This window comes from Blastococcus sp. TF02A-30 (assembly GCF_003319185.1).
GTDB lineage: Bacteria > Actinomycetota > Actinomycetes > Mycobacteriales > Geodermatophilaceae > Blastococcus.
This window is the reverse complement of the sequence record NZ_QOHJ01000001.1, coordinates 396,644-452,677: the sequence shown is the minus strand read 5'-3', so window position 1 is coordinate 452,677 and position 56,034 is coordinate 396,644. Positions and strand designations below refer to the sequence as shown.

Annotated in this window: 56 protein-coding genes, 1 pseudogene and 1 riboswitch (2 of these 58 only partly in view); of the genes and pseudogenes, 30 read left to right on the top strand and 27 right to left on the bottom strand. The window is 74.3% G+C overall.

Annotated elements, in window-relative coordinates; genetic code table 11:
- From DQ241_RS02125 to DQ241_RS02110, 5 genes are all read left to right on the top strand, one after another.
- Positions 1-1,005 carry the 3' portion of an acyl-CoA dehydrogenase gene (locus tag DQ241_RS02125; protein ID WP_113828489.1) on the top strand. 840 nt of this gene lie to the left of the window's left edge, so 1,005 of the gene's 1,845 nt are visible here — the last part of the coding sequence; the start codon falls outside the window, past its left edge; its stop codon occupies positions 1,003-1,005.
- A gap of 125 nt (positions 1,006-1,130) precedes the next feature.
- The gene (locus tag DQ241_RS02120) at positions 1,131-1,382 is read left to right on the top strand and encodes a hypothetical protein (RefSeq protein WP_113828488.1); all 252 of its coding nucleotides are present in this window, start codon (positions 1,131-1,133) and stop codon (positions 1,380-1,382) included.
- Positions 1,379-1,540, top strand: coding sequence for a hypothetical protein (locus DQ241_RS20775; RefSeq protein ID WP_199583981.1), 162 nt, complete (start codon positions 1,379-1,381; stop codon positions 1,538-1,540). The genes DQ241_RS02120 and DQ241_RS20775 overlap by 4 nt, the downstream gene beginning before the upstream one ends.
- Positions 1,541-1,562: 22 nt before the next feature.
- The gene (locus DQ241_RS02115; RefSeq protein WP_113828487.1) at positions 1,563-2,450 is read left to right on the top strand and encodes a 3-methyladenine DNA glycosylase; all 888 of its coding nucleotides are present in this window, start codon (positions 1,563-1,565) and stop codon (positions 2,448-2,450) included.
- Between the two features lie 34 nt (positions 2,451-2,484).
- Positions 2,485-3,318, top strand: coding sequence for a tyrosine-protein phosphatase (locus DQ241_RS02110; protein WP_113828486.1), 834 nt, complete (start codon positions 2,485-2,487; stop codon positions 3,316-3,318).
- 3 nt (positions 3,319-3,321) lie between these two features.
- Here the strand turns inward: DQ241_RS02110 and DQ241_RS02105 are convergent, their stop codons facing one another.
- The 3 genes from DQ241_RS02105 to DQ241_RS02100 all read right to left on the bottom strand — a co-directional run bounded on the left by DQ241_RS02105 (position 3,322) and on the right by DQ241_RS02100 (position 7,482).
- The gene (locus DQ241_RS02105; RefSeq protein WP_233492160.1) at positions 3,322-5,361 is read right to left on the bottom strand and encodes a diguanylate cyclase domain-containing protein; all 2,040 of its coding nucleotides are present in this window, start codon (positions 5,359-5,361) and stop codon (positions 3,322-3,324) included.
- Between the two features lie 151 nt (positions 5,362-5,512).
- The gene (locus DQ241_RS20770; RefSeq protein ID WP_199583980.1) at positions 5,513-5,662 is read right to left on the bottom strand and encodes a hypothetical protein; all 150 of its coding nucleotides are present in this window, start codon (positions 5,660-5,662) and stop codon (positions 5,513-5,515) included.
- A 110-nt stretch (positions 5,663-5,772) separates the two neighbouring features.
- A complete protein-coding gene (locus DQ241_RS02100) occupies positions 5,773-7,482 on the bottom strand; it encodes a putative PEP-binding protein (protein ID WP_113828485.1) in 1,710 nt (569 codons plus the stop codon).
- Between the two features lie 102 nt (positions 7,483-7,584).
- Between DQ241_RS02100 and DQ241_RS02095 the strand changes: the two genes are divergently transcribed.
- Entirely contained in the window at positions 7,585-7,845 is a 261-nt protein-coding gene (locus DQ241_RS02095) for an HPr family phosphocarrier protein (RefSeq protein ID WP_113828484.1), read from the top strand.
- 94 nt (positions 7,846-7,939) lie between these two features.
- Here the strand turns inward: DQ241_RS02095 and DQ241_RS02090 are convergent, their stop codons facing one another.
- The 6 genes from DQ241_RS02090 to pdhA form a co-directional block, all read right to left on the bottom strand.
- Positions 7,940-8,392 carry an SRPBCC family protein gene (locus tag DQ241_RS02090; protein WP_233492159.1) on the bottom strand — a complete coding sequence of 151 codons (453 nt, stop codon included), beginning with the start codon at positions 8,390-8,392 and terminating at the stop codon, positions 7,940-7,942.
- Between the two features lie 90 nt (positions 8,393-8,482).
- On the bottom strand, positions 8,483-9,649 hold the full coding sequence (locus DQ241_RS02085; RefSeq protein ID WP_199583979.1) for an AGE family epimerase/isomerase: 1,167 nt from the start codon (positions 9,647-9,649) through the stop codon (positions 8,483-8,485).
- A gap of 9 nt (positions 9,650-9,658) precedes the next feature.
- A complete protein-coding gene (locus DQ241_RS20765) occupies positions 9,659-10,036 on the bottom strand; it encodes a hypothetical protein (RefSeq protein ID WP_199583978.1) in 378 nt (125 codons plus the stop codon).
- Positions 10,037-10,063: 27 nt separating this feature from the next.
- Positions 10,064-11,554, bottom strand: a complete 1,491-nt coding sequence (locus DQ241_RS02080; RefSeq protein WP_113828482.1) for a dihydrolipoamide acetyltransferase family protein — start codon at positions 11,552-11,554, stop codon at positions 10,064-10,066.
- 1 nt (position 11,555) lies between these two features.
- Positions 11,556-12,560 carry an alpha-ketoacid dehydrogenase subunit beta gene (locus DQ241_RS02075; RefSeq protein WP_233492158.1) on the bottom strand — a complete coding sequence of 335 codons (1,005 nt, stop codon included), beginning with the start codon at positions 12,558-12,560 and terminating at the stop codon, positions 11,556-11,558.
- Entirely contained in the window at positions 12,560-13,723 is a 1,164-nt protein-coding gene (gene pdhA, locus DQ241_RS02070) for a pyruvate dehydrogenase (acetyl-transferring) E1 component subunit alpha (protein ID WP_233492157.1), read from the bottom strand. Before pdhA ends, DQ241_RS02075 begins: the two co-directional genes overlap by 1 nt.
- 218 nt (positions 13,724-13,941) lie before the next feature.
- Here pdhA and DQ241_RS02065 point away from each other — a divergent pair, with 218 nt between their 5' ends.
- Positions 13,942-14,427: an Lrp/AsnC family transcriptional regulator gene (locus DQ241_RS02065; protein WP_113828481.1), complete on the top strand. Its 486-nt coding sequence runs from the start codon at positions 13,942-13,944 to the stop codon at positions 14,425-14,427.
- Between the two features lie 44 nt (positions 14,428-14,471).
- Here DQ241_RS02065 and DQ241_RS02060 read toward each other — a convergent pair whose 3' ends face one another.
- A complete protein-coding gene (locus DQ241_RS02060; RefSeq protein ID WP_113828480.1) occupies positions 14,472-14,747 on the bottom strand; it encodes a DUF3253 domain-containing protein in 276 nt (91 codons plus the stop codon).
- Positions 14,748-14,828: 81 nt separating this feature from the next.
- On the opposite strand from DQ241_RS02060, the gene DQ241_RS02055 reads away from it, so the two are divergent.
- The 4 genes from DQ241_RS02055 to DQ241_RS02040 are packed head-to-tail and all read left to right on the top strand — an operon-like array spanning position 14,829 to position 17,139.
- Positions 14,829-15,452, top strand: a complete 624-nt coding sequence (locus tag DQ241_RS02055) for a hypothetical protein (protein WP_113828479.1) — start codon at positions 14,829-14,831, stop codon at positions 15,450-15,452.
- Positions 15,449-15,967 (top strand): hypothetical protein, encoded by a 519-nt coding sequence (locus DQ241_RS02050; RefSeq protein ID WP_147252311.1) that lies wholly within the window; start codon positions 15,449-15,451, stop codon positions 15,965-15,967. Before DQ241_RS02055 ends, DQ241_RS02050 begins: the two co-directional genes overlap by 4 nt.
- A 19-nt stretch (positions 15,968-15,986) precedes the next feature.
- Positions 15,987-16,505 (top strand): hypothetical protein, encoded by a 519-nt coding sequence (locus DQ241_RS02045; RefSeq protein WP_199583977.1) that lies wholly within the window; start codon positions 15,987-15,989, stop codon positions 16,503-16,505.
- A gap of 13 nt (positions 16,506-16,518) precedes the next feature.
- The gene (locus DQ241_RS02040) at positions 16,519-17,139 is read left to right on the top strand and encodes a pyridoxamine 5'-phosphate oxidase family protein (protein WP_113828477.1); all 621 of its coding nucleotides are present in this window, start codon (positions 16,519-16,521) and stop codon (positions 17,137-17,139) included.
- Here DQ241_RS02040 and DQ241_RS02035 read toward each other — a convergent pair.
- Entirely contained in the window at positions 17,136-18,458 is a 1,323-nt protein-coding gene (locus tag DQ241_RS02035; RefSeq protein ID WP_113828476.1) for a serine hydrolase, read from the bottom strand. The genes DQ241_RS02040 and DQ241_RS02035 overlap by 4 nt on opposite strands.
- A gap of 22 nt (positions 18,459-18,480) precedes the next feature.
- Positions 18,481-18,807 carry a DUF3817 domain-containing protein gene (locus DQ241_RS02030; protein ID WP_113828475.1) on the bottom strand — a complete coding sequence of 109 codons (327 nt, stop codon included), beginning with the start codon at positions 18,805-18,807 and terminating at the stop codon, positions 18,481-18,483.
- Between the two features lie 151 nt (positions 18,808-18,958).
- On the opposite strand from DQ241_RS02030, the gene DQ241_RS02025 reads away from it, so the two are divergent.
- Positions 18,959-19,483, top strand: a complete 525-nt coding sequence (locus DQ241_RS02025) for a hypothetical protein (RefSeq protein ID WP_199583976.1) — start codon at positions 18,959-18,961, stop codon at positions 19,481-19,483.
- Here DQ241_RS02025 and DQ241_RS02020 read toward each other — a convergent pair.
- Positions 19,453-20,484, bottom strand: a complete 1,032-nt coding sequence (locus DQ241_RS02020) for an NlpC/P60 family protein (RefSeq protein WP_113828474.1) — start codon at positions 20,482-20,484, stop codon at positions 19,453-19,455. The two genes, DQ241_RS02025 and DQ241_RS02020, sit on opposite strands and share 31 nt — an antisense overlap.
- Positions 20,485-20,503: 19 nt before the next feature.
- A riboswitch (cyclic di-AMP (ydaO/yuaA leader) is annotated at positions 20,504-20,661 on the bottom strand.
- A 204-nt stretch (positions 20,662-20,865) separates the two neighbouring features.
- Here DQ241_RS02020 and DQ241_RS20760 point away from each other — a divergent pair.
- Together DQ241_RS20760 and DQ241_RS21005 are read left to right on the top strand one after the other, a co-directional pair.
- Positions 20,866-21,039, top strand: coding sequence for a hypothetical protein (locus DQ241_RS20760; RefSeq protein ID WP_199583975.1), 174 nt, complete (start codon positions 20,866-20,868; stop codon positions 21,037-21,039).
- 31 nt (positions 21,040-21,070) lie between these two features.
- Positions 21,071-21,889, top strand: a pseudogene (locus tag DQ241_RS21005) (YhjD/YihY/BrkB family envelope integrity protein); the annotation flags it as partial.
- Positions 21,890-21,927: 38 nt separating this feature from the next.
- Here the strand turns inward: DQ241_RS21005 and DQ241_RS02010 are convergent.
- Together DQ241_RS02010 and DQ241_RS02005 are read right to left on the bottom strand one after the other, a co-directional pair.
- Entirely contained in the window at positions 21,928-24,300 is a 2,373-nt protein-coding gene (locus DQ241_RS02010) for a transglycosylase domain-containing protein (RefSeq protein WP_113828909.1), read from the bottom strand.
- A 116-nt stretch (positions 24,301-24,416) separates the two neighbouring features.
- On the bottom strand, positions 24,417-26,474 hold the full coding sequence (locus tag DQ241_RS02005) for an AAA family ATPase (protein ID WP_233492156.1): 2,058 nt from the start codon (positions 26,472-26,474) through the stop codon (positions 24,417-24,419).
- Between the two features lie 147 nt (positions 26,475-26,621).
- On the opposite strand from DQ241_RS02005, the gene DQ241_RS02000 reads away from it, so the two are divergent.
- Positions 26,622-27,644, top strand: a complete 1,023-nt coding sequence (locus DQ241_RS02000) for a zinc-binding dehydrogenase (protein ID WP_199583973.1) — start codon at positions 26,622-26,624, stop codon at positions 27,642-27,644.
- 58 nt (positions 27,645-27,702) lie between these two features.
- Here the strand turns inward: DQ241_RS02000 and DQ241_RS01995 are convergent, their stop codons facing one another.
- The 4 genes from DQ241_RS01995 to DQ241_RS01980 form a co-directional block, all read right to left on the bottom strand.
- Complete coding sequence (locus DQ241_RS01995) at positions 27,703-28,368, bottom strand: acVLRF1 family peptidyl-tRNA hydrolase (protein ID WP_113828473.1); 666 nt, start codon at positions 28,366-28,368, stop codon at positions 27,703-27,705.
- Positions 28,365-29,615 (bottom strand): alpha/beta fold hydrolase, encoded by a 1,251-nt coding sequence (locus tag DQ241_RS01990; RefSeq protein ID WP_113828472.1) that lies wholly within the window; start codon positions 29,613-29,615, stop codon positions 28,365-28,367. The genes DQ241_RS01995 and DQ241_RS01990 overlap by 4 nt, the downstream gene beginning before the upstream one ends.
- A 1-nt stretch (position 29,616) precedes the next feature.
- Positions 29,617-30,831, bottom strand: a complete 1,215-nt coding sequence (locus tag DQ241_RS01985; protein ID WP_113828471.1) for an MFS transporter — start codon at positions 30,829-30,831, stop codon at positions 29,617-29,619.
- 174 nt (positions 30,832-31,005) lie between these two features.
- Positions 31,006-32,823 carry a phosphoenolpyruvate carboxykinase (GTP) gene (locus DQ241_RS01980; protein WP_113828470.1) on the bottom strand — a complete coding sequence of 606 codons (1,818 nt, stop codon included), beginning with the start codon at positions 32,821-32,823 and terminating at the stop codon, positions 31,006-31,008.
- 256 nt (positions 32,824-33,079) lie between these two features.
- On the opposite strand from DQ241_RS01980, the gene DQ241_RS01975 reads away from it, so the two are divergent.
- Positions 33,080-33,508, top strand: coding sequence for a hypothetical protein (locus DQ241_RS01975; RefSeq protein ID WP_113828469.1), 429 nt, complete (start codon positions 33,080-33,082; stop codon positions 33,506-33,508).
- Here DQ241_RS01975 and DQ241_RS01970 read toward each other — a convergent pair.
- Positions 33,484-34,008 carry an SRPBCC family protein gene (locus tag DQ241_RS01970; RefSeq protein ID WP_113828468.1) on the bottom strand — a complete coding sequence of 175 codons (525 nt, stop codon included), beginning with the start codon at positions 34,006-34,008 and terminating at the stop codon, positions 33,484-33,486. The genes DQ241_RS01975 and DQ241_RS01970 overlap by 25 nt on opposite strands.
- A complete protein-coding gene (locus DQ241_RS01965; protein WP_233492155.1) occupies positions 34,005-34,352 on the bottom strand; it encodes a helix-turn-helix transcriptional regulator in 348 nt (115 codons plus the stop codon). Before DQ241_RS01965 ends, DQ241_RS01970 begins: the two co-directional genes overlap by 4 nt.
- 55 nt (positions 34,353-34,407) lie before the next feature.
- Here DQ241_RS01965 and DQ241_RS01960 point away from each other — a divergent pair, with 55 nt between their 5' ends.
- The 3 genes from DQ241_RS01960 (at position 34,408) to DQ241_RS01950 (ending at position 35,918) form a co-directional block, all read left to right on the top strand.
- Complete coding sequence (locus DQ241_RS01960) at positions 34,408-34,626, top strand: hypothetical protein (RefSeq protein ID WP_113828466.1); 219 nt, start codon at positions 34,408-34,410, stop codon at positions 34,624-34,626.
- 70 nt (positions 34,627-34,696) lie between these two features.
- Positions 34,697-34,939 (top strand): acyl carrier protein, encoded by a 243-nt coding sequence (locus tag DQ241_RS01955; RefSeq protein ID WP_113828465.1) that lies wholly within the window; start codon positions 34,697-34,699, stop codon positions 34,937-34,939.
- Between the two features lie 16 nt (positions 34,940-34,955).
- On the top strand, positions 34,956-35,918 hold the full coding sequence (locus DQ241_RS01950; RefSeq protein ID WP_113828464.1) for a nitronate monooxygenase family protein: 963 nt from the start codon (positions 34,956-34,958) through the stop codon (positions 35,916-35,918).
- Here DQ241_RS01950 and DQ241_RS01945 read toward each other — a convergent pair.
- Genes DQ241_RS01945 through DQ241_RS01930 form a run of 4 tightly spaced genes read right to left on the bottom strand, consistent with a single transcriptional unit; the run spans position 35,915 to position 39,329 of the window.
- Entirely contained in the window at positions 35,915-36,607 is a 693-nt protein-coding gene (locus tag DQ241_RS01945) for a DsbA family oxidoreductase (RefSeq protein ID WP_113828463.1), read from the bottom strand. The two genes, DQ241_RS01950 and DQ241_RS01945, sit on opposite strands and share 4 nt — an antisense overlap.
- 24 nt (positions 36,608-36,631) lie before the next feature.
- The gene (locus DQ241_RS01940; protein ID WP_113828462.1) at positions 36,632-37,648 is read right to left on the bottom strand and encodes a cation diffusion facilitator family transporter; all 1,017 of its coding nucleotides are present in this window, start codon (positions 37,646-37,648) and stop codon (positions 36,632-36,634) included.
- A gap of 41 nt (positions 37,649-37,689) precedes the next feature.
- Positions 37,690-38,067, bottom strand: a complete 378-nt coding sequence (locus DQ241_RS01935; protein ID WP_113828461.1) for an FKBP-type peptidyl-prolyl cis-trans isomerase — start codon at positions 38,065-38,067, stop codon at positions 37,690-37,692.
- On the bottom strand, positions 38,055-39,329 hold the full coding sequence (locus DQ241_RS01930) for an MFS transporter (RefSeq protein WP_233492154.1): 1,275 nt from the start codon (positions 39,327-39,329) through the stop codon (positions 38,055-38,057). Before DQ241_RS01930 ends, DQ241_RS01935 begins: the two co-directional genes overlap by 13 nt.
- A gap of 220 nt (positions 39,330-39,549) precedes the next feature.
- On the opposite strand from DQ241_RS01930, the gene DQ241_RS01925 reads away from it, so the two are divergent.
- The 4 genes from DQ241_RS01925 (at position 39,550) to DQ241_RS01910 (ending at position 45,178) form a co-directional block, all read left to right on the top strand.
- Positions 39,550-39,936 carry a VOC family protein gene (locus DQ241_RS01925; protein WP_113828460.1) on the top strand — a complete coding sequence of 129 codons (387 nt, stop codon included), beginning with the start codon at positions 39,550-39,552 and terminating at the stop codon, positions 39,934-39,936.
- A gap of 17 nt (positions 39,937-39,953) precedes the next feature.
- Entirely contained in the window at positions 39,954-41,675 is a 1,722-nt protein-coding gene (locus DQ241_RS01920) for an alpha-glucosidase (RefSeq protein ID WP_113828459.1), read from the top strand.
- 71 nt (positions 41,676-41,746) lie between these two features.
- Entirely contained in the window at positions 41,747-44,116 is a 2,370-nt protein-coding gene (locus DQ241_RS01915; RefSeq protein ID WP_113828458.1) for a cation-translocating P-type ATPase, read from the top strand.
- 57 nt (positions 44,117-44,173) lie between these two features.
- The gene (locus DQ241_RS01910; protein WP_199583971.1) at positions 44,174-45,178 is read left to right on the top strand and encodes a MerR family transcriptional regulator; all 1,005 of its coding nucleotides are present in this window, start codon (positions 44,174-44,176) and stop codon (positions 45,176-45,178) included.
- A gap of 11 nt (positions 45,179-45,189) precedes the next feature.
- On the opposite strand, the gene DQ241_RS01905 is transcribed toward DQ241_RS01910, so the two are convergent.
- Positions 45,190-46,446 (bottom strand): acyl-CoA dehydrogenase family protein, encoded by a 1,257-nt coding sequence (locus tag DQ241_RS01905; protein ID WP_113828456.1) that lies wholly within the window; start codon positions 46,444-46,446, stop codon positions 45,190-45,192.
- A 93-nt stretch (positions 46,447-46,539) separates the two neighbouring features.
- The gene (locus tag DQ241_RS01900; protein ID WP_113828455.1) at positions 46,540-48,498 is read right to left on the bottom strand and encodes an acetoacetate--CoA ligase; all 1,959 of its coding nucleotides are present in this window, start codon (positions 48,496-48,498) and stop codon (positions 46,540-46,542) included.
- A gap of 60 nt (positions 48,499-48,558) precedes the next feature.
- On the opposite strand from DQ241_RS01900, the gene DQ241_RS01895 reads away from it, so the two are divergent.
- The 7 genes from DQ241_RS01895 to DQ241_RS01860 all read left to right on the top strand — a co-directional run.
- Positions 48,559-48,960 (top strand): DUF2237 family protein, encoded by a 402-nt coding sequence (locus tag DQ241_RS01895; RefSeq protein WP_113828454.1) that lies wholly within the window; start codon positions 48,559-48,561, stop codon positions 48,958-48,960.
- A 13-nt stretch (positions 48,961-48,973) separates the two neighbouring features.
- Positions 48,974-49,477, top strand: coding sequence for a glutathione peroxidase (locus DQ241_RS01890; RefSeq protein ID WP_113828453.1), 504 nt, complete (start codon positions 48,974-48,976; stop codon positions 49,475-49,477).
- Between the two features lie 202 nt (positions 49,478-49,679).
- A complete protein-coding gene (locus tag DQ241_RS01885; protein WP_158545853.1) occupies positions 49,680-51,398 on the top strand; it encodes an ATP-binding protein in 1,719 nt (572 codons plus the stop codon).
- Positions 51,399-51,907: 509 nt separating this feature from the next.
- A complete protein-coding gene (locus DQ241_RS01875) occupies positions 51,908-52,978 on the top strand; it encodes an iron ABC transporter permease (RefSeq protein WP_113828451.1) in 1,071 nt (356 codons plus the stop codon).
- Positions 52,975-54,090 (top strand): iron chelate uptake ABC transporter family permease subunit, encoded by a 1,116-nt coding sequence (locus DQ241_RS01870; RefSeq protein ID WP_233492153.1) that lies wholly within the window; start codon positions 52,975-52,977, stop codon positions 54,088-54,090. The genes DQ241_RS01875 and DQ241_RS01870 overlap by 4 nt, the downstream gene beginning before the upstream one ends.
- Positions 54,091-54,103: 13 nt before the next feature.
- Complete coding sequence (locus DQ241_RS01865) at positions 54,104-54,940, top strand: ABC transporter ATP-binding protein (protein WP_113828450.1); 837 nt, start codon at positions 54,104-54,106, stop codon at positions 54,938-54,940.
- Positions 54,941-55,040: 100 nt separating this feature from the next.
- On the top strand, positions 55,041-56,034 hold the 5' portion of the coding sequence (locus tag DQ241_RS01860) for an ABC transporter substrate-binding protein (RefSeq protein WP_113828449.1). Its footprint extends 14 nt past the window's final position; the window shows 994 of its 1,008 coding nt (coding positions 1-994); the start codon lies at positions 55,041-55,043; its stop codon lies beyond the right edge, outside the window.

Genomic DNA, 56,034 nt, shown 5'->3' with positions numbered 1-56,034 from the left:
CTCGTCGGCGAGGTGCACGACGGCATCGCGCAGATGTTCAAGATCATCGAGTACGCCCGGATGTTCGTCGGCACCAAAGCGATCGCCACGCTGTCGGCCGGCTACCAGGTCGCGCTGGACTACGCGAAGAACCGCGTCCAGGGCGCGGACCTCACCGCCACCAGCAAGGACGCCCCGCGGGTGACGATCACCCACCACCCCGACGTCCGCCGCTCGCTGATGCTGCAGAAGTCCTACGCCGAGGGCATGCGCGCGCTGTACCTGTACGCCGCCAGCTTCCGCGACCAGGTCCTCGAGGCCGAGGTCGCCGGCACGGCGGACAGCGAGGACGCGAAGCTCGCCGCCCGCGTCAACGACCTGCTGCTGCCGATCGTCAAGGGTTTCGGCTCGGAGATGGCCACCGAGCTGCTCACCCAGGAGTCGCTGCAGACCCTGGGCGGCTCGGGCTTCCTGCAGGACTACCCGATCGAGCAGTACATCCGCGACTCCAAGATCGACACCCTGTACGAGGGCACGACGGCGATCCAGGGCCAGGACTTCTTCTTCCGGAAGATCGTCAAGGACGGCGGCGTCGCGCTGACCTGGCTGGCCGGCCAGGTCCAGGCCACCGTCGAGGGCGAGGCCGGCAACGGCCGGCTCAAGGAGGAGCGGGCCGCGCTGGGCGCCGCGCTGCAGGACGTGCAGGGCATGCTCACCGCGATGTTCGGCCACCTCACGGCCGCGCAGGAGGACATGACCAACCTGTACAAGGTCGGCCAGAACACCTCCCGCTTCCTGCTGGCCGTCGGCGACCTGCTCACCGCCTGGCTGCTGATCCGCCAGTCGGAGGTCGCCCTGGCCGCGCTGTCCGGCGAGGTCGCCGCGAAGGACCGCGACTTCTACGAGGGCAAGCTCGCCGCCACCCGGTTCTTCACCACCCAGGTGCTGCCCCGGCTGGCCGCCGACCGCGTGATCGTCGAGAACACCGACAACGCGCTGATGGAGATCCCCGAGTCGGTGTTCTGAGCCGCAGGCCCCCGGGGCACGACGACGGCCGCCACTCCTCCCGGGGAGTGGCGGCCGTCGCCGTTTCAGCGCCGGGGCGCCGGGCATGGGGCGGGGGACGACGTCGTCGAGCGAAGGAGCCCGTCGTGAGCGATCCGCAGGGCAGCGACCGCATCCAGCAGGGTGTCCCCACCGCCTCGGGCACCGGCGACAACAGCGACAGCGGCTCCGGGTTCGACGACGTCCCCCTGACCCGGGACGAGGCCCTCGAGCGGGACGCCGCCTCCGGCGACGACCTGCCCGCCCGCGCCGACTCCGACGTCGCCCGGGCGCGCACCGACGGCCCGTCCGGCGAGGTGCCCGGCCCCACCCCCCGATCCGGAGGACCCACCACGTGAGCGAGAACGACCCCACCGGCTACCACGAGTCCCCGGACACCGTCGACGGCACCGCCCCGGCGCCCGACGACGCCCCGCAGGGCTCGGCCACCCTCACCACCGACGAGGAAGCCCAGAAGGACGACGGCGTCGCCCGCCCGGGCAACGAGGCCGACTAGCAGCCGGAACTACCCTGGCGGGGTGCGCCCCGCCCCTGCCCCGACACTGCTGGACGCGGCCGGGTGGCAGGACCGGGCCGAGGCGCACGCGGCGCGGGTGGACCGTTGGGTGGCCCCCCACCTGGAGCGCCGCCGTCGCGGCGAGAAGCACCCGGTCCTGGACTTCCTCTTCACCTACTACTCGGAGACGCCCGGCCGGCTGCGCCGCTGGCACCCCGGCGTCGGCGTCGCGCTCGCCCCGGGCGCCGACGGCCCGGCGCCGCACGCCGCCTGGCGCTTCTACGCGACCGGGGACGACGGCGTCGTGATCCTCGACCGGTCGGCCTACCTCGCCGAGCGCGCGAGCACCGTCGGGTTCGTGCGTGGCCTCCTCGACGCCACCGCCGCACGGCCGGCGTTCACCGGCTGCTTCGGGCTGCACGAGTGGGCGATGGTGTACCGCGCCGACGAGCGCCGGCACCCGCTGCCGCTGCGGCTGGGCCGGGCCGGCACCGACGCCGTCGTCGAGGCGCACCCGGTGCGCTGCAGCCACTACGACGCGTTCCGCTTCTTCACGCCCGAGGCCGTCGGCCGCAACCGCCTGCAGCCGACCCGCGAGACCCAGGTGCAGCTCGAGCAGCCGGGGTGCCTGCACGCCACCATGGACCTCTACAAGTGGGCCTACAAGCTCGGGCCCGCCGTCCCGGGCGAGCTGCTCGCCGACTGCCTCGACCTGGCGGCCGACGTCCGGGAGCTGGACATGCGGGCCTCCCCCTACGACCTGCGCGACCGGGGCTACGAGCCGGTCGCCATCGAGACGCCCGAGGGCAAGGCCGCCTACGTCGCCGCCCAGCGCGGCTTCACCGAGCGCGGCGCGGCGCTGAGGAGCCGGCTGGTCGCCGTGTGCGACCAGCTGTTCGCGCCTGCGTGAGGTCCCGTCCACCGACGCGCCGTACCGTCGAGGGGTGACCTCCCTGCGCACCGACCGCTGGATCCGGCTGGACGGCACCACGAACACCCGCGACCTGGGCGGCCTGCCCACGACCGACGGCGGGCGCACTCTGCCGGGGCGGATCCTGCGCAGCGACAACCTCCAGACGCTCAGCGACGCCGACGTCCACCGCCTCGTCCACGAGCTCGGCCTGCGCGAGGTCGTCGACCTGCGCACCACCGCGGAGATCCTGCTCGAGGGACGCGGGCCGCTGCGGTCGCTGCCGGGCGTCACGCACCGGCACTTCACGCTGCTGCCGGAGCGGGGGCACCACACCGACGTCTTCGCCGTGGAGGACGACGAGGCCGTCGAGATCCCCGGCGAGGGCTGGATGGAGTCGCTGCTCCCCCGCCAGGTCGCCGCGCACGACGAGGCCGAGCACCCCGCCGTCCGGTCGTACCTGGGCTACCTGGGGCAGCGGGGGGACAACGTGGTCGCCGCGCTGCGGGCGCTGGCGGCCCCCGTCGAGGGCGCCTCGGTGGTGCACTGCGCGGCCGGCAAGGACCGCACCGGCGTCGTGGTGGCGTTCGCGCTGGCGGTGGCCGGCGTGCCCTCCGAGGAGATCGTCGCCGACTACGCGATGACCGCCGACGTCATCGACGCGCTGGTCGCCAAGCTCGCGGCCTCCCCCACCTACGCCGAGGACATGGCCCGCCGCGACGCCGCGACCCACACCCCGCACGCCGACACGATGACCCGCGTGCTGGCCCTGCTGGACGAGCGGCACGGCGGTCCGGCGGGCTGGCTGACCGCCCACGGCTTCGGCGCCGACGAGCAGGCCGCCCTGCGGGCCCGGCTGCGCGGATAGGGGTCAGCCGGCGCGGCCGGACTCCTTGTGGCGGTACATCGCCGCGTCGGCCGCGCGGAGCAGCTGCTCCGCGTCGCCGGCCTCGTGGATGGCGACGCCGACGCTCGTCCCCACCGCCACGTCGCGGCCCTCGAGCCGGAAGGGCTCGGCGAAGCAGTCGCCGACCCGCTGGGCCAGGCTCTGCGCGTCCGCCGGGTCGGTCAGACCGGGCAGGATGATCGCGAACTCGTCGCCGCTGAGCCGCCCCACGGTGTCACCGGGGCGGACCGCGGCCCGCAGCCGCGCGGCCACCTGGCGCAGCAGCTCGTCGCCGGCCGCGTGGCCCAGGGTGTCGTTGACCTGCTTGAACCGGTCGAGGTCGCAGAACAGCACCGACAGGTGCGCGCCGGTGCCCGCAGCCGGCAGCAGCTCCTCGAGCCGGTCGAGGAACAGCACCCGGTTCGGCAGCCCGGTGAGCGCGTCGTGGGTGGCCTGGTGGCGCACCGTCTCCAGCAGCCGCGCCTTCTGCAGCGCGGAGGTCGCCTGGTCGCCGACGCCGCGCAGCCGGGCGACGACGTCGCCGTCCAGCTCGGGCACGGACTCGCCGTCGTGCCAGCCGGCGGTGGCCACGCCGAGGAAGGCGCCGTCGGCCAGCAGCGGAACGGCGACGACGTCGGAGGTGCCCACGCCCTCCAGCAGCTCGCGCAGCGCGGGGCTGCTCGAGGCGCTGCGGATGATCCGCGGCTCCCGGTCGGTCAGCATGCCCACCAGCTCGGGCACGTCCTCCACCTGGAGGACCGTGCCGGTCAGCACCTCGTAGCCCTCGTCGGTGAGGCCGACGGAGGCGTGCGAGCGCAGCGCTCCCGCCGACGGGTCCCAGAGCAGGATGCCGGCCGTCGAGCAGCCGACGATGCCCGGCAGGGCGTCGCTGACCACCTCGGTGACGGCGGCGGCGTCGGTGGCGGCCGCGAGCTCGTGGGCCAGCGCGAGCAGCGCACCGGCCCGGTCGGCCTCCTGGCGGGCGTCCTCCAGGGCGATGATCAGATCCAGCGCGGCCGCGGCGTGCCCGGCGTAGGCGGCGAGCATGGTGGACTCGTCGCCCATCGGCTCGTCGCCGGGGCGGTAGAGGGCGGCCAGCCGGCCGTGGGTGCGCCGGGACGAGGCGATGTCGACGACGACGGCCGCGCTGCCGAAGCTCTCACCGGCCAGCAGCCGTTGGGCCATGGCCGGGACCATCGCCGCGGACATGCCCGCGCTGTGCACCAGCGGAGCGCCACCCCCGGGGCGCTCCACCGCCAGGAGGTACGCGGGGGCCAGGACGGCCTGGGCGGCCCGGTCGACGATGCGGCGCAGGACGGTCTCGACGTCGTCGCTGGCCACCAGGTCGGTGGCCGCGGACTGCAGGATCTGGAGCTGGCCGCGCAGGGCGTGCAGCTCGGGGTCGACGCTCGCGCTCCCGCGGCGGCGCCACGGCAGGCGGGACCGCGGCGACCACTCCAGGTGGTAGACGCACGCCTCGTGCCCGTCGGACTGGCACTCGTCGTGGACGATGCGGGCCGCGGGGAGGGAGAAGATCTGCGGCACCGTGGTGAGCAGTCCGCGCGTGTAGAGGCAGTCCAGCCGGGAGTGCGGGTAGCCGTCGTGCAGGCGGTAGCGGATCGTCGCCGTCGTGTGGCCGGCCTCGAGGATCTCCATCGTGGACGTGGTGCTGAACTTCTGCACCGCCCGCGGCAGCTGCCGGAAGACCTGACGCGGGGAACCCATGGCGCGCAGCAGGATGACCAGCGAGTGGGCCAGACCGGTGCGGAGCACGTTGGCGCCCACGCCGAACATCGTGGCGGGGTCGTCCAGGACGTCGGTGGCGGCCTCGAACAGCCGGATGCGGGTCGCGTAGCTCCACCAGCGGGACTGGTCCTCGAGCTCGGCGGCGGTCGCGGAGGTCCCGGCGCGCCGCAGCAGCTCGGGAACGGCGTCCTCGCCGCCGACGTGGCGCACGTAGCGCAGCAACCCACCGGTGGTCGCACCGGAGGTCTCGCGGGCTTCGTCCCGCACGCTCGTGTCCACGTGCTCCTGATCGGCACGCAACGCCCGTTGCCGTAGCGCGGATGCCCCCTTCGGGGGAGGCGACCGACCGGGCCCGGACGCGGAACGACCCCGGCCTCCACGAGGAGACCGGGGTCGGCGGGAGCGCCGCCGGATCGGCGGCGCGGCCGGCTCAGCGGAGGTTGAACGGACCGCTGTTGGCCAGCACCAGGAGCTCGTCGCGCATCGCCGGGCTGCTGGTCCGGGCGAGGGCCTTGTCGATCGCCCGCCGGGTACGCGCCGCCTGGCGACGCTCGCGCCAGCTGGACGTCACGCTGCTCATCTGTGGTGCCTCTTTCGTCGGTGGTGTGGGCCTGCACCCGTAGTAATGCAGGCGTACGCCATCCTATTCCGACGGATCGCAGGTGAAACTGAAGCGGGGCCGATGTTCTCTCACTCTTCGGGGTGAGTCTGCTCACCCGTTCCGTCCAGGACGGCAGCCGCGGCCGCCCGCGCCCCGTCCGGGTCGTCCGCGGCGAGGGCGCCCTGCGCCGCCCGCCGGCAGTCGGCCAGGTCGGTCCGCCCCAGCCGGGCGCCCACCGCAGCGACCGCTGACGGCGCGCAGGACAGCGACGTGACGCCCAGACCGACGAGGACGCAGGCCAGCAACGGATCGGCCGCCGCCTCGCCGCACACGCCCACCGGCTTGCCCACCCGCGCTCCGGCGGCCGCGGTCAGGGCGACCAGCTCCAGCAGCGCCGGCTGCCACGGATCGGTGAGGTCGGCGAGGTCGGCGGAGAGCCGGTCGGCGGCCAGGGCGTACTGGGCCAGGTCGTTCGTGCCCACCGAGAGGAAGTCCACGTGCGCGAGCAGCCGCTCCGCGTGCAGCGCGGCCGAGGGCACCTCCACCATCGCGCCGGGCACCAGACCCCGGTCGCGGGCGGCCGTCGCGAAGGCGGCGGCCTCCGGCACGGTGGCCACCATCGGCGCCATCACCCAGGGCGTCGCCCCCGTGCGCCGGCCGGCGGCCGCGATCGCGTCGAGCTGCCGCTCCAGGACGCCGGCGTCGCGGCGGGCGGCGCGCAGGCCCCGGACGCCCAGCGCCGGGTTCGCCTCCTCGCGCAGGTCGGAGAAGCGCAACGGCTTGTCCGCGCCGGCGTCCAGGGTGCGGAGCACGACGGTGCGCCCGGCCATCACCTCGAGCACCTCGGCGTAGGCGGCCGCCTGCTCCTCGACCGACGGCTCCTCCCCGCGCCCAAGGAAGGCGAGCTCGGTGCGGTAGAGCCCGACCCCCTCGGCGTGGGCCGCGACGGCGGCCCGCGCGCCGGCGGCGTCCTGGACGTTGGCCAGGAGCGGGACGGTGCGGCCGTCCCGCGTCCGGCCGGGTCCGGCCCACCCACCGCCGGCTCCGGGGCGTGCGGCCGACACCCGGGCGTGCGCGTCGTCGACGTCCGGGTCGACGGTGACCGTGCCCTGCCCGCCGTCGACGAGCACCGTGCTCCCGGTGGGGACGGCGTCCAGCTCGCCCACACCCAGGCCCACCACGCAGGGGAGCCCGAGCTCCCGGGCGATCAGGGCAGTGTGACCGGTCGGCGTGCCGCCGGCGAGGGCGAGGGCCAGCACGCGGGCCGGGTCGAGCAGGACCGCCTCGGACGGCGCCAGGTCGTCGGCCAGCAGCACCGAGGGGTGGTCCGGCTGCACCGGGCCGTCGTCCCGCCGCCCGGCCAGGCCGGCCAGGATCCGGTCGCGGACGTCCAGCAGCTCGGCCACCCGCTCGGCCGCGGGCCCGCCGGCGGCGGCGAACCGCTCGACCAGCTCCTGCACGGCGGACCTCGTGGCCGCCGGGGCGGGCTCCCCCGCCCCGATCCGCGCGGCGACGGCGTCGTGCAGGGCGGGGTCCACGGCGAGCGCCGCCGTCGCCCGCAGCAGCGGTCCGGCCTCGCCGGGGGCCTGTGCCGCCCGTGCCGACAGCAGCCGCGCGGCCTCGGCGGCCGCCGCACCGAACCGCAGCACCTCGGTCGCCGCGTCCGCCGCCGGTGCGCCGGCTCCGGCGGGGCCGCCGTCCCGGGCAGCGGGCAGCCGCACGGCCGGCCCCACCGCGGCACCCGGCGCCGCCGCTCGACCGGTCAGGACCAGGGGTCGGCCGGGCGCTGTGCTGGGCATGGGATCTCCTCGTCGGGGTGACCGGACCGCTCCGGGCGGCACGGGCCCGGGATCGTGAGGAATGATGACCCCTCACGCCCGTCTCAGCGTCGAGGAGGACGAATGCCCAGCCGGACCGTCGTGGTCGGGTCCCGGATCGGGCTGCACGTCCGACCGGCGGCGCTGATCGCCGAGGCCGTGGGGAAGGCCGGCGTCCCGGTCTCCCTGGCCACCCCGGGTGGCACGCCCGTCGACGCCCGGTCCCCGCTGATGATCATGACCCTGGGTGCCAAGCAGGGCACCGAGGTCGTCGTGACCAGCGACGACGAGGACGTGCTCGAGCACATCGCCGGCATGGTCGCCAGCGACCTCGACGGCGGCTGACAGGAGGACCCCGTCCCCCTCGCCCCTCGCAGGCTCGGGTCGAGCCTCCGGACGGGGCCGAGGGGAACGGGGTCCGCTCAGCTGCGGTCGCGCATCAGCTGGGGCGCTGAACGTCCCCGCGCCAGGCACCGGTCTCGGTGCCGCGGCTCTCGATGAACTCCTTGAACTTCTTCGCGTCCGCCTTCACCTGGCGGTCGTCGAAGCCGAGCGCGGCGCCGGCCTTCTCGACGATGCCCTCGGGCTCCCAGTCGATCTGGATCATCACCCGGGTCTTGGCGTCGTCGAGGCGGTGGAAGGTCACCACACCGGCGTGCTTGGCCTCGCCGCTGGTGCTGGTCCAGGCGACCCGCTCCTCGGGGTGCTGCTCGGTGATCTCGGCGTCGAACTCGCGCTTGACGCCGTCGATGCTGGTCACCCAGTGGGTGTGGGTGTCGTCGATCTGCGTGATGCTCTCGACCCCGCCCATGAACTGGGGGAAGGACTCGAACTGGGTCCACTGGTCGTAGGCGACGCGGATCGGGACGTCGACGTCGACGGACTCCTGCACGCTGGCCACTGTCTCAGCTCCTCGTGATCGCTTGATCGGTCGTGTGCGACCTACCCCGGCGATCCGGCTCCGACACCTCGAAGCGGCAGGTCAGCGCAGCGCGGCCGCCAGGCTGCCCCGGACCGGGTGGTCGCCGAGCAGCAGCATCTGGGCGAGGTGGTAGGCATCGGGCTGCCCCTCCCAGGTGCCGGTGGCCGGCTGCCCGGTGGGCGTCAGCTCGTGGTGCCAGTTCCCGGTCGACGGGTCGGCGAAGAACGCCTCCCCGTGCTCCCGCCACCGGCGGGCGAGGGCGAGCGGCTCCTCCTCACCGGTGACCCGGCCCAGCACCGCGGCGGCGGCGACGGCCTCGCAGAGCACCCAGTGCAGGCGGGCGGTCACCCCGGGGGCGTCGTCCCAGTCGAGCGTGTACGGGAAGCCGTCGTGCCCGTCGGCCGCCCAGCCCCGGCCGGCCGCGGCGGCGAACAGGTCCCGGGCGTCGGTCAGCAGCCAGCCCGGCGCGTCGTCGCCCAGGGCGGCGCGCAGGTGCAGGCACAGCCGGGCCCACTCGAACTGGTGCCCGATCGTCACGCCGTACGGGCGGAACGGGTGCGCGGGCTGGTCGCGGTGGAAGTCGGGCAGCGGGACCCACCCGTCGGTGAAGTGCTCGGGCAGCCGCCAGCCGCGCTCCCGTGCGAAGCCGTGCACGATCCGCTCGGCGCTGCGCAGCGCCTGGCCGCGCAGCCGCCGCGCCGTCCCGGGGTCGTCGACGGCGTCCGCAGCGGCCAGGGTGGCCTCCACGCCGTGCATGTTGGCGTTGGCGCCGCGGTAACCGTCCAGCCGCGTCCAGCCGGCGTCCCACTCCTCCACGGCCAGGCCGGCGTCGTCGTCCCAGAAGCGGTCCTGCCAGACGCCCAGCGCCTCGTCGAGCAGCTCCCGACCGCCGTCGACGCCGGCGGCGGCCGCGGTCGAGCCGGCGAGCAGCACGAAGGCGTGCACGTAGGCGCCCTTGGTGCCGTCCTCGGTGCCGGCCCGCCACCCGCCGTGCCGGGCGTCGCGCAGCGGGCCCTCGGTGAGCGCGACCACCCCGTGCCGGGCGAGGTCGGCGGCCCCGGGGCGCCCGAGCAGGTGTGCCAGGCCGAAGACGTGGGTCATCCGCGCGACGATCCAGGTCTCCTGCGGCCCGGGCAGCACCCGTCCGTCGGTGCCGAGGGCGCCGAAGCCGCCGTCGGGCACGCGGGAACGTTCGGCGAAGTCGAACAGCCGGTCGAGGTCGGTCACGCCGTCAGGCTAGGGGCGGGGCCGCCGGGCCGCGCCGACGGCGGTGGCCAGCCGGGCGGCGACGATGGCCAGCACGCCGAGCAGCACCACCCGGAGCAGCCCACCGCCGATGTTCCCGCCCTCCTGGCCGGCCGTCAGCGCGTCGAGCAGCACCAGCGCGACCGTCGCCCCCACCACCACGAACCCCGGCGTCCGGGTGCCCGGATCCGCGGGCGGGGCCAGCAGCAGGACCCCGGCGGCGAGGGCGCACAGGTAGGCCAGCACCTGCGCGATCCACCCGGCGAGGCTCTCCTCGCTCGCCGGCAGCCGCCCGTCCAGGACGATCGCGGCGAGCGTGAGCCCCACGAAGGCCATCAGCGCGGCGAGGGCGGGCAGGCGTCGGTCCACGGGCCGCATCCTGCCGCGCCCCGCAGCTCAGAAGGCCAGCGCCGCGCCGGGGTCGGCCAGCAGCGCGCCGACGTCGGCCAGGAACCGCGACCCGAGCTCGCCGTCGATGATCCGGTGGTCGAAGGAGAGCGCCAGCTGGGTGACCTGCCGCGGCTTGACCTTGCCCTTGTGCACCCACGGCATCTCCCGGATGGCGCCGAAGGCGAGGATCGCCGACTCCCCCGGGTTGAGGATCGGCGTCCCGGTGTCGACGCCGAACACGCCCACGTTGGTGATCGTGATCGTGCCCCCGGTCATGTCCGCCGGCGCCGTCCGGCCCGCGCGCGCGGTCTCGGTCAGCTCGGCCAGCGCGCCGGCCAGCTCGGCCAGCGAGAGCCGGCCGGCGTCCTTGATGTTGGGGACGACGAGCCCGCGCGGGGTGGCCGCGGCGATGCCGAGGTTCACCTGACCGTGGACGACGATCTCCTGGGACCCCTCGTCCCACGAGCTGTTCACCATCGGGTGCCGGGCGGCGGCGAGCAGCAGCGCCTTGGCCACGAACAGCAGCGGGCTGACCTTCACCCCGGCCAGCTCCGGTCGTTCGGCCAGCCGGCGGCGCAGCTTCATCATCCGCGTGACGTCGACGGTGAGGAACTCGGTGACGTGCGGGGCGGTGAAGGCACTGGCCACCATCGCGGCCGCGGTGTGCTTGCGCACCCCCTTGATCGGGATCCGCTGCTCGCCCTGGCCGGCCGGCACGACCGCGAGGGCGGGAGCCGGAGCGGCGGCCGCGGTGCGGAAGGCGTCGACGTCGGCGCGGGTGATGGTGCCGTTCGGTCCGGTGCCGGCGACCTGGGTCAGGTCGACGCCGCAGTCCTTGGCGTACTTGCGCACCGGCGGCTTGGCCAGCGGCCGGGGACCGCGCCGGCCGGGGGTCACCGCCGCCGCGGGCGCGGCGTCGTCCCGCACGGCGTGCGCCTCGGCCTGCCGGCCCACCTCGAGCCCGCCGTGCCGCACCGGCTTGGTGCGGGCGTCGGGGGCCGTGGTGAGCAGCGGCGGGCGGTCGGTCCCGGAGCCGTAGTCGGCCTCCGGGAGGACGGGCTGCGGGCTGGTCGCGCGGGCGGCGACGGCGTCGCCCGTCCGCCGGGGACGCCGTCGGGCCTCGGTGTTGCGCGGGCCGTAGCCGACGAGCACCGCCGTCCGGCCGTTGGCGTTGGTCTCGCCGATCAGCCCCGTGCCGCCCGGCTCGGGCGCGGGATCGCCGCCGGGTGCCTCCGAGCCCTCACCGGTGTCGATGGTGATGATCGGCGTCCCGACGTCGACCATCGTCCCGGCGTCGAACAGCAGCTCGACGACCCGGCCGGCGTAGGGCGAGGGCAGCTCGACGGCGGCCTTCGCCGTCTCCACCTCGCAGAGCGGCTGGTTGACCGCGACGGTGTCCCCCACCGCGACCAGCCACTGCAGGATCTCGCCCTCGGTGAGGCCCTCACCGACGTCGGGCAGTTTGAACTGGCGCAGCGCGCCGGTGGCCTGCGTCATCTCAGAACCCCATCGCGCGGTCGACGGCGTCCAGCACCCGGTCGAGGTCGGGGAGGTACTCCTCCTCGAGCTTCGACGGCGGGTAGGGGACGTCGTAGCCGCCGACCCGCAGCACCGGGGCCTCCAGGGAGTGGAAGCAGGTCTCGGTGACCCGGGCGGCGATCTCCGCTCCCAGGCCGAGGGTCACCGGCGCCTCGTGCACGACCACGCACCGGCCGGTACGGCGTACGGAGTCGTACACCGGCTCCAGGTCCAGCGGCGAGACCGTGCGCAGGTCGACCACCTCCAGCGAGCGGCCCTCGCCGGCCGCCGCCTCCGCCGCCTGCAGCGCCGTCTTCACCATCGGGCCGTAGGCCAGCACCGTGACGTCGTCGCCGGCGCGGACCACCCGGGAACCGAACAGCGGCTCCGGGGTGGCGGAGGTGTCGACCTCGGCCTTCTCCCAGTACCGGCGCTTGGGCTCCAGGAAGACGATCGGGTCGGGCGAGGCGATCGCCTGCTGGATGCCCCAGTAGGCGTCGACCGGGTTGCTCACCGCGACGACCTTGAGGCCGGGGGTGTGCGCGAAGTACGCCTCGGGGCTCTCGCTGTGGTGCTCGACCGCGCCGATTCCGCCGCCGAACGGGATGCGGATGACGATCGGCATCGGCAGCGCCCCCCGGGAGCGGCCGTGGATCTTGGCCACCTGGGTGACGATTTGGTTGTAGGCGGGGAAGACGAAGCCGTCGAACTGGATCTCGCAGACCGGCCGGTAGCCGCGCATGGCCAGGCCCACGGCGGTGCCGAGGATGCCGGCCTCGGCCAGCGGGGTGTCCACGACGCGGTCCTCGCCGAAGTCCTTCTGCAGGCCGTCGGTGATGCGGAAGACGCCGCCGAGCTTGCCGATGTCCTCACCCATGAGCACGACCTTGGGGTCGTCCTCCATCGCGCGGCGCAGCCCCAGGTTGAGGGCCTTGCCGATGGTCAGCGTCTGGGTCGCCGGTGCGTCCAGCATCTCGGCGGCCATCAGTGCTCGCCTCCCTCGAAGGACGCCTGGTAGGCCTCGAACGCGGCGCGCTGGGCGGCCAGGTGCGGGGTCTGCTCGGCGTAGACCGCGTCGAACATGTCGGTGGGCCGGGGATCGGGCATGTCCACCGTCCCGCTGCGGATCCGCGCCGCCAGCTGGTCGGCCTCGGCCTCCACGCCGTCGAAGAAGGCGGCGTCGGCCAGCCCGCTGCGGGACAGGTAGGCCTTGAGCCGGGCGATCGGGTCGCGCAGCTTCCACTGCTCGACCTCGTCGGCCAGCCGGTAGCGGGTCGGGTCGTCGGAGGTGGTGTGCGCGCCCATCCGGTAGGTGAACGCCTCGATGAAGGTCGGGCCCTGGCCCTCGCGGGCGGCCCGCAGCGCGTTCCGGGTCACCGCCAGGACGGCGAGGACGTCGTTGCCGTCGACCCGGACGCCGGGGAAGCCGAAGCCCGCGGCGCGCTGGTAGAGCGGCACCTTGGACTGGCGCTCCAGCGGCACGCTGATCGCGTACTGGTTGTTCTGGCAGAAGAAGACCACCGGTGCCGAGAAGCTCGCGGCGAAGATCATCGCCTCGTTGACCTCGCCCTGGCTGGTCGCGCCGTCGCCGAGGAAGGCGAGGACGGCGTTCTCGGCGCCGTCGCGCTGGACGCCCATCGCGTAGCCGGTGGCGTGCAGGCACTGGGCGCCGATGACGATCGTGTACAGGTTGAACCCGCGCTCGACCGGGTTCCAGCCGCCGTTGTCGACGCCGCGGAACAGGCTCATCACGTGCAGCGGGTCGACGCCCCGGGCCCAGGCGACGCCGTGCTCGCGGTAGGTCGGGAAGGCCATGTCGCCGTCCTGCAGCGCCCGGCCGGCGCCGACCTGGGCGGCCTCCTGGCCCAGCAGCGAGGCCCAGATGCCCAGCTCGCCCTGCCGCTGCAGCGCGGTGGCCTCGACGTCCCAGCGGCGGACCAGCGCGAGGTCGCGGTAGAGCCCGCGCAGCTCGTCGTCGGAGATGTCCAGCGGGTACTCGGGGTGCTCCACCCGCTCGCCCTCGGGCGTCAGCAGCTGGACCAGGTCCGGCTGCTGGGGCAGGTGGGGCGCACCGGCCCCGGGCACGGGGTCGACGACCTCGGTGGCGTCGCCGATGTCGGCGTCGGTCTCGTGGCGCAACGCGGTCACAGCTCGCTCCTCGCCGTCTGCCGCGGGCCGCCGGGGTCACCGGCCTCCGCGGAGGGTGGACGTCTCGTGGCGCCGGGGTGTGGCGTCACTCACACATCCTGACACGACTCCCCCGCAGGTGGACAAGACCACCCCGGTGTCGATCTGCGCAAGATCTCGGGCAGCCATTGCGCAGAAAGGACGTTGCTAGGACGTCCACGCATGTCAGACTGCCCAGCGTGCCCCCGAGCCCCGACCGTCTGGACGCCACGGACGCCCGGCTGCTCCTCGCCCTGCGGGAGGACCCGCGCGCCAGCGTGATGGCGCTGTCCCAGCAGCTGGGGCTGGCGCGGAACACGGTGCAGGCCCGGCTGGCCCGTCTGGAGAGCTCCGCGGCGCTCGCCCCGCTGGACCGGCGGGTGCGCGCCGAGGCGCTGGGCTACCGGCTGGCCGCCTACGCGACGGTGCAGGTCGTCCAGCGCAGCCTGGCCGAGGTCAGCGACGCGCTGGCCGAGATCCCCGAGGTGCTCGAGGTGACCGGGCTGTCGGGGGCGGCCGACCTGCTGGTGCACGTGGTCGCGCAGGACGCCGACGACCTGTGGCGCCTCACCGAGCAGGTGCTGGCCATCCCGGGCGTGCAGCGGGTCGACACCGCGCTCGCGCTGCGCCGGTTCGTGGAGCACCGCACCGCCCCGTTGCTGGACCGGGCGGCGCAGGACGGCTGAGCTCGGCCCTCGAGTGCGACGGACTCGTGGCCATCAGCCGCTGATCACCCCGAGTTCGTCGCACTCGACGAGGGATCGCGCCGGCGGATCCGGACCGGGCCGCGCGCGGTGGCCACGTCGACCACCTCGCCACCCTGCGTGACCTCCACGGTCCCGGCGGACGCCAGCCGCCCGGCCGCGGCCCGTGCCGCCGGCATCAGCGCGCGCCAGCCCTCGGGGTCCACGGCGCGCGCCGCCTCCGACGGGCAGATCGTGCCGCCCGGGCGGCGGGAGCCGAGCAGCTCCCCGATGGCCTGCTCCAGGCGGCGGTCGATCCCCACGACGTCGAGCCTCCGCCCGCGCCGGGCGCGCCGCCAACCGGCACCCTGGCGTTCCGGTCGCTGACGCGGCAGGCTGCCGCCGTGCGCCGTTCCGGGATCCTCCTGCTGCTCAGCGCGCTGCTGGGCGCCCTGGCCGTGGTCGTCGCCGGCCCGGCGGCCGCCTGCAGCTGCGCCGGGGGGACGACGATCGAGCAGCTGGAGCGCGCCGATGCGGTCTTCACCGGCCGGCTCATCTCCCGGACGCCGGGCGACGGCGGCTCGAGTGCCTCCCCCGCCGTCCACCTGTTCGAGGTGGAGATGGTCGTCAAGGGCCAGGTGCTCGGGCAGCAAGAGGTGCTCTCCCCGGACTCGGGCGCGTCCTGCGGCATCGAACTGCCCGAGCGCGGTCCGGTGGCCGTGTTCGCCTCCCGCTCGACCGACCTGGGTGGCACGCCGTTCGCGACGCTGGCGGAGGACCAGTACGCGGCGTTCCTCTGCGACGGCACCGCCCCGCTCACCCCGCTGCTGGAGGCGGAGCTCGAGGCCCTGCTCCCGGCGGGGGCCACGTCGCCTGCCCAGCCCCCGCCCACGCAGCCGGCCGTCGCCCAGGTGCCGGTGGAGGGTCGCCCACCGATCGCCCAGGTCCTCGCCGTCCTGCTGGTCGTCGGCGGTGGCCTCGTGCTGGCGCGGTGGCGCGTCGGGCCCGGCCGGCGGGACCGCGCGTGACCGCACCCGACCGGCGCGCGGAGCGGCTCGCGGTCCTCGCCGCGTACGAGACGGCCCTGGCCGACCCGGTCCGCCTGGTCGCCCTGCTCGGTGACGCCGAGGACGACGACGACGCGGTGCGGCGGGTGCAGGAGGCCTTCGACCTGCCGGCGCGGCACGCACGAGCCGTCCTGGACCTGCAGTTCGGGCGGCTGTCCCGCTCGTCCCGCGGCCGCCTGGCCGACGAGCTCCGGATCCTGCGCGCGGAGTGGGGCCCCGAGCTGCCGGCCACGGTCGCGTTCGCCTCCCGGCGCCGGGCCGTGGTCACCGTCGCCGACGAGGCGCGGACCTTCACCGCCGGCGGCACCACCGCCGTGCTGGACCGGGTCACCGAGCACCTGCTCGACGAGGTCGCCGTCCCCCGGCTCCGCCCGGTCGTCGCCGAGGTGACCGGCCTCGGCCGAGGCCCCGTGCGGATCCGGGTGTTCCCCTCCCGGAGCGCCTCCTACGAGTACGCGGGGGATTCCGGGGGCTGACCTGGGTACCGGCGGCGCCATGGCGAAGAAGACGGCGGTCGGCACGATCGGCAAGGGCAAGCGCGGCATCAGCACCGCGGGCTGGGCGCTGCGCGGGGCGGCGGCGGGTGCGGCGGCCAGCACGGCGCTCAACGCGGTCACGTACGTGGACATGGCGGTGCGCGGCCGGGGCAGCAGCTCGACCCCCGAGCAGACCGTCGAGGCGCTCGCGGGCAAGGCGCACGTCCCGATCCCCGGGGACGACGAGACGCGGCAGAACCGGGTGCAGGGGCTGGGCCCGCTCACCGGGCTGGTCGCGGGCGTCGGCGTCGGCGTCGTCGTCGGGCTGGTGCGGGCGGCCGGGTACCGGTCGCGGCCGGCGGTCGGCACGCTGCTGACCACCGCGGGCATCCTGGTCGCGGCGAACGGGCCGATGACGGCGCTGGGCATCACCGACCCGCGCACCTGGTCGCGCACCGACTGGATCAGCGACCTGGTGCCGCACCTGGTCTACGGCGCGGTGCTCAAGAAGACGATGGACGCCTTCGACCGCCCCTGACCAGACTGGCCGGGTGGAGGAGATCACCAGCGAGGCGCAGCTGCGCGAGCTGCTCGGCGAGCCCACCCCGGCGGCCCTCGGCAAGGAACGCACCGCGCTGCACGAGCTCGACCGCGCGTGGCTGGCGGCGTCGCCCTTCTGCCTGGTCGCGACCAGCGCCGCCGACGGCAGCTGCGACGTCTCGCCGAAGGGTGATCCGCCCGGCTTCACGCTGGTCCTCGACGACCGGACGATCGCCGTGCCCGAGCGGGCCGGCAACCGGCGGGCCGACGGCTACCGCAACGTCCTCGCCAACCCGCACGTCGGGCTGATCTACCTGCTGCCCGGCCGCACCGACACGCTGCGCATCAACGGCCGCGCCCGCCTGGTCACCGACGCCGGGCTGCTCGACCGCATGGTGGTGAAGGGGCACCGCCCGGTGCTCGCCGTCGTCGTCGAGATCGAGCAGGTCTTCTCGCACTGCGGCAAGGCGTTCCTGCGGTCCGGGCTGTGGGACGTGGGCACCTGGCAGCCGGACGCCGTCGCCTCCCGCGCCCGGATCGCGCAGGCGCTGGAGCGGCCGGAGGAGTCGCTGGCCGACCTCGAGCGCTACTACGGCCCCGGGTACGCCCAGGGCCTCTACCCGGCGAGCTAGCGCCAGCCCTCCTCGTGGACGCCGCCGGGCACGGGCGCGGCCGGGTCGTAGGGCGTGCGGGTGAAGACGAACGTGCCGAGGTCGAGGTGGTCGTCGGCGATGCGCAGCGTCTCGCCCGCGTAGTACCCGTCCAGCCCGACCCAGCGGCCGTCCTCGTCGCGGGAGAACCGGCTGGCCCGGCCGCCGCGCCCGGGCAGCGGCCCGAGGTGCAGCCGCCCGCCGGCCACCGCGCGCAGCACGTACGGCGACGGCCCCCAGTACCAGACGCCCAGCGACCCCAGGGGCACCGGCGACGGCGACGGCGCCCACGCCTCGACGATCCGCGGCTCGGCGGCGCGCAGGTCGGCCAGCAGCCCGAAGACGACGGGGTCCACGCCGCTCGTCGCGTTGGCCAGCGACACCGCGCCGGTCTGCTCGTCGCGGTCGACGAAGACGCCGGCCAGGAAGCCGGGCATCGAGCCCCCGTGACCCACGAGCGTGCGCCCGTCCACCCGCAGGACCTGCACCCCGAGCCCGTATGCCGACCAGCCCGCGGCGGAGGAGTCCACCCCGGCCGGCTCGGTCATCTCCTCGAGCGTGGCCGGGTCGAGCACGTCCGCGGTGTCGCCGAGCAGGAAGGCGGCGAACCGGCCGAGGTCGGTCAGCGTGGCCCAGAGCTGGCCGGCGGCGGCCATCACGCCCGCGTGGTGCTCCGGCTCGGCCAGGACGACGTCGGCCCACGGGTGCACCGCCGTCCCGTCCGCGGCGGGCGCGACCGGGCGGGGCGTCGTGCGGGTCATGCCCAGCGGCGCCAGCACCTCGGCGCGCACGGCCTCCTCCCACGAGGTCCCGCGCAGCCGGGCGACGAGCTCGCCGAGCAGGCCGAAGCCGAGGTTGGAGTAGTGGAACCGCCGGGCCGCGCCGAGGACGACGTCGTCGTCGCCCAGGCCGAGCTCCTCGAGCGGGCCTCCCGGGACGCGCTCCCACCAGCCGCCGGGGCTCTCCGCCGACGCCCCGGCCAGGTGAGACAGCAGCTGGCCGACGGTGCGCTCGCCGAACGGCGTCCCCGGGAGGTGCCGCTCCAGCGGGTCGTCCAGGGCCAGCCGGCCCTCGTCGCGCAACCGCATGACCACGACCGCGGTCACGGTCTTGCTGATCGACCCGAGCCGGTACTGGACGTCGGTGTGCGGCTCGGCGACCGCACCGCGGCCGGCCGACCACGCCAGCCCGCCGTCGCGGACCACCCCGGCCACCAGGCTCGGGGCGCGGCCGTCGCGCTGCGCGCGGGCGACGCGCGCCAGCATCGTGCGGGCGGTCGTGGGCAGCACGGGCTCGGGCATGCCGGGCACCGTAACGCCCGGTTCAGGCGGCCGGGACGGCGTCCCCGGTGGGCAGCTCACCGCGGCGGGTCGCGCGGCGCTCGAACCAGATGGTCACCAGGGGCGGGATCGAGGCGGCGAGCGCGAGCAGCGTCGTCCACACCGACCAGCGGAGCACGCGGGCGGCGACGACCGTGACCACCAGGTACGCCACGAAGATCCCGCCGTGGACGGGCCCGAAGATCTTCACCCCGATCTCCGAGGTCTCCGGCACGTACTTCACGAACATCCCGGCGAGCAGGCCGATCCAGGAGCAGGCCTCGGCGATCGCGACGACGCGGAAGGCGGTGGCGACGGAGCGGGGGTTCATCGGAGCGGGCGTCCTCGGGGTCGGCGGCAGGTCCTCGGGGTCAACGGCCCGGGGCGCGGCGGTGTCCCCGCCCCGTCGTGTGATCTTCCCGTCAGCGTGCCGTGGCAGGGTCGGCGCCGTGCGGGGGCTGGCGCGGAGGGAGTTCTGCCTCGTGCTGCTCCGCCGGATGGCCGACCTCCGCCCCGACCTCGTGGCCGACGCGCTGCCCCGCCTGGGTGCCACCCGTGCCGAGGCGCACGCCGCCCACACCCGCTGGCAGGCCCTGCACCACGCCCCGCGGGCACCGCGCGGGCTGGCGCTGCGGACCGCGGTCCTCGGCCCGCCCGAGGAGCTGGAGGACCGGCGCTTCGGCGACCTCGACGTCCAGGTGCGGCGCTGGCCGCTGCCGCTGTGGCCGCACGCGTGGTGGGAGGTGGTCAGCGGCCCCGGCGGCTCGGTGCTGCACGAGCACCTGGCCCGCGCGCCCGGCTCCCCGGTCCCCCCGGCGAGAGCGGGGGACCTGCGGGTCTGGGAGCACGTGCTCGACGACGTGGTGCGGGTCCCGGGTGCACGGAGCGTCGACCCCGGCGTCGTGACCCGCTGGGAGGTGCACCTCGCCGGCGGCGAGCGGGCGGTGTTCGTGTGGGGGCTGCTCCAGCGGGTGGATCAGCCGGCGATGCGGCGGGCCCCCACGTAACCGCCCATCAGCGGGGCGACCTTCACGACGTCGCCGGACGTCGGCGCGTGCACCATCTGGCCGTTGCCGATGTAGATGCCCACGTGGCTGATCGGGCTGTAGAAGAAGACCAGGTCGCCGGGGCGCAGGTCGGCCTTCGCGACCGGCTGGCCCATCTGCGCCTGCATCCGGCTGGAGTGCGGCAGGCTGATGCCGGCGGCGCGGTAGGCGTACTGCGTGAGGCCGGAGCAGTCGAACGAGCCAGGGCCGGCGGCCGCCCACACGTAGGGCTTGCCGCGCTGCGCCATGGCGGCGTCGACCGCCGCCTGGCCGGCCGCGCTGTCGGCCACGACCGGAGCAGCGGCGGCGACCGGCGCCTCCTCGCGCTCGTCGCGGCTGGCCCGCTCGTGGGGGACTGCCGCGACGGCCTGGCGCTCCTGCGTGGTCAGCCGGTCGTAGACGCCCTGGTACTGGGCGATCTGGGCCTCGAGGTCGGCCTGCTGGCGGGCGACGGCGTCGTACTGCGCCTGGGCCTCGGCGACCGCGGCGGCGGCCTGGGCCTGCGCCTGGGTGGCGACCTCGTTGGCCGCGGCCGCCGTCGCGAGCAGCTCGGACTGGTGCGCGGCGACCGACTGCAGCGTGGTCACCCGGCCGACGAACTCCTCGGCGGAGGCGCTGGTCATCAGCGCGCGGAAGGAGCTGGTGCTGTCGCCGGTGAAGGCGCTGCGGGCGATCCCGCGCACCTGCTCCTGGGCGGTGGTCAGCTGCGCCGTCGCGGCGGCGACCTGGGCCTGCGCCTGCTCCGCGGCGGCCGTCTGGGCGCGCAGCGTCTCGCGCGCCTCGTTGAACTGCTCCGAGAGCGCCTCGAGCTCGTGCCCGCGGGCGGCCACCAGCTCGGCGGCCTCGGCGGCCGTCGTCGGCGTCGTGGGGGTGGCGGCGGCCGGAGAGCCGGCGAGCAGGACGCCGGCGGCGGCGGCGATGGCCAGGACGGCGCGGCGGGACGTGCGCAGGGGGGTCGCCATGGTGCGGGCGGCGCTCCGTTTCTCATCCACGAGCCGCCTACCGAGTTAGCTGACGGGTTCGGGCGGGAGTTCGCCCGGCGGCTCGGCTCGCGCCGACCCGCTGCACCCCTGTGCTGCGGTGGGTCCCCGGTCCGGCCTCCGCGCCTGTGCGGGCGGCCGGTTCGACGGCGTCCGGGAGGTGTCACCCAGGCAGTGACGGAACGCCCCCGCGGACACACTCACCGTAGGGGCGTTACCGGTCCGTGACAACGGGTCGAATGACATTTGTGTGTTTCGATGGTCCAGATCACGGGCATGGCTGCCGATCGGCGTGACGAACCGGTCCGGGATCACCGGCGCGGCGCCGTTTCGCCGCCCGCTCCGGCGACCACTACCGAAGGCATGGACCTTCGCAGACCCCTCCTCCTGCTCGCCGTCGCGGGTTCCCTGGTCGCCTGCGGCGACAACAGCGACCTGCAGCGCGGCGAGACCAACTGCGACTCGCAGGGCGAGGAGGCCAGCAACCCGCACGACGCCAGCTGCGAGGAGACCGGCGTCAACGACGACGTCGAGTGAGCCGCGCACGACGGCTGCGCACCTGACGGGCGTGGCGCACGCCCCCGGCGAGCCCGCCGCCGCCCGCGGGCTGCGGTCGGTCACCCGGTTCCTCGTCGACGGCGTCCGACGGCGGCTGCGCGGTCGCGACCTCGCGCTCATCGCCGCGGGGCTGACCTTCTACGCGGGCATCGCCGTCGTCCCGGTGCTCGTGCTGGCCTTCGGCCTCACGGCCTGGCTCACCTCCGCCGAGCGGGTGCAGGAGCTCGGCAGCCGCGTCGCCGACCTGCTGCCCGCCGAGCTGGGCGCCCCGGCCGCGGTCGACCGGCTGGTCGAGGCCGGCATCGGCCTGCAGCCCCTGGGGGCCCTGCTGGCCCTGCTCCCCCTGTCGCTGTACGGCGAGGGGCTGCGCCGCGCGCTGCTGCGCTTCAGCGCGCGTGAGGAGGGGATGACCGGCTGGCGCGGACGGCTGGCCGCGCTGCCCCTGGTGCTCCTCTCCCCGTTCCTCCTCTACCCGCTGCTGCTGGTGGCGGCGCAGATGGCCGACCTCGCCGCGCAGGACGGCGCCGGCCCGGCCCTGGCCCGGACCGCGCTCGGGTTCTACGCCGTGCTGGCGGCCCTCACCCTCCCGCTCGGCTGGGGCTTCCGGGTGGTCGGCGGCGGCCGGGTGCACCGGCCGGCGCTGGTCTGCGGCACCTTGTTCACGGCCGCCTGCGTCTCCGGGTTCCTGCAGGGCTTCGTGCTGTTCCTGTCGCTGCCGCTGGACCTGGGCGCACCGTTCGGCGGGCTGACGGTCGTCGGCGGCGTCGTCGCCATCGGGCTGTGGCTCTTCCTGCTGCACGTCGTCGTGCTGCTCGGCTGGCTGCTCACCGGCTCGCTCGACGAGCTGCTCCAGCAGCGGGCCGCGGCTCAGCCGCCCGGCGGCCAGGGGATCGCCGGCCAGTCCTCCGGCCACCCGGGCAGCCCGGGGAGCGTGGGCGGCACCACGGGTGGCACGACGGGCGGCACCACCGGATCGGGCGGCGGGGCCACGACCGGCGGGGGTGCCACCACCGGCGGCGGCTCCGGAGCGGGCGGGACGTAGTCGCGGCCGTTGCTCACCTGGATGGTGACCAGCTGGCCGGGGACCGCACGCGCCGGGCTCAGGCCCACGAGCGCGCCGGCCGGCAACGCGCTGTCGACGTCCCGCGTCGCGGAGGTGAACCCGGCGGCGGCGAGGGCGGTGCGGCACTCGTCGACGGTGGCGCACGCCGGCACCGCCTCGGTGTTGCCGCGGACGACGGCGGGGTCGGCCGGCCGGAAGGTGCCGCTGCCCCGCGCGGTGAGGATCGGCGCCATCGCGTCGTGCCAGATGCGCGCGCCCTTGTCCCCACCGAACCCGCCCACGTCCCGGGCCCGCTTCGGGTCGAAGACCATGACGCTGGCCGCGATCTCGGGGGTGTAGCCGACGAAGGCGACCGAGTAGTTGTTCTGCGTCGTCCCGGTCTTGCCCGCGATCTGGTGGCCGGGCACGTACGCCCGCGGCGCCGTCTGCCCCGGGTTCCCCGGCTCGACGTCCTTGCGCAGCATCTGGGTGAGCGTGTCGGCCACCCCGGGCGGGATCGCCTCGGGCGTGCAGGGGTCGGCCGGCACCAGCGGCTCGCCGTCGTCGCCCAGCACCGGCTCCCCGTGGCGGTCGAGCACCGCGGTCACCGGCGTGACGTCGCACTGCGTGCCGCTCGCGGCCAGCGTCGAGTAGGCGCTGGCGAGCCCGAGCGGGCTGGTGGCGTCCGGCCCGAAGGTGAACGAGCCGTTGTTCTCGTCGATCGTCCGCTGCGCCAGGCCCTGGGTGTCGAACTGGTACAGCCCCATGGCCTCGGCCATCCGGACCGGCTCCGCCACGCTGCCGAGGGCGTCCTCGAGCGCGAGGAAGTAGGTGTTGGAGGACTGGTAGAGCGCCGTCGTCATGTCCAGGGTGGACCGGTAGCTGCCGGAGTTCCGGACGTCGTACGGGCCGCCGTCCTCCCGGAAGACCCGCGAGTAGTACGGGCTCGGCGCGTCCAGCGTGTAGGTGGACGAGTAGCCGCGGGCCAGCGCGGCGGCGGCCACGAACACCTTGTACGTCGAGCCCGCGCCCGCGCTGGCCGCCGCGTTGAGGTTGTACGACTCCTGCGTCGGGTCGGTCACGTCGTAGCCGAACACCCGGTTCACGCTCATCGCGAGCAGGTGCCCGGTCCCCGGCTCGACGGCGGTGAAGGTCGCGGCCCGCGAGTCCTCCAGCGGGAGCGTGGCCAGGACGGCGGCGTCGCCGGCGCGCTGCAGGTCGACGTCGAGCGTCGTCCGGATGGTGTAGCCGCCGCGTTCGAGCTCCTCCGTGGTGAGACCGAGCGTCTGGGTGAGGTACTTCTGCACGAAGTCACACACGTACCCGCCGACGCTGGCCTCCGCGCAGCCCCGCCGCGGCGCGGGCTCGGGGGTCAGGCCCAGCGGTGCGGCCTGCGCCTCGGTGGCCTGCTCGGGGGTGATGTAGCCCTGCGCCGCCATCCGGGTGAGCACCTGGTTGCGGCGGAACGTCGCCCGCTCGGGGTTGACGAACGGGTCGTCGTCCGACGGGCTCTGCACGAGCCCGGTGAGCAGCGCCGCCTGCGGCAGGGTGAGGGCGGCGGCGTCGACGCCGAAGTAGCGGCGGGCGGCCGGCTGGATGCCGTAGGCGTTGTTCCCGAAGTAGACGATGTTGAGGTAACGGGTGAGCAGCTCGTCCTTGCTGTAGGTGGCCTCCATCGCCAGCGCCAGCCGGGCCTCGCGCACCTTGCGGGCCAGGGTCTTGTCGACGGCGGCGTCGCGTTCGTCCTGGGTGCGGGCCGACTGCAGCAGCGTCTGCTTGACCAGCTGCTGGGTGAGCGTCGACCCGCCCTCGCGGACGTCGCCGGAGACCACGTTGGTCACCAGTGCCCGGACGGTCCCCTGCACGTCGAGCCCGCCGTGCTCGTAGAACCGGGCGTCCTCGATCGCGACCATCGCCTGCTTGACCACCTCGGCGATCTCCGAGGAGGCGACCGGGTCGCGGTTCTCCTCGTAGAACCAGGTGATCGGCTCGCCGTTCGCCGCCAGCACCACGGTGTTGCCCGGCGGGGTCTCGTCGGTGAGCTCGGCCGGCGGCTCGCCCAGGAACCCGCCGGTCTGCGAGGCGGCCAGCGTGGGCCCGCCCACCCACGGCAGGAGCAGCCCGGCCAGCAGGACGCCGGCGAGCAGCACGCTCCCCGCGAGCGTGCACAGCGTGGCTCCGGTGCTCCGCTGGCGCATGCCGATCTCCTCCCGACCGGGCACACCTCAGCAGAGCGGGGACACGCCCGACAACCCTCCGCGCCGAACGTAGCCAGCCCGTGACGGTGCGTGACGGGCAGGTGGGAAAGCCGTGGTCAGAGCGCCGGGTGTGCCGTCAGGGCCTCGAGGAGCTCGCCGCGGTGCAGGACCACGAGAGTGCTCACCGCCCGGGTGAGGACGACGTAGAGCCGGTGCAGGCCGCGCGGTTCGGCCGCGACGATCGCCGCCGGGTCGACCACCACGACGGCGTCGAACTCCAGCCCCTTGGCCAGCGTCGCGGGGACGACGGCGATCCGGTCCGGCGCCTCACCGTCGTCGCCCAGCACGGCCGCCGGCACCCCCGCCCCGGTCAGCAGCCGGGCCAGCTCCGCCACCTCCGCATCGGCGCAGACGACGCCGATCGATCCCGGCGCGGCCGCGAGCTCGGCGACCACCTCGGCGAGCGGGCCGGCCAGCCCGGCCACCGGGCGGACCCGCAGCGCGCCGGGCTCGCTGCGGACCGCGCTCGCGGGCGGCAACCCGGGGGCGATGAGCGGCAGCAGCCGGTTGGCGTAGTCGAGGACCTCGGCCGGCACCCGGTAGCCGCGGGTCAGCGGGCGGACGACGGCGCCCGGGCGGCCGAGGTCGGCCAGCGTGCGCGCCCAGTCCGACGAAGACCACGGGCTGGTCGCCTGCGCCAGGTCGCCGAGCACGGTGAGCGACCCCGCGGCCAGCCGGCGGGCCACCGCCCGGCACTGCATCGGCGAGAGGTCCTGCGCCTCGTCGACGACCACGTGCCCGTAGCCGCTGGTCCGCTCCAGCAGGCCGGCGGCCTCGTCGGCCAGCACCGCGTCGGCCTCGGTCCACGGCGCCGTGCGCGCCGACCGGGGAGCGGCGTCCCAGCGCAGCAGCGCCCGCTCGTCGTCGGTGAGGACGCCGCGCGCGGCCCGGGCGAGCAGCGCCTCGTCGGTGTAGAGGGCGAGCAGCAGCCCGGCGGCGTCGCGGGCGGGCCAGACCTCGTCGCAGAACGCCCGCACCTCGGGGCTGCGCGCCGCCCGCCGGGTCTCGGCGTCGGTGGGGCTGCCACCGGCCGCCTCCTTCTGCCGCCGGGCGTCCTCGGCCAGCAGCATCGCCAGGCGCTCCCGGCCCGCCGCGTAGTGCAGCAGCTGCTGGTCGTCGTCGCCCCGCGCGCGGCGGCGCAGGTCGTCGACGTAGCGCTTGAGCCGCTCGACCGGCACCCGGTACCTCCGGCCGACCAGCGGCACCAGCACGTCGTCGGCGGGCTTGCGGATCTCGCCCCAGAGCGCCCGCCGGAGCACCTCGGCCATGCGGGCGTCGCCCTTGAGCACGGCCACCTCGGGCCGGTCGACGGCGCGCACCGGCACGCGGGCGGTCAGCTGGGCGACCGTCGTCTGCTCGACGTCCACCTCGCCCAGCGTGGGCAGCACCTGCTCGATGTAGCGCAGGAACGCCCGGTTGGGGCCGACGACGAGCACGCCGGTGCGGGCCAGCTGCCCGCCGTGCGTGTAGAGCAGGTAGGCGGCGCGGTGCAGGCCGACGGCGGTCTTGCCGGTGCCCGGGGCGCCCTGGACGCAGACCGACTCGGCGAGCGGGGCGCGCACGATGTCGTCCTGGTCGGGCTGGATGGTGGCGACGATGTCGCGCATCGGGCCGCTGCGCGGGCGCTCGATCTCGCTCCGGAGGAACGCGCTCTCGCCGTCGTCGGCGGTGAGGTGCTCGTCCTCGTAGCCGGTCAGCTCGCCGCCGGCGAAGCCGAACCGGCGGCGCCGGCTCAGGCCCTGGGGCTCGACGGCGCTGGCCTGGTAGAACGGCCGGCTCATCGGCGCGCGCCAGTCGATGACCACCGGGTCGCCGGCGTCGTCGCGGACGTGCCGGCGGCCGATGTGGAACGTCTCGTACGGGCTGTCGGTGCGCCCGAAGAAGGGCGGGACGCCGGGATCGGCGGCCAGCGCCCGCAGCCGCTCGGCCCGGGCGGCGCCGAGCCGCTCGGAGGCCCAGGCGTCGACGCCGGCGTCGGTCACCGCGGTGGCGGCGACCCGCATCTGCGCCAGGCACGCCTCGGCGCGGGCGAGGTGGGCGCGCTCGGCGTCCAGGACGGGATCGGGGACGGAGGGGTCGGGGACGGTGGTCTCGGGTGCGGATCGGTGAGACACGGTCGGAGGACGTTACGCGCGCTGCCCGCGCCCGGTCCACCAGCTTTCGGTACCGGAAGCCGCCGGCCTCCGCTCGGCTTTCGGTACCGAAAGCTGCCGCCCTCCGCTCGGCTTTCGGTACCGAAAGCTGCTTGGGAGGGTGGGGCCATGACACAGGCGATCCCCGACTCGATGCTGGCCGGACGGCTCGACGTGCGCACCCGCGCGTTCGCGGTGAAGGAGGTGCCCACCCCCTCCCCCGGTCCGGGCGAGGTCCTGGTCCGGGTGGCCGCGGCGGGCATCTGCCTCTCCGACGTCCACCTGATCGAGGGGATGCTCTCGCCGCTGTTCCTCGCCGGCGACGAGGTGACGCTCGGCCACGAGGTCGCCGGCACGGTCGCCGCGCTCGGCCCGGGGGTCGCCGGCCCGGCCGTGGGCACGCGGGTGCTGCTGCAGGCCGGCGAGGAGAAGGGCGGCTGGGTGCACACCCGCGGCGTCGACTACGACGGCGGCTGGGCGCAGTACGCGGTGGCCACCACCGGCACGCTGGTCCCGATCCCGGACGAGCTGCCCTTCGAGCAGGCGTGCATCGTCCCGGACGCCGTCTCGACGCCGTACGCGTCCATCGTCGCGACCGCGCAGGTCCGCACCGCCCAGCCCGTCGGCGTCTGGGGCATCGGCGGGCTCGGGGCGCACGCCGTGCAGCTGCTGCGCACGGCCGGGGCCGCCCCGATCGTCGCCGTCGACCCGGTGCCCGAGGCGCGGCAGCGGGCGATGGACTTCGGCGCCGACCTGGCGCTGGACCCGTCCGAGGACGTCGCCGCCCGCGTCCGCGAGCTCACCGGCGGCGCGGGCCTGGCCTACGCGTTCGACTTCGCCGGCGTGCCCCCGGTCCGGGAGCAGGCGGTGCGCACCCTGGAGCGGGACGGCGCGCTGGTGCTGGTCGGCCTCACCGACCAGCCGCTGACCATCCGCAACGGCACGCAGTTCAGCTACTTCCAGCAGCGCATCCTCGGCCACTACGGCTCGGAGCCCGCCCACGTCGAGGAGCTGGTGCGGCTGATCCGGCACGGCCGGCTCGACCTGTCCCGCTCGATCTCCGGCACGCTGCCGCTGGCCGACGCCGCGAGCGGTGTCGAGCAGCTCGCCCGCAAGGAGGGCAACCCGATCCGCCTCGTGCTCCAGCCCTGACCGCAGCTCTCGGTACCGGGAGCGCAGCTCCTCACCCGGCTCTCGGTACCGAAAGCTGTCAGGGGCGGTCGGCGGGTTCCACGATCGTCACCTCGACGGCGCGGAACTGCGCCGGCGTCCCGAGCAGCACCGCCTTCGTCGGATCGCCGACGTCGAGGTGCGCCTCCCGGCGCAGCGCGGCCAGCGGCGCCAGCCGGCGGTCGGACAGCACGTCGTCGGCCAGGCCGCGGTCACCGCCGGTGAACAGCGCGACGACGTCCGCGGCGTGCGGCAGCAGCACCCGCACCGCCGTCTCCACCGCGTGCGCGACGACGGCGTCGGTCTGGTTCGACCGGCGCCGGGCGAACCGCTGCTGCGACCAGCCCCCGGCCGCCGTCCGCCCCTGCACCTGCCGGGCGTCGACCTTGGACGCCACCAGCCGGCCTCCGTCGAAGACGCCCACCGCCCAGCGCCCTCGGCGGACCAGCAGCACCGCGGCCCGCCGCTCGGCGCGGGCCACCGCGGTGAAGGTGCCCAGCAGCGGCGTCCCCGGCGTCCAGCCGAACGGCGCCCGCAGGGCGAGGGTCGTGCTGTCGGCGCAGGTGACGCGGACGACACCGTCGTCGGCCCGGACCTCGGTGAAGGCGCCGTGCCGCTCGGCGACGCCGTCCAGCCACCTCCCGAGCCGCTCGGGGGCGACGCCGAGCCGCCGTCCCCCGCCCGCCGCCGGCCGGGCGCGGGTCATCGGGAGCGCAGCGGCAGCAGCCGGTCGAGCACGTCGCCGGTGCGCAGCCCGTCGTGCTCGAACTCGTTGGTGACCCAGGTGCGCACGTTGCCCACGGCCTCGGCGGTCTCCAGGGACAGCGCCGCGTCCACGTACATGTCGTCGAAGTAGACGGCGGCGTCGACCGGCACCTCGTTGGCCGCCAGGCGGGCCGGGTCGTAGAGCGCGGGGAACTCCTCGATCTCGGCGAGGGCGTGCGCGGCCGGGCCGAAGGGCCGCAGCGAGGCGATCTCGTCGAACATCCAGGGGTAGATCATCTCGCCGGTGAAGGGCAGCGGGCGGCGGGAGCCGTCGAACTCCGGGCCCCGCTCGGCCTCCGCCGCCCAGCCGGTCGCGCCGGCCCCGGAGGCGTAGATGCTCTCGTGCAGCGCGGCGTAGAGCGGGTTGTCCCAGAACGACGTCCGCCGGGCCACCTGGTCGAGGAAGGTGTCGGACAGCCCGTCGTCCTCCAGCGCCTCCTCGAACAGCCAGTGCAGCTCCTCGGGTCCGGCCTTGGTGCCCAGTACCTGGCCGGTGGTCTGCAGCCGGCGCACCGACAGCCGGTCGCCGTCGGGCAGCAGCGCCGGCCGGGCGGTGAGCCGGTCGGCGACCCCCGCCACCAGGGCGACGTCGTCGGGGTAGCGCTCGTAGAACCGGGCGGTCTTCGCGGCGACGCGGGGATAGGTGCGCCGGTACAGCTCCCGCGCGTCCGGCCGCAGCCCCGCCAGCCCGCCGGTGACCAGGCAGCGCTGCAGGCCCTGGGGCGCGAACGACAGGTAGGTCAGGGTGATGAACCCGCCGTAGCTCTGCCCCAGCGTCGTCCAGGGCCGGCCGTCGTAGAGCGTCGTCCGCACGTGCTCGGCGTCGGCGACGATCGAGTCGGCGCGGAAGGCGAGCAGGTGCTCCGCGGCGGCGCGCGGGTCGTCGAACGCCGCGATCCGCCGCGCCGTCACGCGGGAGCTGCGGCCGGTGCCCCGCTGGTCGAGCAGCACCACCCGGAAGTCGCGCAGCGCGCGCTCGATCCAGCCGCCGCGGGTGGGCCGCGGCGACCGGCCGCCCGGGCCGCCCTGGAGGAAGAGCAGCAGGGGCAGGTCGGCGTCGCGGCGGTCGGGGTGCACCAGCTCGCGGACGAAGACCTCGGTCGCCGCGCCGTCGTCGCTCCCCCACCACAGCGGCACCGGCACCGACCGGTCGGTGACGAGCGCGCCGGGGATCTCGTAGCGGCTCACGTCAGCGCGCCAGGGCGGGCGTCGGCGCGTGCTCGGCCGGCACGTGCAGCTGGCGCTGGCCCAGCGTGACGACGACGGCCGCCACGGCCGCCGCGACGGTGGCGACGACGAACGCCGCGTTGGCCCCGGACACGTCGACGATCTTGCCCGCCAGCGAGGCGCCGATCGCCACCCCCAGGGCCAGCGAGGTGCCGATCCAGGTGAACGCCTCGGTGACCGCCGCCCGCGGGACCAGCAGCTCCGCCAGGCTGAAGGAGCTGATCAGCGACGGCGAGACGGCGATCCCGGCGAGCACCACGAACGGCACCATCAGCCAGACGTCGCGGATGACCAGCAGCGGGACGCTGAGCACGGTGAGGGCGATCAGCACCCCGGCCAGCCGCAGCCGCAGCGGCAGCCGCCAGTGGAACGTGCCCCAGCCGATCCCGCTGGCCATGGAGCCCACGGCCAGACCGGCGATGAGCACACCGGACATGGACCGCACGCCGTTCTCGTCGGCGAAGGCGACCAGCGCGATCTCCAGCGTGCCGAGGACGGCGCCGACGGCGGCGCCCACCACGAAGAGCACCTTGAGCCCGTCGATCCGCATGGGCGAGGGGCCGTTGCGGTGCTCGTGGGGCGCCGGCGGGGGCTCGGTGCGCCGCTGGGCGGCGAACAGCAGGCTGCCGACGGCGGCGAGGGTGAACGCGGTGACGACGCCGGACGTGGCGTGCCCGGTGGTGGACAGGAACGTGACCAGGACCGGGCCGGCGATGAAGACCAGCTCGTCGACGACGGATTCCATCGCCAGCGCGGTGTGCAGCCGGTGGCTGCCGCGCAGCAGGTGGGTCCAGCGCACCCGGATCATCGAGGAGACCGGCGGGATGCAGGTGCCGGCGACGCCCGCCGCGGCGAACACCGTCCAGGTGGGCCAGCCGTCCCGCACGGCGGCGATGAAGACCGCTCCTGCCGCGACGAAGACCGCCAGCACCGGCAGCAGCACCCGGCGCTGGCCGTGCGTGTCGGCGAGCCGGCCGATCAGCGGGCCAGCGAGGGCGGTGGTGAGCGCCCCGACGGCGGCGACGGCGCCGCCCAGGCCGTAGGAGCCGGTCTCGGAGGCGACCAGCAGCACGCAGCCCAGCCCGACCATCGACAGCGGCAGCCGTCCGACGAACGCGGCCAGCACCATGGGCAGGGCGTGCGGCGTGCGCAGGACCTGCAGGTAGGGATTCGCCACGTGGGGAAGTGCCTCCGTCGACCGGGGTGCGGCCTACCGAAGTTAACCGACTCCGCGACGGCGGGCTCGTCGATCACCGGTGCGGCCGCCGTTGATCAGGTCACCTGATCACCGCGGGTCCTGGCTCACGGTCGACGGTGAGCCAGGACCCCTGGCGGTGAGCCAGGACGGGGTTCAGCCGTCCAGGCGGTGCTTGAGGATCTCCAGCTCGTCCCACATGGTGCTGGGCAGCTTGTCCCCGAACTTCTCGAACCACTCGGTGATCTGCGGGATCTCCTCGCGCCACTCCTCCGGCTTCACCGCGAGCGCCTTCTCGACCTGCTCGCCGGTCATCTCCAGCCCGGCGACGTCGAGGGAGTCCGGCGTCGGCACGTGGCCGATCGGGGTCTCGACGGCGGCGGCGGTGCCCTCGAGCCGCTCGACGACCCACTTGAGCACCCGGCTGTTCTCGCCGAAGCCCGGCCACAGGAAGCCGCCGTCCTCGTCGCGGCGGAACCAGTTCACGTAGAAGATCCGCGGCAGCTTGGTGGCGTCGTGCTGCTTGCCGGTCTCGACCCAGTGGCCGAAGTAGTCGCCGGCGTTGTAGCCGATGAACGGCAGCATCGCGAACGGGTCGCGGCGCACGACGCCGACCGCACCGGTGGCCGCCGCCGTCGTCTCGGACGAGAGCGTGGCCCCCATGAAGACGCCGTGGTTCCAGTCCCGCGCCTCGGTGATGAGCGGGATCGTGGTCTTGCGGCGGCCGCCGAACAGGATCGCCGAGATCGGCACGCCCTTCGGGTCGTCGTACTCCGGCGCCAGGATCGGGCACTGGGTGATCGGGGTGCAGAACCGGCTGTTCGGGTGGCTGGAGAGCTCGCCGCTCTCCGGCGTCCAGTCCCGGCCCTTCCAGTCGGTGAGGTGGGCGGGGGCCTCGTCGGTCATGCCCTCCCACCAGATGTCGCCGTCGTCGGTCAGCGCGACGTTGGTGAACACCGAGTTGCCCTGGTCGATGGTGCGCATGGCGTTGGGGTTGGTGTCCCAGCCGGTGCCCGGGGCGACGCCGAACAGGCCGTACTCGGGGTTGAGCGCGTAGAGCCGGCCGTCCTCGCCGAAGCGCATCCAGGCGATGTCGTCGCCGAGGGTCTCGACCTTCCAGCCCGGGATCGTGGGCTCGAGCATGGCCAGGTTCGTCTTGCCGCAGGCGCTCGGGAAGGCGGCGGCGACGTAGTAGACCTTCTGCTGCGGGCTGGTCAGCTTGAGGATCAGCATGTGCTCGGCGAGCCAGCCCTCGTCGCGGGCCATGACCGAGGCGATCCGCAGCGAGTAGCACTTCTTCCCGAGCAGCGCGTTGCCGCCGTAGCCCGAGCCGTAGGACCAGATCATCCGCTCCTCGGGGAAGTGGACGATGTACTTGGTCTCGCTGCACGGCCACGGGACGTCGGCCTGACCGGGCTCCAGCGGAGCACCGAGGGAGTGCATGGCCGGGACGAACGGGCGGTCCTCCCCCATGGCGTCCAGCACGTGCTGCCCGATGCGGGCCATGACCCGCATGGACACGACGACGTACTCGGAGTCGGTGAGCTCGACGCCGAACATCGGGTTCTCGGCCTCGACCGGGCCCATGCAGAACGGGATGACGTACATCGTCCGGCCGCGCATGCACCCGCGGTACAGCTCGGTCATGACCGACTTCATCTCGGCCGGGTCCATCCAGTTGTTGGTGGGGCCGGCGTCGGCCTCGTCGACCGAGCAGATGTAGGTGCGGTCCTCGACGCGGGCGACGTCGCTGGGGTCGGAGGCGCACCAGAAGGAGTTGGGCTTCTTCTCCAGGGGGGTGAAGGTGCCGGCGTCGACCAGCTTCCCGGTGAGCCGCGCCCACTCCTCGTCGCTGCCGTCTACCCAGACGACCTGGTCCGGGGTCGCCAGCTCCGCCATCTCCCGGACCCAGGCCAGCAGCCGGGGGTGGGTGGTCGGGGCGTTGTCGAGACCGGGGGTGGCCAGGGAAGTCACGGCGTCTCCATCCTCTGCGTCGCCGGGGGCGGCGGTGCCCCGGGCGCTGGCGTCGATCCGGGCCGCCGACGCCGTTGTCGGCGGTCCGGATCGCGTCAGGCTACCGACGTTCTAGACGTCTGTAACCGTGAGAGATGTTACGTATAGGACGTCTTGTCCTCAGGTCGAAAGCCCCTGGCACGAGGGCGATCTGGGCCACACCATGCGCGCGGCAACCCCTGCCGCGACCGGCGCCGTGCGCCTACCGTTCTGGCGCATGGCGCACCGTCGGGCGCTCGTCGCCGTCTCTGCGGTCCAGCTCGCAGCCGGCCTCGGCGGCCAGGTCGTCGCACTCCGGCGCCGGCGCGCCTACGACACCCCCTTCATGGGCGGCAGCCCGGACGCGGTGGGCCGGGACTCGCTGGTGCTGGGGACGGCGCTGAGCGCGCCCGTCACGATGCTGATCGCGCAGGCGTGGGGGACGGCCCGGCTGGCCGGCGGGCCCGACGAGCGGGCCCGCGCGGTGCTCCTCGCGCTGAGCACCGTGATGGTGCCCGGCTACCTGCTGGAGCGGCTCTGCCGGGCCCGCCTCACCCCGGGTGGCGCAGACGCGGTCGAGACGCCGCTCGTGGCCACCGGGCTCGCCGGCGCGGTGGCGATGGCACTGCTGGCGCGACCGGGTCAGCCCGCCGCGGTCCGCCCGTAGGCCGGCCCGACCTCGGCCAGGAAGACGTCCCAGCTTCCCGGCTGCGGCGCGCCGGCCACCTCGGCGGCGAGCTTGTCGAGGTACCAGTGCCACCCCATCGCGAAGTCGGTGACGTCGGCGTCGGCGCCGAAGACCTGGACGAACCGCAGCTGGGTGCGACCGTCCTCCTGCCACAGGTCGAGGTCGATCCGCCAGGCGTCGGTGTCCTCCTGCGTCCACTCGACGACCAGGCGCCGCGGAGGGTCGCACTCGACGATCCGCATCGGCTCGCCGGCCGGCTCGGCCTCGTGCGTCATCGTGAAGGTCCCCGTGCTGCCCGGGCGGCGCTCTCCGTCGAACGTGCCGATCCAGCGGACCAGCCGGTCGGGCTCGGTGAGCGCCGCCCAGACGTCCTCGACCGGATCGGGCCACGAGCGGCGGAACTCCAGCCGCTGGCGCCCGTCGGGCTGCCTGGTGACGACGCCGCGGCGGCCGGAGGCGGTCTCGGTGGTCTCGCTCATGGGTTCGCTCCGTTCGTGCGCGCCCGCCGTCCGCGGGCGATCTCGGTGTCCAGGGCATCCAGCCGGGAGGCCCACAGATCGCGGTAGGGCTCCAGCCAGTTGTCGAGCTCCCGCAGCGGTCGCGGGTCCAGCGCGTAGAAGCGGTGCCGGCCGTCGGTGCGCGCGCTGACCAGCCCGGCCTCCCGGAGCACGCGCAGGTGCCGGCTGATGGCCGGCCGGCTGACCGGGAAGCGGTCGGCGACCTCGCCGGCGGACCGTTCGCCGCCCGCCAGCAGTGCGACGATCTCGCGCCGCGTGGGGTCGGCGAGCGCCTCCAGTGCGTGCACGGTGAATACGTAACACATCAGTTACGCGTTCCGCCAGGGGTTGCCGCGTGCCGGGCCGGGTTAGGAGGAGCCCATGACCGTCACCGATCCCGACACCCCGGACCCGCTGAACGACCCCCGCACGACCCAGGCCGACCCCGGCGCCGTTGCCCAGGGCGCCGATCTCGCCTCGACGGAGGACGACCCGACCGCCACCGGCGAGGACGAGCTCGCCACCAGCGCGAACCTCGAGGACGAGGCCGGCGGCAGCGACGTCACCGGCGGTGCGTTCTCCGAGACGCCGGAGGCCTGAACCGTGTGACGGATCGGTCCGGCCCGGGTATGGCTGCGCGCGTTCCCGCCAGCTGAACCGAGGAGGACCGATGGCCACCGGTGAGACCGGCTTCGAGGACGTCTTCTACGACCTCGTCTCCGTCCAGTACCACTCGCTCAAGGCCGGGCACGACTACGGCCAGTACGTCCGGGACGCCGAGAACGCCGGCCTGGACGACATCGCGGCCTTCTTCCGCGAGGTGATGGAGCAGGACTCCGCGCGCGCGAAGCGCTGCCACGAGTTCCTGGGCCGCCTGCAGGGCACCTCTCAGGGCGGTCCCGCGACGCAGTGAGCGGCAGGATGGGCAGGTGCTCACCACCGCGCTGACCCGCCGCTTCGCACTCACCGCCCCGGTCGTCGGCGCCCCGATGGCCGGGGTCGCGGGCGGCGAGCTCGCCAGGGCGGTCTCGCTGGGCGGTGGGCTCGGGATGATCGGGGTGGGCAGCGCGACGCCGTCCTCGTGGCTGGCCGAGCAGTGCGCGATCCCCCGCGCCGACGGGCTGCCGTTCGGTGTCGGGCTGATGGCGTGGGCGCTGGCCGACCGACCGGACCTGCTCGACACCGCGATCGACGCCGTTCCGGACCTCGTGTCGGTGTCCTTCGGCGACCCGGCACCGTTCGTGCGCCGCCTGCACGACGCCGGGATCCCCGTCGCGATGCAGGTGAACACCGTCGACGACGTACGCCGGGCCGAGGCCGCCGACGTCGACATCGTGGTCGCCCAGGGCACCGAGGCGGGCGGCCACACCGGGCACCGGGCCACCCTGCCGCTGCTGCAGGAGGTCCTCGCGCTCACCGACCGGCCCGTGCTGGCCGCCGGGGGCATCGCCACCGGCGCCGGGCTCGCCGCCGTCCTCGCCGCGGGGGCGGCGGGCGCGTGGATCGGGACGCCGCTGCTCGCCTGCGCCGAGGCGACCAACTCCCCCGCCGCCCGGGCCCGCGTGCTGGGCGCGGCGGGCGAGAGCACCGTGCTCACCCGGGCCTTCGACGTGGCACAGCGGCTGCCGTGGCCGGAGCGCTGGCCCGGCCGGGCCCTGGTCAACCAGTTCTCCCGGACCTGGCACGGGCGGGAGGAGGAGCTGGCGCGGGACGACGAGGCCTCCCGCCGCGTGGTCGAAGCGCGGCGGACCGACGACCTGGAGCAGGGGCCGCTCTACGCGGGCGAGTCGGTCGGGCTGGTCACCGAGGAGCGGTCGGCGGCCGATGTCGTCCGCTCTCTCGCCGCGGACGCCGAGGTGGCCCTGCGCCGGGCGGTCGGCCTGCTCGGCTAGACGGCGCAGCTGTCGTCGGTGCAGCCGTCGGCGGCCGGGAGCGTGACCAGGGGGTTCGCGTCGGCCCAGGCGCGCTCCAGGATCTGCAGCAGCAGCTCGGCGGGCTGGGCGCCGGCGGCGCCGTACTTGCGGTCGACGACGAAGAACGGGACGCCGGTCGCGCCGAGGGTGCGGGCCGTGGCGATGTCGTCCTGCACCGCGGGCAGGTAGCGGCGGTCGGCCAGGACCTCGCGGACCTCGGCCTCGGCCAGCCCGACCTCGACGGCGAGGGCCACGAGGGAGTCGACGGCGAACACGTCGCGCCCCTCCTCGAAGTGCGCGTGCAGGAGGCGCTCCTTGAGCTCGCCCTGCCGGCCATGCTCGGCGGCCAGGTGCAGCAGCTCGTGGGCGCGCAGGGTGTTGCCGCTGACGCCGTTCGCCAGGTCGTAGTGCAGCCCCTCACCCGCGGCCACCTCCTCGACCTGGGCCATGTTCGCCCGCATCTGGTCCTCGCTGGCGCCGTACTTGCGGGCCAGGGCGGGCAGCGTCGCGTGCGTCTCGCCCTCGGGGACGCTCGGGTCGAGCTGGAACGAGCGCCAGACGATCTCGACCTGGTCGCGGTGCGGGAACTGCTTCAGCGCGGTCTCCAGACGACGCTTGCCGATGTAGCACCACGGGCACACGACGTCGGACCAGATCTCCACCTGCATGCCCCGCGCAACCTCGTTGCGGCGTCAACCATTCCGCGCGTCACCCTCCGCGGGGTGGACGTCGGCGCGGGCGCGGCCGTCGCCGGGCGTCGGGTCGAGGAAGACGTAGCGGACGCCGGGGTGCCGGGCGACCAGCCGCCGCTCGGCCTCGTCCGACGCCCGCTCGACGTCGGCCACGGTCGCGGTGTCGGCGAAGTCGACCTTGGCCGAGACGATCAGCTGGCCCGGGCCGATGACCGTCGTCAGCAGGAACGGCACGTCGCTGACCTGCGGGAGCGCCAGGATCTCCTGCCGCAGCTCCTCCTGCAGCCCCGGCGCGATCGACTGGCCGATGAGCAGCGAGACGTTCGCCCGCGCCAGCGAGCCGGCGACGAGCAGCAGCAGGACGCCGATCAGGGTCGCGGCGACGCCGTCCCACAGCGGGTCGCCGGTGACGTGCTCCAGGAACAGGCCGGCGGCGGCGAGCACCAGCCCGACCAGCGCGGCGCTGTCCTCGAAGGTGACCGCCTTGACGGTCGTGTCGCTGGTCTCGGCGAGGTAGCGGCGCGGCGTCGTCCCCCACTTCCGGGCCTCCGAGCGGACCTGCTTGACCGCCTTGAGCAGCGAGGAGCCCTCGAGCACGAACGCGATCGCCAGCACGATGTAGGCGATCAGCGGCTCGCCCTGCTCCTCGCCGGCGCGGATGGTGCTCACGCCCTGCCAGATCGAGAAGCCCGCGCCGAGCGTGAAGGTGGCCAGGCAGGCCAGCAGGGCCCAGAAGTAGGTCTCCCGGCCGTAGCCGACCGGGTGCCGCTCGTCGGGGTCCTTGTCGCCGCGCTTGAGCGCGACGAAGAGCAGCACCTCGGTGATGGTGTCGGCCAGCGAGTGCGCCGCCTCCGACAGCATCGCCGAGGAGTGGCTGATCAGGCCGCCGACGAGCTTGGCGACGGCGATGCCGAGGTTCGCCAGCCCGGCGACGACGACGGTGGCGGTGGACTCACCGCCCTCGCCGGTGGCCGCCTTCACCAGGGCGTGCTCGGAGGCCGGGGCGGGCTGCGTCATGGCAGCCCCGGTGCCCCGGAGGGCACCGGGGCATGCGCCCCCTAGCGGACGCCGACGAGGTCGACGACGAAGACCAGCGTCGCGCCGGGCTTGATGACGCCACCGGCGCCGCGCTCGCCGTACGCCTTGTGCGCCGGGATGGTCAGCCGGCGGCGGCCGCCGACCTTCATGCCGACGATGCCCTCGTCCCAGCCCTGGATGACCATGCCGACGCCCACGCGGAACTCCAGCGGGTCGCCCCGGTCCCAGGAGGCGTCGAACTGCTCGCCGCCGTCGTGGGTGACGCCGACGTAGTGCGCGCTCACCAGGTCGCCCGCCTTGGCCTCGGGGCCGTCGCCGACGACGAGGTCCTCGATCACCAGGTCGTCCGGGGCAGGCCCGGTCGGCGGCTCGACGTCCGGTCGGCTCAGCTCGGCCACGGTTCTCCCTCCCGAGCCGGGGCGTTCCCGGCCTCGGGCTCCATCCAAGCAGTGGCCGGCACGGGGCTCTCCTCGACGTGGGCCGCGACCGCCGCCCCGGGGGGTGCGGTGTCCAGCGGGTGGGCCAGCTCGTCGGCCGGCAGCCGCGCGACCAGGATCGCGATCACGGCGAGCACCGGCGGCACCAGCCCGGCGACCAGGAACGTCGTCGTCAGGCCGATGACCTCGCCCACCGTGCCGGCCAGCGCCATCGACAGCGGCATGAGGCTCAGCGACATGAAGAAGTCCAGGCTGGACACCCGGCCGAGCAGCGCGGGCGGCACCCGGCGCTGCAGCAACGTGCCCCAGATGACCGTCGCGGCCTGGAAGGTGGCGCCCATGACCGCGCTGGCGACGAAGAACGGCCACAGCTCGGTGGCGAACCCGAAGACCACCATGGGCACGCAGCCCAGGCCCCAGAGCAGGTTCATCACCGTCAGGTAGCGGCGCGGGAGCCGCAGCGACGCCACGACGACCGAGCCCAGCGCACCCCCGATGCCGAAGGCGGCCAGCGCCCAGGCGTGGTCGCGCGGGCCGCCGCCGATGTCCTGGAGCGCGAAGGGCACCAGCACCTCGAACGGCCCGATGAACACCAGGACCATCACCGACGCGTAGAGCAGCGTGGCCAGCAGCCAGGGCGTGCGGGCCATGTAGGCGAAGCCCTCGCGGACGTCCCCCAGCAGGGCCGCGACGCCGGCTCCCTTCTCCGTGTCGTCCCGGCGCAGGGGCGTGCGCGGCAGCCCCGCGACGCAGGCGGCGGCGAGCAGCGAGGCCAGCGCGGTGACCGCCAGCGCCGCACCCGGGGAGAAGGCCGCGACGAGGAAGCCGGCGGCCGCCGGTCCCGCGGCCTGGGCCAGCACCGGGCGCACCACGCCCTCAAGGCCGTTGGCGGCGAGCAGCTCGTCGTCGGGCACCAGCGCGGGGACCAGCGCCGAGTACGCGGGGTAGTAGAGGCCGGCCACGACGCCGTCGGCGAGCGCCAGCACCGCCAGCTGCCACAGCTCCAGGACCCCGGAGAGCGAGAGCACCGCGGCGACGGCGACCGCCACCGTCTGCGCCGTCGTCACGGCGAGCAGGATCCGGCGCTGCGGCACGCGGTCGGCCAGCGCGCCGCCGAGCAGCGTCGTCATCAGCATCCCGACCGCGCTGAGCCCCGTGACCAGCGACAGCGCGGCCGGCCCACCCTCGAGCTCGACCACCTGCCACACGACGCGATCGCCCACAGGCCCTGGGTGAGCAGGGAGAGGGCGAGGGACGTGGCGAGCAGGCGGTACGCGTCGTGCCGCAGCGGGGCGAGCGCGCGCGGCAGGGCGGTCATGGGGTGGTCCTCCGCGGGTGGGTGGGCGCTCATCGTCGACGACGGGTACGACAGGACGCACGCCATTTCACCCACGGCGCAGCGCGCGGCCCCCGCTGTCGGTCCCCGCCGCTACGGTCCGCGCCATGATCGACCACCTGGGGCTCCAGGTCGCCGACAGCGCGGCGGCGGCCACCTTCTACCTGCAGGTCTTCGCCGCGTGCGGCGTGCGCGAGGCCATGCGCATCGACACCCCCGGCGGGCCGGTGATCGGCCTGTGCGGCCCCGACGGCCAGCCGCAGCTGTGGGTCAGCCCGATGGAGGACACCGGGCACCGGCCGGTCCACCTGGCGCTGGCGGCGCCCTCGCGCGAGGCTGTCGACGAGGTGTTCGCCGCCGCCCGGGCGACGGGCACGGAGATCCTGCACGAGCCGCGGATCTGGCCCGAGTACCACCCGGGCTACTACGGGGTCTTCTTCCGGGATCCCGACGGCAACAACGTCGAGGCGGTGCACCACGGCCCGCCGTCCTGACCTGCGGAGGAGCCGCCGTGCCCGACCAGACCCCGCCCTGGTGGACCCGCGCGGTCGTGTACCAGATCTACCCGCGCTCGTTCATGGACTCCGACGGCGACGGCATCGGTGACCTGGGCGGGATCCTGCAGCGCGTCGACCACCTGGCCGATCTCGGCGTCGACGTCGTCTGGCTCTCGCCGGTCTACCCCTCGCCGCAGGCCGACAACGGCTACGACATCAGCGACTACCAGGACATCGACCCGCTGTTCGGCTCGCTGGCGCAGCTCGACGAGCTGATCGCCGCGCTGCACGCCCGCGGGATGAAGCTGGTCATGGACCTGGTGGTCAACCACACCAGCGACGCGCACCCGTGGTTCCAGGAGTCCCGGTCGTCGACCGACAACCCGAAGCGCGACTGGTACTGGTGGCGCCCCCCGCGCGCGGGCATGGCGGCGGGCGACCCCGGCGCGGAGCCGACCAACTGGCAGTCGTTCTTCTCCGGCCCGGTGTGGGAGCTCGACGAGGCGAGCGGCGAGTACTACCTGCACCTTTTCGACCGCCGGCAGCCCGACCTGAACTGGGAGAACCCCCAGGTCAGGCAGGCGATCTACGAGATGATGCGGTGGTGGCTCGACCGCGGGGTCGACGGCTTCCGCATGGACGTCATCAACATGATCAGCAAGGACCTGCGCGGCCGGGACGGGGCCGCGGACGGGCACCTGCACGACGGGCCCCCGCTGCCGGGTTCGTCGCTGGGTGACGGCTCGGCCTCCTACCTGTGCGGCCCGCGGATCCACGAGTTCCTGCAGGAGATGCACCGCGAGGTCTTCGCCGGGCGCCCCGACCGGCTGCTCACGGTGGGCGAGATGCCCGGCGTGACGGTCGAGGAGGCGCGGCTGTTCACCGACCCGGCCCGCGGTGAGGTGGACATGGTCTTCCAGTTCGAGCACGTCGGCCTGGACCACGGGACGTCGAAGTGGGACGTCCACCCGCTGCGGATGCGCGACCTCAAGGCCTCCTTCGGCCGCTGGCAGGCGGGGCTGGCCGACGTCGGCTGGAACTCCCTCTACTGGGACAACCACGACCAGCCGCGCGCCGTCTCCCGCTTCGGCGACGACTCCCCGGAGTACCGCCGTGACTCCGCGACCTGCCTGGCCACGCTGCTGCACCTGCACCGGGGGACGCCGTACGTCTACCAGGGCGAGGAGATCGGGATGGCCAACTACCCGTTCCGCTCGCTCGACGAGTTCGCCGACGTCGAGTCGCTCAACCACCACGTGCACGCGGTGTCGGCCGGGCACGACGCGGCGGAGGTGCTGGCCGCGCTGCGGACGATGAGCCGGGACAACGCCCGCACCCCCGTGCAGTGGGACGCCTCGCCGCACGCCGGCTTCACCACCGGGACGCCGTGGCTGGCGGCCAACCCGGACCACGTCGAGTGGAACGTCGCTGCGCAGCGGGAGGACCCGACCTCCGTCCTGGCCCACTACCGGCGGCTCATCGAGCTGCGGCACACCGACGACGTCGTCGCGCTGGGCGACTTCACCATGCTGCTCGCCGAGCACGAGGAGGTGTACGCGTTCACCCGCTCGCTGGCCGGCCGCACGCTGCTCGTCGTCTGCAACCTGTCGCGGACCACGCAGCGGCTGGGCGAGCTGCTGCCCGAGGCGCCGGCCGCCGAGCTCGTCCTCGGCAACCTGCCCGACGACGACCCGGCGGAGCTGCGCCCGTGGGAGGCCCGCGTCCTGCGTCTCTGACCCGACCCTTGCGTATACCCCCCAGGGGTACTACCTTTCCTCCCGTCGGTGATCCGACGGGAGGAGTGGCCATGAACGTCCAGGAGACGACGGCGGTCCTCGAGGTCTCGGGAGTGCACTGGGCCTCGTCGAAGTCCGTGGCGGAGACCGTGCTCGGCAGGCGGCCCGGCGTCCTGCGGGTGGACGCCAACCCGGTGTCCCAGACCGCCACGGTGACCTACGACCCCGCGCGCACCTCGGTGGAAGAGCTGTCGGGCTGGATCCGCGACTGCGGGTACCACTGCGCCGGGCAGTCGGTCCCCGCGCACGTCTGCGACCCGGCCGCCGAGCCGCAGGCCGGACACGGGGGGCACGAGCACGGCGGGCACCGGGCGGCGACCGCGCAGGAGGCCATGGGCCACGGCGGGCACCACGGCTCGATGTCGATGGACGACATGGCCCGGGACATGCGCAACCGGTTCCTGGTCGCCGCGGTGCTGTCCGTGCCGATCCTGCTGTGGTCGCCGATCGGCCGCGACGTCCTCGGGTTCGGCCTGGCGGCGCCGTTCGGGCTGCGCGACGACGTCTTCTCGCTGCTGCTGTCGCTGCCGGTCGTCCTCTGGTCGGCCTGGATCTTCTTCGACGGCGCCTACCGGGCCCTGCGCGCGCGGACGCTGGACATGATGGTGCTGGTGGCCGTGGCCGTCGGCACCGGCTGGCTGTACAGCGTCGTCATCACGCTGACCGGCGGCGGGGAGGTGTTCTACGAGGCCGCGACGGTGCTGACCGCCTTCGTCCTGCTCGGGCACTGGTTCGAGATGCGGGCGCGAGGCGGCGCCAACGACGCCATCCGCACGCTGCTCGAGCTCGCCCCGCCGCGGGCGGTGGTCCTGCGCGACGGCCGGCCGGTGGAGCTGCCGACCTCGGAGGTCGTCGCCGGCGACCTGCTGCTCGTGCGGCCGGGCGCGAAGGTCCCCGTCGACGGCGTCGTCGAGGACGGCGAGTCCGAGGTGGACGAGTCCATGGTGACCGGCGAGAGCCTGCCGGTGCCCAAGGGGCGGGGTGCCGAGGTGATCGGCGCCTCGGTCAACACCACCGGCACGCTGCGCGTGCGGGCGACGAAGGTCGGCGCCGACACCGCGCTGGCGCAGATCGTCGCGCTCGTGCAGCAGGCGCAGAACTCCAAGGCGCCCGGCCAGCGGCTGGCCGACCGCGCCGCGTTCTGGCTGGTGTTCGTCGCCCTGATCGGCGGGGGCCTGACCTTCGCCGTGTGGCTGCTCTCGGGCGCCTCGGTGGCCACCGCCGTGCTCTTCGCCATCACGGTCGTCGTCGTGACCTGCCCCGACGCCCTGGGGCTGGCGACACCGACGGCGATCATGGTCGGCACCGGGCTGGGCGCGCGGCGGGGCGTGCTGTTCAAGACCGCCACCGCCCTGGAGGCCTCGGCCCGCATCGACACCGTGGTGATGGACAAGACCGGCACGCTGACCCGCGGCGAGCCCGAGGTCACCGACCTGGCGGTCGACGGCCTGGCGGAGGACGACCTCCTGGCGCTGGCCGCCGCCGTCGAGCGGGAGTCGGAGCACCCGCTGGCGGCAGCCGTCGTCCGGTACGCCGAGGCCCGCGGCGTCCCGGTGCTGCCCGCGGAGGGCTTCCGGAACGTGCCCGGTCACGGGGCCTCCGCCGTGGTGGCCGGCCGGCGGGTGCTCGTCGGGAGCGCGAAGCTCCTGGCCGATGAGGGCGTGCCGCCCGGCGCGCTGGCCGCCCGCCGCGAGGAGTGGGCCGGGAGCGGGCGGACCGCCGTGCTGGTCGCCGTCGACGGCCGCACCGCCGGGGTCGTCGCCCTGGCGGACGCGGCCCGGCCGACCGCGGCCGCAGCGGTGGCCGCCCTGCACGAGGCCGGCGTCGACGTCGTGATGCTCAGCGGCGACAACGAGGCCACCGCCCGCCGGATCGCCGACCAACTCGGCATCGGCTCGGTGATCGCCGAGGTGCTGCCCGGCGACAAGGCGGCGAAGGTGGCCGAGCTGCAGGCGGCCGGCCGGCGTGTCGCCATGGTCGGGGACGGCGTGAACGACGCGCCGGCGCTGGCGCAGGCCGACCTGGGCATCGCGATCGGCGCGGGCACCGACGTCGCCATCGAGACCGCGGACGTCGTCCTCATGCGGTCCGACCCGCTGGACGTGCCCACCGCCCTGGTCATCGGGCGCGGGACGCTGCGCAAGATGCGGCAGAACCTGGGCTGGGCGATCGGCTACAACGCGATCGCGCTGCCCATCGCCGCGGGCGTGTTCGAGCCGGCCTTCGGGCTGATGCTCCGACCGGAGATCGCCGCGCTGTCGATGTCCGGGTCGAGCTTCCTGGTGGCGGTCAACGCGCTGCTGCTCAAGCGGCTGCGCCTGCCGGACCGCCCCGAGCAGCCCGCCGCGCCCGCGCCGGAGCCCGTGCCCGCGGGCCGCTGACCCGGGCGGCGGGTCCTGGTTGACTCTCGACCCGGTCGAGGCCCGAGGGTCGGGGACGTGGAGGAGCGCATGCGCGGGATCGGCGAGATGTCGCGGGAGTCGGGCCTGTCGGTGAGCGCCCTGCGGTTCTACGACGGTGCCGGGCTGCTCGTGCCGGCCGCCGTGGACCCGTGGAGCGGTTACCGCCGGTACAGCGACGACCAGGTGGTCACCGCCCGGCTGCTGGCCCGCCTCCGGCGGGTGGGGATGCCGTTGCCCCAGGTCCGCCGGCTGCTCGAGCACCGGGACGACGCCGCCCTGGTCGACCGCCTGCTCCGGGCGCACCTCGCGCGCCTGGAGCAGGGGCTCGCCGACGCCCGCCGTGAGCTCTCCGCTGCCCGCACCCTGCTGAGCCTGGAGAGCCCCATGACCACCCGCCTGACCACCACCGCCGAGGCGTTGCGCGCCGCCCTGCGCACCGTGCGCTACGCCGTCGGCACCGATCCCGAGCTGCCGATGCTCACCGGCGTGCTGCTCGACGCCGGGGACGGCGCCGTCCGGCTGGCCGCCACCGACCGCTACCGGCTGGCCGTCGCGTCCCTCGACGCCACGCTGGAGGGCCCGGCCGCCAGCGTGCTGCTGCCGGTCGCGCTGGTCGACCAGCTGCTGGCCGGCGAGACCACCGGCCCGGTCACGGTCGAGCTGGACGGCGACGACGTCGTCGTCGGGACCGTGCGCGGCCGCCGGCTCGATGCGGAGTTCCCCGACTACCGCCGCGTGCTGCCTGCCGGCGCGGAGCACCGCCTCGACGTCGACGCCGCCGAGCTGCGCACGATCCTGGCGGAGGCGCCGACGCGCACCGTCCCGACCGGCCCGGACGGCGCGGAGGAGACCGCCACCGTGCTGACCCTGGGCGACGTCGAGATGGGCGTGAACCGCGCGTTCCTGCTCGAGGCGCTGGACGCCGGGGGCGCCGGGCAGCTGGTGCTCGAGCTCGACGGCCCGCTGGCGCCGCTGGCGATCCGCGACCCGCGGCGTCCCGGCGACGTCAGCCTGCTGATGCCGATCCGCCTGACCGCGTGATCACTGCGCGCTCACGACAGGGGCGACCGGGGCAGCAGGCGGTCGCTGATGATCCGCTTCTGGATCTCGCTGGTGCCCTCGAAGATCGTGGTGAGCCGGGCGTCGCGCCAGTGCCGCTCGACCTGCCGCTCGGTGGTGTAGCCGTTGCCGCCGTGCAGCTGCATGGCCTGGTTGGTCACCCGCACCGACATCTCGGTGGCCTCCAGCTTCACCATCGAGGCCTCCTTGGCCACCGGCAGGCCCAGGTCGAGCAGGTGGGCGACCTGCCGGTAGAAGGCGCGGGACTGCTCGATCTGCGCGGCCATCTCCGCGACGGCGAAGCGCAGCGCCTGGAAGTCGCCGATCGGGTGGCCGAACTGCTCGCGCTCCTGCAGGTACAGGATCGAGTCCTCCAGCGCCGCGCGCGCCAGCCCGACGGCCCGGGCCGCGGTGTGCACCCGGGCGGTGTTGAGGAACTTCTGCGCCTCGGCGAACCCCGCCTGCTCGGCCGCCTTCCCCTCCTCCGCGCTGTCCTCCTGCGCGGCCTTGGCCTGGTCGACCACGTTCTCGCGGGGGATCCGGACGCCGTCGAAGGTCAGGTCCCAGGTCAGGAAGCCGTGGTAGCCGATCTTGTCGATCGGGGTGCCGGAGAGGCCCTCCGGGAACTCGCCGCGCTTCTTCTCCAGCAGCAGGTTGAGCAGCCCGGCCGACCGGGACTCGCCCTCCTCGGGATCCCGCTCGCGCACCAGCACCTGGATGAAGTCGGCGGCCTCGGCGTTGCCGCACCAGCGCTTGCGGCCGGTGACCACCCACTCGTCGCCGTCCAGGACGGCACGGGTGGATACCCCGGCCAGGTCGGAGCCCGCATCGGGCTCGGACAGCGCGATCGCGCCGATCCACTCGCCGCGGGCGCTGCGCGCCAGCAGGTCGCGCCGGCGCTCCGCATCGGGCACCGCCGTCCCCAGGCCCTGCGAGCGGGCCAGGATGCTGGCCGTCGACATCCAGGCGCGGGCCAGCTCCTCGCTCACCATGCAGTACTCGAAGACGCCCAGGCCCAGGCCGCCGGCCTCGGCCGGCACGGTGATGCCGAAGTAGCCGAGCTCGGCCAGCCGGTCGAGCAGGGAGGCCGGGATGAGCCCCTTCTGCGGGTCGAGCTCGTTCGCGACCGGGAGGACCTCCTCCATCGCGAACCGGCGGGCCTGCTCCTGGAGCGCCTCCCGCTCGGGCGTGTGCCACGGCGGCAGCAGCACGGGGGGCTGCGGCTCCAGGACCTCGTCGGCGCTCGTCATGGCTCGTCCTCCTCGCTGAGGGCGGTGATCACTACACCTTGGCGGGTGGACCTTCCCCCCGCAGGCCGGCGTCATCCGCCGAGGTGACCAGCCTCACCCGTGGCGGGAACGGGCCAGCCGCACGTAGTGCTCGACCAGCGAGGCGTCGTCGACCGCACCGGTGTTGACCGCCTTGGCCGGGTCGACGCCCTGGAACAGCCGCTTGAGCGGCACCTCCAGCCGCTTGCCCGTGCGGGTGTGCGGCACGCCGGGGACGGCGATGACCTCGTCGGGCACGTGCCGCGGGCTCGCGTTCGCCCGGATCGCCGCCTTCAGCCGGCCGACCAGCTCGTCGGTCAGCTCCTCGCCGGGCGCCAGCTGCACGAACAGCGGCATCCAGTAGCCGCCCTCGGGCAGCTCCACCCCGAGGACGACGCAGTCGACGACCTCCGGGACCGCCTCGACGGCGGCGTAGATGTCGGCGGTGCCCATGCGCACGCCGCCGCGGTTCAGCGTGGAGTCCGAGCGGCCGGTGATGATGCAGGTGCCGCGCTCGGTGATCTCCAGCCAGTCGCCGTGCCGCCAGACTCCGGGCCACGGCTCGAAGTAGGCCGCGCGGTAGCGGGCGCCGTCGGGGTCGTTCCAGAAGTGCAGCGGCATCGAGGGCATCGGCTCGGTGACCACGAGCTCGCCGAGCTCGCCCACGACCGGCTGCCCGTCCTCGTCCCACGCCTCGGCCCTCACCCCGAGCATCGGCCGCTGCAGCTCGCCGGCCGTCACCGGCAGCAGCGGGCTGGACCCGATGAAGCCGGTGGCGACGTCGGTGCCGCCCGACGCCGAGGTGAGCTGCAGGTCGGTGCCGACGGCGTCGTAGACCCAGAGGTAGGAGGCGGCCGGCAGCGGCGAGCCCGTGGAGGCCAGCACCCGCAGGGCCGAGAGGTCGTGTTGCTCCCCCGGGCGCACCCCGGCCTTCTGGCAGGCGGCGAGGTAGCCGGGGCTGGTGCCCAGCAGCGTGACCCCGACGCGGGCGGCGAGGGCGAACTGCGCGTCGACCGACGGGTACGCCGGGGCGCCGTCGTGCAGCACCGCCGTCGCCCCGCTGAGCAGCGAGGACACCACGACGTTCCACATCATCCAGGCGGTCGAGGTGTACCAGTAGAAGCGGTCACCGGGGCCGAGGCTCTGGTGCAGCAGCCCCGACTTGAGCTGCTCGAGCACCACCCCGCCGTGCCCGTGCACGATGCCCTTGGGCAGCCCGGTCGTCCCGGACGAGTAGAGGATCCACAGCGGCGCGTCGAAGGGCGTCGGCTCGAACACCGGGTCCTGCGCGTCGGCGACCGCCTCGGCCCAGGGCAGCGCGTCGTCGGGCACCTCGTCCGGGAACAGCCGGGGGACCGCGACCGTCGTCCGCACGGTCGGAAGCCCGGCCCGCAGCTCGGCGACGACGTCGCGCCGGTCGTGGTCCGTCCCGTTGAACCGGTAGCCGTCGACGGCGACCAGCACGGTGGGCTCGATCTGGGCGAACCGGTCGAGGACGGCGCGGGTGCCGAAGTCGGGCGCGCACGACGACCACACCGCGCCGATCGAGGCCGCGCCGAGGAACGCGACCACCGCCTCGGGGACGTGCGGCAGGTAGCCGGCCACCCGGTCCCCCGGCCGCACGCCCGCGCGGCGCAGCGTCGCGGCGAACGCGCCCACCTGCGACCGGAGCTCGGCCCAGGAGACCTCGTAGGGCTCGGCGTCCTCGGCGGCGACGACCAGCGCGGGGTGGGCGTCCGACGCCGCCCGGAACACCTGCTCGGCGTAGTTCACCGTCGTCCCGGGGAACCACACCGCTCCCGGCATCTCCCGCGAGGGGAGCACCCGCTCGTCCGGGACGTCGAGCACGCCGGCCCAGCGGGCGAGGTCGCCCCAGAACTGGTCGAGGTGCTCGACCGACCAGCGCCACAGCGCGTCGTAGCCCGGCGGGTCGCCGAAGGACAGGCCGCGGCGCTGCTCGACCCAGGACGCGAACGCGGCGACCCGGGTGGCGCGGGCGGATTCGGGGGTGGGCTGCCAGAGGACGTCGACCACGTCCGCACCCTGCCATCCTGGGCGGGCGCCGGCCACGGCGCAGCGACGCGAGGAGGCCCCGTGCGCGACCCCGGCGAGGAGCGCAACGTGCTCGGCGGTGCACTGCAGGCGTGCGGCACCGACCCGCTCACCGGCTTCTACCGCGACGGGCACTGCACCAGCGGCCCGGACGACCTGGGCCGGCACGTCGTCTGCGTCGTCGTCTCGGCGGAGTTCCTCGCGCTGCAGGCGGAGCTGGGCAACGACCTCTCCACCCCGCGCCCCGAGTACGGCTTCCCCGGGCTGCGCCCCGGCGACCGCTGGTGCGTGGTGGCCACCAGGTGGCTGCAGGCCTACCAGGCCGGTGCCGCGGCGGGGGTCGTGCTGGCCGCCACCAACGAGCGGGCGCTCGAGGTGGTACCCCTGGAGGCGCTGCGCCAGAACGCCGTCGACGTCCCCGACGACCTGAGCAGCCTCGACTGAGGGAGACCCGCGCGTGAGCGACCTGCTGGACCTGCCCCTGAGCACGCTCGCCGGCGAACCGGCGACCCTCCGGCAGCTCGCCGGCGGGGGGCCGGCCCTGGTGGTCAACGTGGCGAGCAGGTGCGGGCTGACCCCGCAGTACCGGCAGCTCGAGCAGCTGCACGAGGAGTTCGCCGGCCGCGGGTTCACCGTCGTCGGCGTCCCGTGCAACCAGTTCGCCGGCCAGGAGCCCGGGACGGCGGAGGAGATCGCCGCGTTCTGCTCGGCCACCTACGGCGTCACCTTCCCGATGACCGAGAAGCTGGAGGTCAACGGACCCGGCGCGCACCCGCTGTTCCAGCAGCTCACCCAGGCGGCCGACAGCAGCGGCGCGGCGGGCGAAGTCCAGTGGAACTTCGAGAAGTTCCTCTGCTCATCACGTCTTGAGGTAGTTGCCCGGTTCCGGCCTCAGGTCCAGCCCGACGCTCCCGAAGTTCGCGTAGCGATCGAGGCCCTCCTACTGGCCGAAGGTCGCTAGAACCGCGCCGCCCGGCAGCCTTCGCCCTGAGGGCGGCTTCAGGGACACCGGCAGAGATGGCGGCTTGAGTAGATTCTCGGGCCTAGCCTGCTCGACATGCTTGCACGGGCCGACACCGGCCGTCGGCAACGGCTAGCGTTGACACGTGCCGCTTCGTACAAACAGGCCCTTTCGGTCACTTCAGCCAGGATCAGTCGACGGCGTGACTTTGCCCTTGCTCACGGTCCTCACGGGCGCGAATGGGTCCGGCAAGTCAAACTTGCTTGAAGCACTGAACGACAACGCAGTTATTTTCGACGAGTACGGGCACCTCCAGACTGGAGTGCAGGTTCGTCTTTTCCGTCTCGGCGAGTTGATCGCCAACGCGGATGCACCCACAAGTGTCGCCCAGTTCCTCGAACCTTGGGCGCAGCTTTACAACACGGTGCAGTCTTGGCTGTCCAACAAAGCGAATTTCCCGTCGCGCGATCAGTTCCTGTCATGGCTTTATTCAAATCTTGATAGCAGTCGTCTACTGACTCGCGCAGCGCTCATTCGTATGGAGCAACAGGCCGGTAAGCAGCTGGACGAGTTCAGTCTTGACGACTTCAAGAACTTCGGCCCGATGGTATCTGGCATCAAAGATCCCTTCACGACCTCGATTAGTGAGGTATTCCTTTCCTATGCACACCGGCGGCATCTCAACGATGTCGCCCAATATGTTCTTCATACAAAGGGTCGGGGGACGGCGCTTTCGGATGAGGAGTTCGAGTCACGGTTCGGAGCTCCGCCGTGGTCGGTCCTCGACGACGTCTTGACGCTGCTGGGCCTGAACTACAGGTTCGTGCCACCGCCGGAGGGGAGTGACACCGCGAATTACGAGGCCGCGCTCATAGGCCCCGAGGGCGTCGCCGTGAGGCCCGCCGAGCTGTCCTCAGGTGAGCGAACAATCTTGGCGATTGCGATCAGCTTATTCTCCGGTACGCGGATGAGTGAGGCGATCGAGTTGCCGCGCCTTCTCCTGCTGGACGAAGCTGACGCGAGCCTTCATCCGTCGATGGTGCAGAGCCTCATACAGGTGATCGAAGACGTCTTCGTGAGGCAGTACGGCGTTCACGTCATCCTCAGCACCCATTCGCCGACTACGGTAGCCCTAGCGCCCGAGGGTGCCGTTCACATCATGAGTCGCTACGGGAGCAGGCTCAGAGCCGCATCGTCAGACGAAGCGGTCAGCGCTTTGACTGTAGGAATTTCATCACTAAGCGTGCGAATGGAGAATAGGCGACAGGTCTTCGTTGAGAGCGAATATGACCAAGCGGTCTTCCAGGAGATTTTCTCCATACACAAGAACGACCTGTCGCCCGAGAAGTCTCTGGAGTTCATCGCCGCCGGCAGGCGAGATGTGGGCGGTGGGTGCGACGCCGTTAATCGGCTGGTTACGGACCTGCGTGGCACAGGTGCAAGTACAGTCTTCGGAGTCGTGGATCGAGATAACCGCAGCGCGGCGCCACCTCACGTCCACTTCATCGACGACCGTCACTCGATTGAGAATCTCGTGTTCGACCCTCTGCTGCTTGGGACTTTCCTCCTGCGCGAACAGATGGTGTCAGCCGCGGACCTCGGGCTCCCGCCACAAGTGCGCCACTTCGAGCTTGGGCCGAAGCACGCTCAGCCCTTGGCAGACGCTATAAGCCAGCGCTTGCAATTGCCTGGCCCTACCGTCTCTTGCGCTTACCGAGGAGGGTTTCACGTCGACGTGTCGCAGGTCATCCTGGAGGAGCGGGGCCATGACCTGGAGAATCGAGTCGTCGACGAATTTCCTTCTCTCAGGAGGTACCAGAGCAACCTCAAGCGTGAGCTTGTGAGGCGAGCCATGGGTGACGTCCCGGATTACACGCCTCAGTCCGTCCTTCATCTCCTGGCCACGCTTGTCGCAGACTGATCGGCACCAACGTCGCGTACCAGGCGGGCGCTCCGGCGCGTTGCTTCTAAGCTCCTTGTCCGCGTGCGCCCGAGTGTCGACTGGACGGCTGAACCGGGCAAGACGCTCTCGCAACTGTGCGGCCATCCGAACGAAGCACCGGCTGAGCGTCCCTGTGTGGGCCGTTTAGGGGCGAAGAGTTGGCGGCCGAGCACTGGGGCGCCGGCCGTCTCCGCTGAGTCACCGAAGTCAACGTCGCCGAGTCTTTACTCACCCACGCCATGCCCGGTCTGTCCGAAGGGGCGCCTCGGCAGACGGGAGACGTGATCCTCGAAACTTCGAGAAGTTCCTGATCAGCACCGACGGTGAGGTGGCGGCCCGCTTCCGGCCGACGACCCAGCCCGACGCCCCCGAGGTGCGCACCGCCGTCGAGGCGCTGCTCCCGCGCTGAGCGCGACGAGCACCGCCGGCCGGGCGGCGCGAGCTAAGGTAAGCCTCAGCAAACAGCCGTCCGTTCCGGGGAGCCGCTCGTGACCACCACGGCCGACGCCCCGGTCCGGGGAGGCGCGGCGCCGTCCGGTACGCCCGCCGCCCGCCGCACCGCCCGCGGCCGCCGGCTGGCCGTCCTGCTCGTGCTCCTGCTGCTGGTCGTCGCGGCGGGGCTGGCCAGCATCGCGGTGGGCACCCGCTCGATCGGGCTGGGCGACGTCTGGCGCGGCCTGCTCGACAGCGACCTGACCACCGAGGAGTCGGTGATCGTCCGCCAGCTCCGGGTGCCGCGCACCGTGCTCGGGCTCATGGTCGGCGCCGCCCTCGGGGTGGCCGGCGCGCTCATGCAGGGCCACACCCGCAACCCGCTGGGCGATCCGGGGCTGCTCGGCGTCACGGCCGGCGCCTCGCTGGCCGTCGTCGTCGCCATCTGGGCCTTCGGCATCACCTCTCCGGGCGGCTACGTCTGGTTCGCCTTCGCCGGCGCGCTGGCCGGCACCGTGCTGGTCTACGCCGTGGGCTCGGCCGGCCGCGGCGGGCCGACGCCGGTCACCCTCGCCCTGGCCGGGGCGGCGCTGTCCGCGCTGCTCTACGCGCTGGTGCGGGCGATCCTGGTCAGCGACCAGCAGAGCCTGGACGCCTTCCGCTTCTGGCAGGTCGGCGCGCTGGCCGGCCGCGACGCCGACGTCGCCTGGCAGGTCGCCCCGTTCGTCGTCCTCGGCCTCCTGCTGGCGGTGGTCAACGCCCCGGCGCTGAACCTGCTCGGCCTCGGCGAGGACGTCGCCCGCGGGCTCGGGCAGCGCATCTGGCTGGCCCGGGCGGTCGGCCTGGCCGCCATCACCCTGCTCTGCGGGGCGGCCACCGCGGCCTGCGGGCCGATCGCGTTCGTCGGGCTGGTCGTCCCGCACGTGGTCCGCGCGCTCACCGGCCCCGACCACCGCTGGCTGATCCCCGGCTCGGCGCTGGCCGGCGCGGTCCTCCTGCTCACCGCCGACGTCATCGGCCGGGTGGTGGCCCGGCCCGGTGAGCTCCAGGTCGGCATCGTGCTCGCGCTGGTCGGCGGCCCGTTCTTCCTCGCGCTCGTGCGCCGCCGCCGGAGCATGGCCCTGTGAGCGCGGGTCCGGTGGGCACCGCCCCCGTGAGCGCCCCGGCGCTCGAGCGGCCGGTGACCGGCCCGCGCGGCCGGACCGCCGTCCGCGTCGGCCCGGTGTCGGTCGTGCTGCGCTGGCGCCACCTGCTGGTGCCGCTGGTCGCGCTCGTCGTCCTGGTGCTGGTGTCCGCGGTGAGCATCGGGCGGGGCGACTACCCGATCGGCATCCCCGACGTGCTGCGCACGGTGGTCGGGCTGGGCGACGGGCCGCAGGAGTTCATCGTGCTGCGGCTGCGCGCGCCCCGGGTGGTGGTCGGGCTGCTGGTCGGCCTCGCCCTCGGCGTCGCGGGTGCGGTGTTCCAGACCTTCGCCCGCAACCCGCTGGCCGCCCCCGACACCCTCGGCATCACGATGGGCGCCTCGGTCGGCGCGGTCGCGGCGATCGTGCTCAGCGGTGGCACCTCGGCCGGTGCCCTCCTCGGCGGGCTCGGCATCCCGCTCGCCGCCCTGCTCGGCGCGCTGGTCACCGGGCTGCTGCTGTTCCTGCTGGCCTGGCGCGCGGGGGTCGACGGGTACCGGCTGGTGCTGGTCGGCATCGCGCTGTGGTCGATGGGCGCGGCACTGGTCGACTGGATGCTCACCAACGCCGAGATCTACGACGCCGCCTCTGCCTACGTCTGGATCACCGGCTCGCTCAACGCCCGCACCTGGGACCAGGCGGTGCCGCTGGCCGTCGCCCTCGCCGTCCTCCTGCCCCTGGCCCTGGCCACCGGGCGGGCGCTGTCGGTCATGCAGTTCGGCGACGACACCGCGCGGGGGCTCGGGCTGCGGCTGGCGGGCGCGCAGGCCGCCGTCGTCCTGCTCGCGGTCGGCCTCACCGCCGCCGCGGTGGCCGCCGCCGGGCCGATCACCTTCGTGGCGCTCGTCGTCCCGCAGATCGCCGTCCGGCTGGCCGGCGGCTCCCGGCCCCCGCTGCTGGCCTCCGGCCTGCTCGGCGCCGTCCTGGTGGTGACCGCCGACCTGGTCACCCGCACCGTGCTGCCGACGGCGCTGCCGGTCGGCATCCTCACCGCCGTCATCGGCGCGCCCTACCTGCTCTGGCTCCTCGTCCGCGGAAGGCGGCAGCTCACATGAGGACGGCCCCGCTGTGACCGACGTCCTGCACCGCGGCTCGCCCGCGACGACCGGCGACCCCGCCCGGGTCCGGCTGGCCGCCGACTCCGTCCGCCTCGCCTACGACGAGCGGGTGGTCGTCGACGACCTCGACCTGGAGCTGACCGAGGGGTCGTTCACCGCCATCGTCGGGCCGAACGGCTGCGGGAAGTCCACGCTGCTGCGTGCGCTCGGGCGGCTCATGCGCCCCACCTCGGGCCGGGTGCTGCTCGACGGGCGGGAGATCGCGAGGACGCCCACCCGCGAGGTGGCCAAGGTGCTGGGGCTGCTCCCCCAGGCGCCGGTCGCACCGGAGGGGCTGACCGTGGCCGACCTCGTCGCCCGCGGCCGGCACCCGCACCAGAACTGGCTGCGCCAGTGGTCCCGCGACGACGAGGCCGTCGTCGCCGAGGCGCTGGAGTGGACCGACATGGCCGGGCTCGGCGACCGGCCGGTCGACGCGCTCTCCGGCGGTCAGCGGCAGCGGGCGTGGATCTCCATGGCGCTGGCGCAGGGCACCGACCTGCTGCTGCTCGACGAGCCCACGACCTACCTCGACCTGTCGCACCAGATCGACGTCCTGGAGCTGGTCGGCCGGCTGCACGCCGAGCGCGGGCGGACCGTCGTCGTCGTGCTGCACGACCTCAACCTGGCCGCGCGCTACGCGCAGCGGCTGGTGGCGATGAAGGACGGCGCGCTGGTGGCCTCGGGCACGCCCGCAGAGGTGCTCACCGAGCAGCTGCTGGCCGACGTGTTCGACCTCGACGCGCGGATCCTGCCCGACCCGGTGACCGGCACGCCGATGGTCGTCCCGGTGCGCCGGCTGCGCTGATCCGTGCACGGCGACGACCCCCTGCCGCAGGCAACTTAGGACAGCTAACCTTCCCGGCGACCGGGGATGATCACGCATCCCCTGACCCGAGGGAGTTCCGTTGCACCGCACTCCGCGCCGCCTGCTGGGCGGCCTGCTGGCCCTGGGCGTGGTGGCCACCGCCGGCGCCTGCGCCTCCGATGACGAGGGCGGCAGCTCGCCCGCCGCCTCCGACGAGGGCTGGTCGTTCACCGACGACCTCGGCCAGACCGTCGAGCTGGACGCCGCCCCCGAGCGGGTCGCCGGCCTCAACGACCTCGCCGCCTCGCTGTGGAACTACGGCATCGAGCCGGTGGCCACGTTCGGCCAGACCTCCGCCGAGGACGACGTCGCCTTCGAGGGCCGGGACCTCTCCGACGTCGCCATCGTCGGCTCCTCCTACGGCGAGATCGACCTCGAGGCGCTCGCCGCCGCCGATCCCGACGTCATCGTCACCACCATCTACCCGGTGGACTCCTCGGGCGACATCCCCGAGGGCACGGCCGGCTACGGGTTCAACGACCTGGAGCAGGAGGAGCAGGTCGCGGAGATCGCGCCGGTCATCCACATCGCCTACCGGGGCTCGGCCGCCGAGGTGATCGACCGCGTCGTCGAGCTGGCGGGCGCGCTGGGCGTCGACACCGGGAGCGGCGACGTCGCCGACGCCCGGGCGGACTTCGAGGCCGCCTCCGAGGCGCTCCGCGAGGCCGCGACCGGCGGGGTCAGCGTGCTGCCGGTGTTCGCCACCGAGGCCGACGGCTGGTGGATGGCCAAGGCCCCCGACGACCCCCAGCTCAGGCTCTACCAGGACCTCGGCGTGAACTTCGTCGACCCGGGCGGCGAGGGCTACTTCTGGAACTCCGTGAGCTGGGAAGAGGTGCCGAACCACCCCAGCGACGTGCTCCTCTACTCGCTGCGGTTCAGCATGACGCCGGAGGAGATCGCCGCCCAGCCCACCGCCGCGCTGCTCCCCGCCGTCCAGGCGGGCCAGCTCTACCCGTGGAAGTACATCGGCCCCGACTACGTCGCCCAGGCCGCCTACATGGAGGAGCTGGCCGGCTACCTGACCGAGGCGC

What these genes read in the sequence shown, in the direction of transcription:
- DQ241_RS20770 (WP_199583980.1), bottom strand. Translation starts at nt 5,662, where the DNA reads ATGAGCAGCGTGACGTCCAGCTGGCGCGAGCGTCGCCAGGCGGCGCGT.
- DQ241_RS02100 (WP_113828485.1), bottom strand. Translation starts at nt 7,482, where the DNA reads ATGCCCAGCACAGCGCCCGGCCGACCCCTGGTCCTGACCGGTCGAGCG.
- DQ241_RS02095 (WP_113828484.1), top strand. Translation starts at nt 7,585, where the DNA reads ATGCCCAGCCGGACCGTCGTGGTCGGGTCCCGGATCGGGCTGCACGTC.
- DQ241_RS02080 (WP_113828482.1), bottom strand. Translation starts at nt 11,554, where the DNA reads ATGACGCAGGCCACCGGCGCGCTGCGCCAGTTCAAACTGCCCGACGTC.
- DQ241_RS02075 (WP_233492158.1), bottom strand. Translation starts at nt 12,560, where the DNA reads ATGGCCGCCGAGATGCTGGACGCACCGGCGACCCAGACGCTGACCATC.
- DQ241_RS02045 (WP_199583977.1), top strand. Translation starts at nt 15,987, where the DNA reads ATGGCGAAGAAGACGGCGGTCGGCACGATCGGCAAGGGCAAGCGCGGC.
- DQ241_RS02035 (WP_113828476.1), bottom strand. Translation starts at nt 18,458, where the DNA reads ATGCCCGAGCCCGTGCTGCCCACGACCGCCCGCACGATGCTGGCGCGC.
- DQ241_RS02030 (WP_113828475.1), bottom strand. Translation starts at nt 18,807, where the DNA reads ATGAACCCCCGCTCCGTCGCCACCGCCTTCCGCGTCGTCGCGATCGCC.
- DQ241_RS02020 (WP_113828474.1), bottom strand. Translation starts at nt 20,484, where the DNA reads ATGGCGACCCCCCTGCGCACGTCCCGCCGCGCCGTCCTGGCCATCGCC.
- DQ241_RS20760 (WP_199583975.1), top strand. Translation starts at nt 20,866, where the DNA reads ATGGACCTTCGCAGACCCCTCCTCCTGCTCGCCGTCGCGGGTTCCCTG.
- DQ241_RS02010 (WP_113828909.1), bottom strand. Translation starts at nt 24,300, where the DNA reads ATGCGCCAGCGGAGCACCGGAGCCACGCTGTGCACGCTCGCGGGGAGC.
- DQ241_RS02000 (WP_199583973.1), top strand. Translation starts at nt 26,622, where the DNA reads ATGACACAGGCGATCCCCGACTCGATGCTGGCCGGACGGCTCGACGTG.
- DQ241_RS01995 (WP_113828473.1), bottom strand. Translation starts at nt 28,368, where the DNA reads ATGACCCGCGCCCGGCCGGCGGCGGGCGGGGGACGGCGGCTCGGCGTC.
- DQ241_RS01975 (WP_113828469.1), top strand. Translation starts at nt 33,080, where the DNA reads ATGGCGCACCGTCGGGCGCTCGTCGCCGTCTCTGCGGTCCAGCTCGCA.
- DQ241_RS01970 (WP_113828468.1), bottom strand. Translation starts at nt 34,008, where the DNA reads ATGAGCGAGACCACCGAGACCGCCTCCGGCCGCCGCGGCGTCGTCACC.
- DQ241_RS01965 (WP_233492155.1), bottom strand. Translation starts at nt 34,352, where the DNA reads ATGTGTTACGTATTCACCGTGCACGCACTGGAGGCGCTCGCCGACCCC.
- DQ241_RS01960 (WP_113828466.1), top strand. Translation starts at nt 34,408, where the DNA reads ATGACCGTCACCGATCCCGACACCCCGGACCCGCTGAACGACCCCCGC.
- DQ241_RS01955 (WP_113828465.1), top strand. Translation starts at nt 34,697, where the DNA reads ATGGCCACCGGTGAGACCGGCTTCGAGGACGTCTTCTACGACCTCGTC.
- DQ241_RS01945 (WP_113828463.1), bottom strand. Translation starts at nt 36,607, where the DNA reads ATGCAGGTGGAGATCTGGTCCGACGTCGTGTGCCCGTGGTGCTACATC.
- DQ241_RS01940 (WP_113828462.1), bottom strand. Translation starts at nt 37,648, where the DNA reads ATGACGCAGCCCGCCCCGGCCTCCGAGCACGCCCTGGTGAAGGCGGCC.
- DQ241_RS01925 (WP_113828460.1), top strand. Translation starts at nt 39,550, where the DNA reads ATGATCGACCACCTGGGGCTCCAGGTCGCCGACAGCGCGGCGGCGGCC.
- DQ241_RS01915 (WP_113828458.1), top strand. Translation starts at nt 41,747, where the DNA reads ATGAACGTCCAGGAGACGACGGCGGTCCTCGAGGTCTCGGGAGTGCAC.
- DQ241_RS01905 (WP_113828456.1), bottom strand. Translation starts at nt 46,446, where the DNA reads ATGACGAGCGCCGACGAGGTCCTGGAGCCGCAGCCCCCCGTGCTGCTG.